Source organism: Pseudomonas sp. SG-MS2, from assembly GCF_009933855.1.
Taxonomy (GTDB): Bacteria; Pseudomonadota; Gammaproteobacteria; order Pseudomonadales; family Pseudomonadaceae; genus Aquipseudomonas; species Aquipseudomonas putida_E.
The window spans coordinates 1-57671 of the sequence record NZ_MOMO01000237.1; the positions used below are offsets into that span (position 1 = coordinate 1).

Sequence of the window (57671 nt, forward strand, 5' to 3'; positions counted from 1 at the left end):
CTTTTTTGGTTACTTTTTGGGGCGTTTGCCAAAAAGTGACCCGCCGTAAGGGCGGAAAGGTGAGTGAGCGCCGCCACCGCAAATGGATATGCCCGCATGAATCAAAGCCCTCGCATGAGCTTCTGGCTTCTGGCTTCTGGCTTCTGGCTTCTGGCTTTCAGCTAGCGTGAATATCTATTTGCCGTGGCGGCGCTCACTCACCTTTCCGCCCTTACGGCGGGTCCCTTTTTGTCTTGGCAAAAAGGAACCAATGGGCCTGTCCCATCATCCGGCCCCTACGCTTCGCTCCGGGGTTCCCTCGCTCCGGCCTCCTGAAGTCGCAATCTGCGGTGTCTGAACTATCGCGCTCTGAAAAGCAAAAGCAAAACAACCGCAACCAAACAATGATCCGCGATAACGCCTACGATTGACGCAAACCCTGCCCCGTGCTCTCCTTGCACCTTGCGTTCAGGTGCCCCCTCTGGGGGTGAAACGGGAAACCGGTGCGTCGCAGGCCCTCGATCAGGGCCGGACAATCCCGGTGCTGCCCCCGCAACGGTAAGCGAGCGAAGCGTCTAAACCACTGTGCCACGTCGTACGGCATGGGAAGGTGACGCTTTACCAGGAGCCCTGCTCCTCCTCGCAAGCCCGGAGACCGGCCTGGCGTTCATGAACACCCCGCGGTGGGCGGGCGCTGTCGCATTTCCCTGGGCCATTCAAGCCCGGGGTTGCCGCGCTTGCCTGTTGCTCAATCGGCACAATGCCCTACAAAGCAGAGGAACGCGTCATGCCCGTCACCAGCGCCAAACACGGTATCGCCACCCCCGTCACCCTCAGCCAGCGCGTGGTCATCGCCACTACTGCCAGCCTGTTGGGCCTGTGCCTGATCTACTTTGCCGGCTTCTCACACATCGAAGCCGTGCACAACGCTGCCCACGACACCCGCCACAGCGCCGCATTCCCTTGCCACTGAGACCGCCCCATGATCAAGCGCATTGCCCGCACCGCCGGGTTCAGCGGGCTGCTCGCAGCCTTGTTGTTGACCCTGCTGCAAAGCTTCTGGGTCGCACCGCTGATTCTTGAGGCGGAAACCTATGAATCGACAGCCCCCTCCACCGAGCACCACAGCCACGATATCCAGGCAACCGTTGGGCATGAACATGCTGCGGCGCACGAACACAGTGCCGATGCCTGGTCACCGGAGGACGGCTGGCAGCGCATCCTCGCCACCACCGGTGGCAACCTGGTCGTAGCCGTCGGCTTCGCCCTGATCCTTGCCGCGCTGTACAGCCTGCGTGAGCCCAACCGCGTCACCACCGGCGCATTATGGGGCTTGGCCGGGTTCGCCGTGTTCTGCCTGGCACCCACCTTGGGCCTGCCGCCAGAGCTGCCAGGCACCGCGGCCGCAGACCTCGGCCAGCGCCAGAACTGGTGGATTGGCACCGCCGCCGCCACCGCGCTGGGGCTTGCATTGCTGGTGTTCGCTCGTCATTGGCTGCTCAAAGCCCTTGGGGCAGTATTGCTGGTAGTGCCGCATGTGATCGGCGCTCCGCAACCCGAAGTCCATGAAAGCCTGGCCCCAGAAGCCCTGGAAACACAGTTCAAGATCGCTTCGTGGGCAACCAACGCTGCCTTCTGGCTGGCTCTGGGCCTGCTCAGCGCCTGGCTGTACCGCCGTTCCAGCCAGGCTTGATGGCAAGCCACCACCCGCTGCCGGCGCTTTACGCCGGCTTTGGTTGCCGCCGGGGCTGCCCGGTTGAGGTCCTGGACGAGCTGCTGCACCAGGCACTTCATGGCTACGGGCTGACGCTGGCGGCGTTGCGCGGCATCGCCAGCATCACGTCGAAAGCCGACGAACCTGGCCTGCAACAACTCGCCGAACGTCACAACCTGCCCCTGCTGGTGTTCGACGCCTCGCAACTACAGGCTTACGAGCCACAACTGAGCCACCGCTCTGCGGTGGCATTCGCCCACAGCGGTTGCTGGGGCGTCGCGGAGAGCGCAGCCCTGGCAATGGCCCATCATGAACGCGGCAACGCCGCGCTTGTGGTGACGCGGCAAACGCTCGGCGCCGCTACCCTGGCCCTTGCCTGCGGCGGATAATTGCCCCACCCATTCACCTGCAAGGATTTTCCATGACGGTCTACTTCATCGGCGCCGGCCCCGGCGACCCGGAATTGATCACGGTCAAAGGGCAACGCCTGATCCGTCAGTGCCCAGTGATCATCTACGCCGGCTCCCTGGTGCCCGCGGCAGTGCTCGACGGGCACCAGGCCGAGACCGTGATAAACAGCGCGGAACTGCACCTGCAGCAAATCGTGGAGGCCATGCACGCGGCCCATGAAAAAGGCCAGGATGTCGCCCGTGTTCACAGTGGCGATCCCAGCTTGTACGGCGCAATCGGCGAGCAGATCCGCCATCTGCGCGAGCTGGGTATCGATTACCAGATCATTCCGGGTGTAACCGCTACCGCTGCCAGTGCCGCGTTGCTGGGCTGCGAGCTGACGCTGCCTGAGGTGGCGCAGACGGTCATTCTGACCCGCTACGGGGACAGCTCGCCCATGCCAGCAGGCGAGCAACTGGGCGACCTGGCGCGTCATGGTTGCACCTTGGCGATCCACCTCGGCGTGAAACACCTGGCTCGAATCGTCGATGAGCTTGTCCCCCATTACGGCGCAGACTGCCCGGTGGCCGTTGTTCACCGCGCCACTTGGCCCGATCAGGACTGGGCACGGGGCACCCTCGAGGATATCGTCGAGAAGGCAGCCGCGAAGGGTTTTCGTCGCACCGCGCTGATTCTCGTCGGGCACGTACTGGGCGATGCTCCGTTCGCCGAGTCAGCCCTGTACCGCGCCGGGCATGCGCACCTTTATCGCCCGGGCAGTTGAACATTGCCAAGCTGATACAGACCGTAGCAGACTCCAGGCTCCATCCCGCGGACCGGAGTCGCGCCCATGCTGGAACTACGCCCCAATTGCGAATGCTGCAATAGCGATCTGCCGGGCGACAGCCCTGACGCGCTGATCTGCTCGTTCGAATGCACATTCTGCAAAAGCTGTGCAGAAACCCACTTCAATGGCCGCTGCCCCAACTGCTCAGGTCAATTGGTCGCACGCCCCACCCGGGTTGGCACGGCCTTGAGCAACAACCCACCTGCCACTGAGCGCGTGCTCAAGCCCCACGCCCGCTGTGCTTGAACAACTTGCAGCCATAAGCATCGGCGAAAAAATACCCTGGCGATGCTTGTACCCAGACGATTTTGTAGGACTTTTCAACAAAGTCGTCCCCCTAACTCAACAGATCTATACTCGCCATTACCAAGGAACCGGAATGGACGTATCGTGCTGCGCTGCAGAAAGACCTTGCAGACGTATTCCTGATTAGCCTTAGGAAACGGACCACATTCCGACAGGAGTTAGCCTCATGACAACCGTGCTGATCGTTGACGATCACTCTACCGTTCGATTCGCGCTGCGCATGCTGCTTGAGCGCGAGCGCTTCAAAGTTGTGGGGGAAGTCGAGAACGGTAGCGAAGTGGCGCAGGTAGCACGCAACCTGCGACCCGACGTCGTGATCCTGGATATCGGGCTTCCTGGCCTCGACGGCATGGAAGTCATCAAGCGCCTGCAGCAACTCGAACAGGTCCCCAGGATCATGGTATTGACCGGACAGGCCACCGAGTTGTACGTCCGCCGTTGCCTGGATGCCGGTATAGGCGCATTTGTAACCAAAGATGAAGATCTCGATGCCGTCGTCTTTGCCATGAAAGCCTTGGTCAAGGGGTACTCGACCTTCCCGCAGATGTCGGTGAACAGCAACACTCTGGACAGCGAGCACGGGCGCCTGGGCAGCCTGTCAAATCGGGAGATGGAAGTGCTTCGGCGTCTAGCCCGTGGTGAAAACAACAAGAACATAGGCCATTGCATGAACCTCAGCGCCAAGACCATCAGCACCTACCGTGGCCGCATCATGGACAAGCTCAAGACTGAATCATTGGTAGAAATGGTTGATCTGGCCAAACGCAATAACGTCAATTAGGCGCGTGATCGGCATGAAGTGCGTACTGGTTGCGCTGCTGCTGGCCATTGGCATGGCTGGCTCCGCGCTCGCCGCACCGGCAGATGTCGAAACGCGGCGCTTGTTGGCACGTGCTGTCAGCACCGCTTCGCCACTGCAACTCGATGCCCAGGACCGCCAATGGTTGCAGCAGCGTAAAGTTCTGTTGCTGGGCAGCTCGCGTCCCGATTATCCCCCGTTCGAGATCAACATCAGCCCGAGCGACTATGAGGGCCTGAGCGCAGACTATGCCGGGCTAATATCCGAACTTCTGGAGATACCGATAGAGGTCAGGCGCTTTCCCAGCCGCCATGCGGCGATTGCAGCCTTGCGCGACGGCAAAATCGATTTGCTGGGCAGCTCCAACAGTTTCGAAGCGGCCGATGCCCAGCTGAACCTGAGCCAGCCCTACGCAGACGATTTGCCAGTCATCGTCACCCGCGAAGGGCGCACCCTGAAAAACAACACAGACCTCACAGACGTGCGCCTGGGCATGGTCGATCACTACCTGCCGAGCGAAACGGTCCGCTCGCTCTACCCCAAAGCACAGTTGAGCCTTCATCGCTCAACGCTGGCAGGGCTGGCAGCGGTGGAAATGGGAGAGGTGGACGCCTATCTGGGCGACGCTATCAGCACCGATTTTCTTATTGGCAAAAGTTACCAAGGTACGGTGAAGATCGACCATTTCTGCCGTGGGCCAGCGGGCACCTTTTCCTTCGCCCTGGCCAATGACAACCCGCGCCTGCGCCGCCTGATCGACATGGCCTTGGCAAGGATCACAGAAAGCGAGCGTTTGAACATCCTGCGCCGTTGGACAAGTGGCAACACCAGCCTGTTGCTCGAACGCCATCTGTCAGCACTTACCGCAGAAGAACAGACGTGGATAGACCAGAATCCTACTGTCAGTGTACTGATCGACGCCGCACTTGCGCCGCTGACCTTCAACGATGCCCAGCAGCAGCCCAGCGGGATTACCATCGACCTGCTCAAGCAGATAACCCTGCGCACCGGGCTGACATTCAAGCTCATCGAGCGTAACGCCGTGCAGACCATGATCGAACAAGTGGCACGCGGCGAGGCGCAGATGATCGGGGCCCTGGGTTATGGTGCGAAGCGCCAGACGCAACTGCGCTACACCCGCCCCTACCTCGTCAGCCCGAGGGTTCTGGTCACACGCAGCCAGACGCCCTGGCCGCCACAGTCCAGGGGGCTGGAGGGCAAACGTATCGCCCTGCTGCGGGGCTCACCCCTGCGAGCAGAAGTGCAACGCCAGCACCCCAAGGCGGTAGTGGTAGAAGTGAACAATCCGCTAGGCTTGATGGAAGCAGTCGCCAACGGCAATGCTGACGTCGCCTACAGCAGTCATATCAACGCGAAGTACTACATTACTCATGTTTTCAAGGACCAGCTACGCATAGCCGCAGTGCTCGGTGATGACCCGGCGACCGCGGCATTCGCCGTCGCCCCTGACCAGCCGCAGTTGCAGGCCATTCTCGACAAAGCCCTGTTGAGCATTCCTCCTGAAGAACTCGACCAACTGATCAATCGCTGGCGTATCAGCACCGTGGTCAGCGACAGCCCATGGCGCAACTACCGCACACTGGCATTGCAAGTGCTGGTGCTTTCTGCGCTGTTGCTGGCCGGCGTGGTGTTCTGGAACAGCTACCTGCGCAAACTGATAAACCAGCGTACCGAGGCGCAGCGCGCCTTGCAGGAACAATTGTCGCTGAGCCGCGGCCTGCTCGAACAGCTGCGCCAGGCCAAGGACGATGCTGAACGGGCCAGCCATACCAAAAGCACCTTTTTGGCGACCATGAGCCACGAGATCCGCACGCCCATGAATGCGGTGATCGGCCTGCTCGAACTGGCGCTGGAAGATAGCCGTAAGGGCCGTTGCGATACTCAGGTCCTGCAGACCGCGCATGATTCGGCCATTGGCCTGTTGGGGCTGATTGGCGACATCCTCGATATTTCCCGCATCGAATCCGGCCACATGAGCCTGCAGCCAGAAGCCACCGACCTGGTCGAACTGGTCCGCACCACCCTGCGGGTCTTCGACGGCAATGCACGAGTCAAGGGCCTGCGCCTGCACTGCGAACTACCAGAAGGGCCCGTCTGGGTGTTGGCAGACGCCCTGAGGATCAAGCAAATCCTCTCCAACCTGCTGAGCAATGCAATCAAGTTCACCGATCGGGGCGAGGTTCACGCAACCTTGGCACTTGAGCTGACAACCGCCGGCAACAGCGTGCAAGTGCAGCTGAGCGTGCGCGACACCGGTATTGGCATTGGTTTGACAGACCAGGCTCGTCTCTTCAGCGCTTTTGCCCAGGCTGATGGCCCGCGGGCGCGACAGGGCGCAGGGCTGGGTCTGGTGATAAGCCGCACCCTTGCCAAACTGATGGGCGGCACTCTTAACCTGCAGAGCGTCGAAGGTGTAGGCACCAAGGTATCGGTCGAGCTGCAGCTGCCGACCTGCGAAGCCCCGCTGCCTGCCGAGCATGCTGTACCCAGCCAAGGTAGTGAAAGCGGGCCCCTGAACATCCTGGTGGTGGATGATTACCCGGCCAACCTGCTGTTGCTGGAGAAACAGCTCAATACTTTGGGCCATCGAGTGACGTTGGCCGAAAATGGCCAAACGGCGCTGGCCCTCTGGCAGGCTGAAGAGTTTGACCTGGTCATCACCGACTGCAGCATGCCAGTGATGGACGGCCACCAACTGGCCCGCAGCATTCGTCTGCAGGAGCATGAATTGGCCAGGTCAGCCTGTACGATCATCGGGATCACCGCCAACGCCCAGGCCCAAGAACATGAGCGTTGCCTGGCCAGTGGCATGGACGACTGCCTGTTCAAACCTGTCGGCCTCAGCGCCCTCAAAGCCCATTTGCCGCAGAGCCAAGCCACTCCTATTGCGCCGCAGCCAAAGGCCAGCGGCTTCAACCTCGACGAGTTGCGCCACCTGACCCAGGACGATGAACAGCTTGTCCGCCGCCTGCTTGAACAGCTTTCGCAAAGCGCCAGCGAAGACCTTGCGGCGCTACGCGGCCTGGGCAGTACACCGGACGGCGATGCGGTGCGCGCCGTCGCCCACCGTATAAAGGGCGGCGCCAAGATGCTCAAGGTGCGCGGCGTGGTCACGGATTGCGAAGCCATCGAACAGGCCCAGGCGCGGGGCGTGCCCACCGACGCCCTGCGCCTGCAACTGGAAACCAGCCTGCAGACCCTGCAGCGCGAACTCTCCGACGCCCTCAGTGCAATTGCAACGTAGAATTGATCTGGCTGATCGCGTCAACCACGTGGCGTGACCCCTGCTGGATCTCCATGATCACAGTCCCTGCCTCGTTAGCCAGGGCAACACCTCGCCCCGTGCGTGTCAGGCTCGATTGCATGCTGGCCACTGCCGTGAGCGAAAGATCATGGTTCTGCCGTACCACATCGACGATCTCCAGGGTCGCCTTGCTGGTGCGTGCGGCCAGGCTGCGCACCTCGTCGGCGACCACAGCGAAACCGCGCCCATGTTCACCAGCACGTGCCGCTTCGATCGCGGCATTCAAGGCCAGCAAGTTGGTCTGATCGGCGATGCCGCGAATGGTCAGGACAATCTGCCCGATCACGTCCGATTGTTTGCTGACGGCATCGATGCTGCGCGCCGCGTCATTGAGCTCTTGGGAAATCTGCTCGATGACTTGCACGGTTTGCTGTACCACTTCGGTGCCCTTCCGTGCGCATGCATCAGTCTGTACCGAACTGGCATGGGCCGCTTCAGCGGCGCTCTGCTGCGTACTGACCTGCGCGGTGATGTCGCTGGCGAACTTGACCACCTTGTATAGCCGGCCCTTGCTGTCGAAGATCGGATTGTATGAGGCCTCGAGGTATACCGTCTGGCCTTGCTTGTTGACCCGTTCGAAACGATGGGAGTGATACTCGCCACGGTTCAGCGAAGCCCAGAAATCGCGGTATGCAGACGACTCCCGCTCATGGGCCAGACAAAACAAGCCGTGGTGGCGGCCCACTACCTCTTCCAGGCGATAGCCCATGGTAGTCAGGAAATTCTCGTTAGCCTTTATCACACGCCCCTGCGGCGTGAACTCGACCACCGCCATGGAACGACCGATGGCCTTGAGCAGGCTTTCGCTCTCGTGTTCATCCTTGATCCGCTGACTGATATCGGAAGCCACCTTGATCACACTGATGACCTGCTGACGCTCATCGAGCACCGGCATGTAGCTGGCCTCCAGCCAGACTTCACGGCCGGCCTTGTCGATACGCTCGAACGTGCCGCTGATTGGCTTGCCCTCGCCCAACTCGCGCCACAACTGCTGATATTCGGCACTTTTGCTGTAGTCAGGGTCGCAGAACAATCGGTGGTGTTTGCCCCGCAGCTCATCGACGCTGTAGCCCATTGCCAGGCAGAACTGCGCATTGGCATCGAGAATGGTGCCGTCAGGGCCAAACTCGATCATCGCCATTGAGCGGCTGATCGCCGCGAGTTTTGCCTGGGTTTCTGCCAGAGCCTGGCGAGCGCGCTGAATCTCGAGCAAATCTGACTTGCGATGGAAATCGAACATGGCGCCGGGGTCCTTTATGCGCAGGGTTTTCTGAGCATAGATCGGCGCCGACAGCGTGCAAGCAAACTGCTATCACTTAGTGATTAGTGTATTCGTGCGGCCCATTCCCGCCCCATGCGTGCGGGCTCAGGAACTTTCTCGCACCATCAGCTCAAACCCCAGATCCTGCTGCTCGGTAGCCACTCGCTTGCCATCGAGCAACGCCAGCAGCGCCTGTGCCGCGCCCCGACCAACGGCGGCACGCGGTGTGCGAATGGAGGTCAGACGGGGGACCATATGCGCCGAAGCCGGCAGGTCATTGAACCCGACCATGGCTACTCTCCCTGGAACTTCGATACCTTGGCGCAAGGCCTGCAGCACAGCACCTTGGGCAAGGTCGTCGTTGCAGAAAAAAATGCCATCCACATCCGGTGCCTGCGCCAACAGTTGGCTGAACAGTTCACTGCCCAGTGCAATGGACGAGGGTTGCGGCGACAGGACCTCCAGTTCGGTAGCGTGCATGCCGGCTTCAGCCAGCGCCTGGCGGAACCCTTCGGCACGCTGCATCACCCGTGGGTCAAGTTGCGCGGCGATGAACGCCAGGCGCCGCCGGCCTCGCTCGAGCAGGTGCCTGGCAGCAGCCCGACCAGCCTGCTGCTGGGAAAACCCTACCGACAACATGCCAGGCGTGCCACCCAGCTCCATCATGTGGACGCAGGGCACGCCGCTGGCCACCAGCATCTGCCGAGAAGCCTCACTACGCTCGAAACCGGTGAGCAATATGCCGCACGGTTGGTACGCCAGGTAATTGCGGATCAGATTCTCTTCTTCGTCGATATCGTAGTGATAGTTACCGATCAGCACCTCGAGCCCGCGGGGGCGCATCACTTCGTGGATGGCCTCCAGAGTGTCGATGAACAGCTGGTTGGACAACGACGGAATCAGCACAACCACCGACTGGCTGCGTGCAGAAGCCAGCGCCCGGGCAGCGGGGTTGGCGATATAGCCAAGGCTCGCTGCCGCGGCCACCACCTTTTCCACCAGTGCCGGAGCCACGGTGCTGACACCGCGCAAGGCGCGGGAAGCGGTAATCGGGGAAACCCCGGAGAGCCTGGCCACTTCTGCCAGGGTGGGTCGACCGGTAGTGCGGGAGCCTGAGCGGGACATGAGTGTTGTAATTTTACTACTTGCCAAGGGAGGGGAACGGCCACTAAGGTAGCGCTGTCTCAGGACGCAAGCAATGTAATCTTTGGTGGTGGCCACTACGCGCCTTCTACCGAGCGTCCATACTGCGTAACGACAAGATCAACAACACCGGGGAGTTCGCGTTTCGTCAGCGACGAGACAGCGCTATCTCACCCCGCAGGAGGTACTGATGAATTCTCCCCTGTCCGCCATCGTGGTGATGGGCGTGGCCGGTTGCGGCAAAAGCTGCATCGGCGCTGCCATAGCCGCCAGAAGCGGCGGCCGCCTGATCGAAGGCGACGCGTTTCACCCTGCCGAAAATATCCGCAAGATGAGCGCGGGCACGCCGTTGAACGACGACGACCGAGCCGGTTGGCTGGTGCGCCTGGGCCAAGAGTTGCAAGCCACGGTGCAGGCGGGCGAACGCCCGATCCTCACCTGCTCCGCACTCAAGCGCCGTTACCGCGATACCTTGCGCCAGGCCATGCCGGAGCTGGCATTCGTGTTTCTCGAACTCACCCCTGCCGAAGCCGAGAAGCGCGTCCTCGCCCGCCCTGGGCATTTCATGCCGGCGAGCCTGATCGACAGTCAGTTCGCCGCCCTCGAGCCCCCGCATGGCGAGCCTCTGACCCTGCCCCTTGATGCCACGCAGCCGATAGACACGCTGGCCGAGACGGTAGACGCCTGGCTAAAGCCCTGCGGTGAGCGGAACCTGGCGCGGACCGCATGAACCTGGCGGTTTTTCCGGCTCACCAAAGACAGCGCTGTCCCGACGCCTGAAAGCGCCGATAGTTCAATTTCAAGCAACGCCAAAAAACAACGATAAGACCGAGGCCTTAAAACCATGTTCGGACTGGCTACAGATACCTTCCTGCTGCTCGACGCCCTGGTGACCATCATCGGGCTGATCCTGCTGATCACCCATTTCAAAGTCCACCCCTTCGTCGCCCTGACCATCGCCGCCGGTTTCCTCGGCCTGACTTCCGGTATGCCGGTGGCCAAGGTCATGAAGTCATTCCAGGATGGTTTCGGTGGGGTACTGGGCTTTGTCGGGATCGTCCTCGCCCTAGGGACCATGCTCGGCAAGCTGATGGCCGACTCCGGTGGCGCCGACCAGATCGCGCAAACCCTCATTCGCGCCTTCGGCAAGAAGAACGTGCATTGGGCCATGATGTTTGCCGCGTTCCTGGTCGGCATCCCGCTGTTCTTCGAAATCGGCTTCGTACTGCTGATTCCGCTGGTGTTCATCGTCGCCAGGCGCTCGGGTGTATCGCTGATCAAGATCGGTATCCCCCTGCTGGCGGGCCTTTCGGTGGTGCACGGCCTGGTGCCTCCGCATCCGGGCCCACTGCTGGCGATCGGCATTTTCAACGCCGACATCGGCAAGACCATCTTCTATGGCCTGCTGGTGGCACTGCCCACTGCAATAATCGCCGGCCCGCTGTACGGTAACTTCATTTCCCGCTATATCCCGGGTAATCCGTCACAGGAACTGATGGACCAGATCGCCAAGGAGTCCGATCAGGGTAACCTGCCGAGTTTTACCGTCACCCTGGTCACCGTGCTGCTGCCGGTTGTGCTGATGTTGCTCAAGACGTTCGCTGACGTCGTGCTACCGGCCGAGCACATCGTGCGCCAGTGGATGGACCTGATCGGCCACCCGATTACCGCCCTGCTCGCTGCCCTGCTGCTGGCCTTCTACACCTTCGGCTCGGCGCGCGGCTTCAACCGCCAGCAGATCATGAAGATGCTCGACCAGAGCCTGGCGCCGACGGCTGCCATCGTGCTGATCGTCGGTGCAGGCGGCGGTTTCAAGCAGATGCTGGTCGATACCGGGGTCGGCAATGTGATCGGCCAGATGGCGGTACAGGCAGAAATTTCACCGATCATGCTGGCCTGGCTTGTAGCTGCGGTCATCCGCATCGCCACGGGGTCGGCGACGGTCGCCACCATTACCGGCGCAGGCATCGTTGCCCCGGTGATCGACCTGGTGCCCGGCGTCAACCGTGAGCTGCTGGTGCTGGCCACCGGCGCCGGCTCGCTCATTCTGTCCCATGTCAACGACGCCGGCTTCTGGCTGGTCAAACAGTACTTCAACATGACCGTGGCCGAGACCTTCAAGACCTGGAGCATGATGGAGACCATCCTGTCGGTGGTCGGCATCATCTTCATCATGATGCTGTCAACGGTGGTGTGACCGCTTATCGGGGTAATGGCACCTTGGCGTTTTGAGTAGGGCCCAACGCAAGTACGTGCCCTACCTTCGCAAAGGAGCCTGCCCATGATACGCACAAGCCTGTTACTCGCTGCCCTGTTCGCCTCCCCCCTGGCCCTGGCGGTCGGCACCGGGCCGACCCATCCGGATGATCCGCACAACCCGGCGCCCCAGCCTGGCGCGGACAGCACCCTCAACCCGATCGAGGAGCCCATGCCACGGGATACCGACCCGCGAATACAGGGCAGCGACCCAGAAAGCCCGCCCGCCAGGCAGAATGACAATCGCGATTTGCCTGGGATGGAAGGCAGCGGGTCGGAGGGCACGGGTGGCCAAGGTGGTAACGGATCGGACGGCGGTCAGCGCTGAGCGGTACCGCCCTCTTCCCGGGCTTGCCCCGTGAAGAGGGCGCAATTGGCAACGCAGGAACGCCGCTTCGAACCCCTCACCACTGGCGCTTTTCAGGCCGTGTCAGCCCCAGCTTTTCTATCTTGTAACGTAGCATATCGCGCGATAGCCCCAGCATCCGCGCCGACTTGGTCACGTTCCAATCAGTACGGTCCAGCGTCCTGCACACCAAATCCCGTTCCATGTCCGGCAAACTGGTCCCAGGCTCAGGCTCATGCCGCGGCATTTCGTACACCGTGGCCATCGGCTGCGTGAGGGGTTCATCGACCAGGGTCAGGCACAGATTCAACTGGTGCGCCTGCACCACTTCATTAGGTGCCAGCAACACCGTCTGTTCCAGCATGTTGCGCAACTCGCGCACGTTGCCAGGCCAGCTGTAATTGAGCATCAAGTTCTGTGCCTCGGTACTGAAGCGCAGGTTCGGTTTACCGTACCGACGCCCGTGATGGGCCAGGAAGTGCCGCGCCAACAGCAGGATGTCCTGGCCGCGGGCGTGCAAGCGCGGTACCTTCAGCGCGATGATGCGCAGCCGGAAGAACAGGTCCCGGCGAAACTTGCCCTGCTGCACCATCTGTTCGAGATTGCAGTTGGTGGCGCTGATCACCCGCAGGTCAACCTTGCGCTCCTTGACCGCACCTATGCGGCGGATACTGCGATCCTCCAGCAGTTTCAGCAGCTTGGCCTGTAGCACCAGGTCCATTTCGCCGATCTCATCGAGGAACAGTGTGCCGCCGTCCGCGGCCTCCACCAGCCCCACGCGACGTTCCTTGGCGTCGGTGAATGCCCCCTTCTCATGGCCAAACAACTCAGCCTCCAGCAGGTTGGCCGGGATCGAGGCGCAGTTGAACTCGATGAACGGGCCTTTGCTGCGCGAACCATCGAAATGGAGGGCACGCGCAACCAGTTCCTTGCCGGTACCCGTCTCGCCTTCGACCAGCACCGGCGGCAGGTCGTCATTGGCCATGCGGCGTTCAGCATCGAGCACCTGGCGCAGCGTGTGCTTGAGGGTGAGCATCACCGGCGAGTCGCCAATCAGCGCCTGCAGCCCGGACTTCTGCGCCTCGCGCTCCTGGTAGAACGACAGCGTGCGCTCCATCCGCTCGGTGGCCAAAGCCTTTTCCAGTGTCAGTTTGAGCTCGGCCAGCACCACGGGCTTGGTCAGGTAATGGAAAGCCCCCTCTTTCATCGCTTGTACGGCATCCTCTACGTTACCGTAGCCGGTCATCATGATTACCTTGAGCTCCGGCATCTGCGCCACCAGCGTGCGCAGCAGGTCATGCCCATTCATGCCGGGCAGCGAGTTGTCGGTGAGTACCGCGTCGGGCTGGAACCGCTTGATCTGCTCAAGGGCAAGCTCCGCACTGTTACACACCGTCACCTCAAAGCCCTTCAGGTTCAAATAGGTGCGAATGTTGTTGGCAAGGATTTCATCATCCTCGACTACCAGGATGCTGTGCTCCATGTTCCCCTCCCGCTGCGATATTGAAAGTGAGGCTGACGCGGGTTCCTTCCTCTTCACGGCTGCTCAGGCTGACCGAGCCGCCAAAACGTTCCATGATGCGCTGAACCAGCGCCAGGCCTACACCGAGGCCGCCCTGCTTGGTGGTGAAAAACGGTTTGAAGACCATGCGTTGCTGCTGCCTGGTCATGCCCTTGCCTGTGTCACTTAGCAGCAATGCAGCGCGCTGACCTTCCTGTATGCAGACCATGGCACGCAACTCGCCACCCATTGGCATGGCTTCGATGGCATTGGAAAACAGGCTGTTGAGGATCTGCGTCAACTGCAGAGGCTGGCTGGCTACCCACTGCGTCTGGGGCCCGTCGAAGGAAAAGCGGATGCCGTTACGCTCGATCTGCTGGGCAAACGCCAGGCGGGTATCCTTGATGGCGGCTACCAGGTCCACAGCCTCGGGCATATCGCTGGTCGGGCGCAGTGACACCAGCAGTTCGCGCACCCAGCGTGACATGCGGTCCACCTGGCTGATGATGTCGACAATGTTCTGCTGGGCCTGCGGGTTGGCGATTTCCTGTGCCAGCTCTGCGCTGGAGCGGATATTGGCCAATGGGTTGCGCAGGCTGTGGGCCACCGCCGAGGACATCTCGCCAAGGGCAACATAGGTTTCACTCGCCACCAGCCGATCCTGTTGCTGATGCAGCATCGACGCTGCGCGACGCACGATCCAGAACAGGCCGAAGTAGATCAGCGCCCCGCCCACCAGGGTCGAGGCCCAGATCAGCACATAACCGCGCTGAATGCGTCGAATGAGGTCCTGTGGCTCTTTGTAAATCTCGACCATAGACAGCACCTGCTCACCTTGGCTGTCGAACAGGGGAATGTAGTTTTCGATGAACAGGTAATTGGGCTCACGCTCGAACTTCTGTTCCTCGCGGTGCTCTTCGACCTTGTGGTAGCTGGCGGACACCGCCTTGCGCGAGCGGAAGGCGTGATCCAGGTCGCCGTCGGCCTCGATGCGCTTGCCAACCAGATCGGGGTTGGTGGACCAGACGATGGTGCGGTCACGGGCATAGACATTGGCCAGCAGCGTGTCCGGAAGATGCTCGACATGATCGAGGAACTCGACCCGGGTCGCCATGGCCAGCTGCGGGCTCACCTGCAGATGCTGCTGGTCCAGGCGCGGATCGAGCAGCTCACCCATGGTGGTGCCAGGTGGCAATTGCGAATGGCGCACTTCGGCCTGGGCCATGGCCTGGATGAATTGGGCGGTGAGCATGGCGTCTCGCTCCACGCTGTCGCGGACCACGAAGCGGGTCGATACATAGCCCAGACCACCTGCCACCGACGTGATGATCAGCAAGCTGATCACGGAAAACCAGCGCAGCAAATTGAATTCGCGAAGGGGCGTAGCCAGACCACTGCCGGGCTGGGCGAGGAGCTTGTCGGGAACATCGGTTTCCAGCGTCTGCATCGCGAGGTTCCCGCGCAAGGATTCCGTTCAGAAGGCTGTCACGCATTGCCGTGCGTAGCTAACTGATAGCACTTAGCCACGCCGGCCGCAGCCGCCACTTATCGCCTATGTCTTCCTGCAAAAAGTCAGCCATGGATTTATTTCGAAACTAATTTTAAGTTAATCAATCGGTTAGAAACAGAATCTAATCCTTAATCTAGAATAGATCCCCCAGTTTTGGGGAATTTGTACCCAATAATAAAATGTTCTTTTAGAACAATATCTTAGCGTCTACTTCTAGATTTCTACGAAGGTCGCGCAAGCCGAAAGTTGAGCGAAACCTGAGTGCCAAGGCCTTCGCGGCTACTCAACCGAACCGACCCACCGAAACGCTCCATGATCCGTCTGACCAATACCAACCCCACCCCCAGCCCACCTTGTTTGGTTGTGAAGAAGGGCTTGAACGCCATGCGCTGCTGCTGTTCATTCATGCCTTTTCCGGTGTCGGTCAGGCGCAGGGTGACGCTGCGCCTGTCCTGCTTCACCACCTCGACACGCAGCCGCCCACCCTGCTCCATCGACTCCAGAGCGTTGGCGATCAGGCTGTTGAAAATCTGCCCGAGCAATTCCGGCTGTCCCATCACCTGCAGTGCCGGAAGCGGCTTCAGGTCCAGGGTCACGCCACTGCGTGCCAGCGCTATGGCAAAGGTCTGCAAGCTGTCCTGCAGGACTTGGGGAAGGTCGACCGGTATCGTCTTGTCATCCAGTGGCCGCAGCGACTGCAGCAACTGGCGGATCCACTGCGACATGCGGTCGACCTGGCTGATGATCTCGTTGATATTGCGCTGCGCCGGCCCTTCGTCGTACACCTGAGCCAGTTCGGCGCTGGAGCGGATACTGGCCAACGGATTGCGCAAGCTGTGCGCCACGGCCGAGGACACCTCGCCAAGGGCCACGTAGGTTTCATTACTGATCAGCCGCTTCTGTTGCACCGCCATCACCCGGGCGGCGCGGCGCATGATGCCGTACAGGCCGATGTAGACCACCCCGGCACCCACCGTGGTGGCCAGCCAGATGAGGACCAGGCCATGTTCGATGCGCACGATCAGGTCATGGGGTTCCTTGTATATCTCCACCATCGCTACGACGTGTTCGCCATCTGCGTCGAACAGCGGAATGTAGTTCTCGATGAACAACTGCTCAGGTGGCGTCACGAACTTCTGCTCGGAGCGGGCCTCTTCGAAGCCGTGGTAACTGGCCGAGACCCGCATTTTGTGCTCGAACGCCCGATCCAGGTCGTCATCGCCCTGAATCAGCTTGCCCGTCAGCGCCGGATTGCTCGACCAGATCACTGTGCGGTCCGGGGCATAGATGTTGGCCAGCAGCATGTCTGGCAAGTGCGCGATGTGGTCAAGGAATTCGCCGCGGGCCTTGCGCCGCGCCACAGGGTCAACGCCTGGCAAAGGATCAAGGTCCGTACGCGGGTCCAGCAGTTCGCCCATGGTGCGCACATTGGGGATCGCCACATGTCGTACTTCAGCGTCGGCGATCGAGGTGATGAACTGCGCGGTAAGCAGCGCGTCACGCTCGACGCTTTCGTCGATGATGAAACGGCTGGATATCAACCCCAGGCCGGCGGCCACCGACAGGATGATGGCCAGGCTGACCCAGGCGTACCAACGCAGGAGGTTGAACGGCTTGCGCGACGTGCCAGCGTCAGGGCTGGCGGGTGACTCGAGTGGGTCGGAACGGGAGGTGATGTCCATGGCGGCTACCACTGCTGAGCACCTTTGAAAGGTTATAGCCCAGAGTTGGGGAACCCATGGCATTGATTTTCGCAAGGCCGATGCAAGGCTGCCTGCCATCAGGTGCCCATCACAACGGCGAGTCCGCTGCCAGCCCCTGTAACTTGCGGTATTCGCGCAGCACATTGGGCACATACCGTCGGGTTTCGGCGAAGGGCGGCACCGCGCCACGTCGGCGCACAGCATCCGGGCCGGCATTGTAGGCGGCCACGGCCAGGGTGATGTCGTTGTCGAACAGGTTCAGCATGCGTTTGAGGTAGCGAGCCCCGCCCTGCACGTTGTCCTCCGGATCAAGCACATCCTCAACACCCATCTCCTTCGCCGTACCCGGCATCAGTTGCATCAGCCCAAGCGCCCCGGCGGCCGAGCGGGCCTTTGGGTTGTACCCCGATTCTGCCTTGATCAGCGCATGCAGCAATGCCTGCGGCACGTTGTGCATGCGCGCCGCTGCTGCCACCAGGTCGGCGTAGGGCCGCCCGGTGATCAATTGCGCATTGGCCGGGCCAGCCTGCGCAACCGGTTCGCGAATGACCCGTTCATAGTTGCGCCCGGGCCGGTGGACGTTGGTCAGCACGTAACCGCCCTTGTCATCGATGGCAATGTACACATCAGCCTGGGCGGTAGCCCCAGCCAGCCAGATCAGTCCCAGGATAATTCCACGCATGTCGGTCGCCTCCCCGCCGTGCCCCCCGATATGGGGGAAATACCCCGGAAAACCCGGGCTTTTCTGCTACGACGCAAGCACTGTGCCGCTTGCCATGGCGCATGGCGCAAGGCCCCGAGGCAGACGTGCACGGCTGTTGCATGGCAGATGAAAACCTGAAAGGCATGTCCCCATGCAGGAGGGCTTCACCATGCAGCGCAAACCCAATCGCCAATGTGGCTTCACCCTGCTCGAACTTCTGGTGGTCCTGGTGGTGCTCGGCTTGTTGGCCGGTATCGTCGCCCCCAAGTACTTCAGCCAGCTGGGCCGTTCCGAGGCCAAGGTGGCACGGGCGCAGATCGAAGGGCTGGGCAAGGCCTTGGACCTTTATCGCCTGGAAGTCGGCCACTACCCCAACAGTGAGCAGGGCTTGCAGGCACTGGTAGCCGCCCCCAGTGGCGAAGCCCGCTGGTCAGGCCCTTACCTGCAGAAAGCAATTCCACAAGACCCGTGGGGCCGTGCCTACATCTACCGCCAGCCAGGTGAAAACGGCGGCGAGTACGACTTGCTGTCCATGGGCAAGGACGGCCAGCCCGGTGGCGATGGTGAAAACGCCGAAATTACCAGTTGGCAATGAGGAGCAAGGCCATGCGCTACAGCCTCAAGGCCCTGGGTAGAGAGGGCGTGGTTCAATTGCACATCGATGCCGAGGATGCCGAACAGGCTCGGCGCAAAGTGGAAGACCAGGGCCTGCGTGTCGTCAGCGTACGCAGCCAAGGCGGCACTCTGGTCGGTGTGCCCTGGCGACGCCAGGTTGCCTTTGACCTGTTGCTCTTCAGTCAGGAACTGACCACGCTGCTGCATGCCGGCCTACCCTTGATCGATGCCCTGGAAAGCCTTGCGGAAAAAGCCCCGACCGCGGCAACCCGTAAAGTGCTGGCGGCGCTGGTTGGCCAGTTGTACGAAGGCCGCTCGCTGTCCCAGGCCCTGGCCCAGCAGCCGCGGATATTCCCGCCGCTATACGTGGCCCTGGTGCAGTCCAGCGAGCGTACCGGGGCGCTTGGCGACGCCCTGCACCGCTATATCGGATACCGGCAGCGCTTGGATCTGGTCCGGCAAAAACTGGTGGGGGCTTCGGTCTACCCGCTGCTACTGCTACTGGTGGGCGGTGGCGTCGTGCTGTTCCTGCTCGGCTACGTAGTGCCACGCTTCAGCCTGGTGTTCGAGGGCATGGGCAGCGAACTGCCCTGGCTTTCGCGCATGCTGATGCAGATCGGCCTGTTCCTGCATGCTCAGCAGTTGCCCCTGGCCCTGGCAACGGCAGGCGGCATCGGCGCCTTGGTGCTGCTGCGGCGCAACCCCGTTCTGCGGCGTTGGGTGTCGCGCCAGATACGGCGAATGCCAGCCTTGCATCAGCGCCTGATGATGTATGAGCTGGCGCGTTTCTATCGCTCGCTGGGCATTCTGCTGCAAGGCGGCATACCCATCCTGACGGCCATGGGCATGGCCCGCGGGCTGCTGGGAAGCGCTGCGGCACAAGGCCTGGAGCAGGCCAGTCGCGGGGTGGGTGAAGGCCTGCCGTTGTCGCAAGCGCTGGAAGCCGGGCAGTTGGTCACGCCAGTGTCGCTACGCCTGCTGCGAGCGGGTGAGCAATCGGGGAACCTGGGCGAGATGCTTGAACGCTGCGCAGACTTTCATGACCAGGAAATAGGGCGCTGGGTAGAGTGGTTCGTGAAGCTGTTTGAACCGCTGCTGATGACCTTCATCGGGTTGCTGATCGGGGTGATCGTCATTCTGATGTACATGCCGATCTTCGAGCTGGCGTCGAGTATCCACTAGCCGTCACCGACCGCGTTGACGGCCGGCTTGCCGACGATCAACGGCGCGGCTGGTGCCGTCTGACACGGTGCTGGCCTGATGGGTGAACCCGCTCGCTCAATAGTCGAACCGGTCCACCGCCCGCCGCCGCTCATTGTCATCGCGCCGGTCGTAGCTGGCAGTGGTCTGGATGTTGGCGTGATGCGCCAGCTTCTGCGCGATCGACAGGTCGTGCTCTTCGATCACCCGGGTGATGAACGCCCGGCGAAAATCATGCGGCATGATCTTCACCCCCACCTGCGCCCCGCGCTGACGGGCGATGTAGTAGATCGCATGCTTGGTGATGCGCGCACGGGTAATGTGGTTGCCACGGCGGATGCGGTTGAACAGGAAGGGGTCGTCCGAGGCGCCCTCTGGCAGTGATTGTCGACGCAGATCAAGCCAGGCCTGCAGTTTTTCGAAGGCCCAGGGCGGGGCATACTTGATCAGTTGCCGGTTGCCTTTGCCCAGCACCTGCAGGCTGCGCGCCTGGAAGTCGACTTGCTCCAGGTCGATGTCCACCGACTCCGATTTGCGCATGCCGGTGCCATACAGCAGCGCGATGATCGCCGCATCACGAACACCCTGCGGGCGCGGGTCGGCGGTGCAGACATCCATCAATTCGCGAATCAGGCTACGGCGCAGGTTGCGCCCAGGCGGCAGGCGGCTGCCGGTTGCCGGCTTGACCTCACGAATACGCAGCAACTGCTCATGATCGATCAGGCCCTGGCGCCAGGCTTCATTCATCACGCCGCGTATTGCGTTGACATAAAGCGACGAACTGTTGGGCGCATAGCCATCGGTGCGCAGTGCTGCAACCAGGCCGATCACATGTCCCGGCTCAAGCTTGTGCCATGGCACATCGGCGAGGTTGCAATCAATGAAACCCAGCCGGTCGGCAGCGTCCTGCAAGATGTAGCGCATGGTTTGCTGGCTGGAAGGCGCCAGCCTGGCGAGGTACTGCAGCAGCGGATTTTGCGAAAGGTCGGACAAAACGTGAATCCTGTAGCGAAGCCCGGAGCGCCATTGGGCCTTCCAGGCGTAAAGCGGCGTGCGTCATTTCCTTGAAGTTCAGGGACTTGGACACTGGCATGAGCTGAAATGGTATCCCATAGGCTATCGTGGTAGCCATGACTCCCTGTCGATGAGGCACCATGGCACTGCACCGCCTGACCCGCACCCACCCCCGCCTGAGCTTCGCCGCGCTGGTAGGTATCCTTGGTGCATGGCTGATTCCTGCCAGCGACATCGTGCAACGCATCCTCGCTGGCTGGAACCTGGGCGTCTGGCTTTACTTGCTGCTGGTGCTTTGGCTGACCTGGCGAGCAACGCCCGAGAAGGTCCGCGAGGTCGCTCAGGTCGAGGACGAAAACGCCGGTCTGGTGCTCTTCACCGTGTGCATTGCCGCTATTGCCAGCCTTGCGGCTGTCACCCTGCAACTGGTTTCAAGCCGCGGTCTGCAGGGCAGTGACCAGGCCCTGCACTACCTGTACACCGGCTTGACGGTGGCGGGCTCCTGGCTGCTGATCGGGTGCATCTTCACGCTGCATTATGCCCGGCTATTCTACAACAGCCCCCCTGAAGCACCCGCGTTGCGCTTTGCCGACGGTGAACGTAACCCGGACTACTGGGACTTCCACTACTTCTCGTTCACCATCAGCGTCGCGGTGCAAACATCCGACATCGGCGTAGGCAGCCGGGGTATGCGCAGGGTGGTACTGGCACATTCACTGGTAGGCTTCGTGTTCAACACGGCAATTCTCGGTTTCACCATCAATATTGCTGCCGGCCTGCTCGGCTAGTACCCGCCGGGCGCAGGCACCAATCCGGCAACATACCTTTTCCAACTGCTCGGCCGCCAGCACCAGCCCCATGCGCACATGCCCCGCCGCGCTGGGCCCGAAGGCATCACCCGGCAGCAGTGAAACGCCCTCCTCTGTCAACAGCCTCTGGGCGAAGGCCTGGGCGCTCAGCCCGGTTTCGCGGATATCAAGCATCACGAACATGCCGCCCGCCGGCCGATGGGCGCGCACCCCCGGACAATTGTCCAAGGCCCTGCACACCAGGTCGCGCCGCTCCCGGTAGGCCTCGCGCATCTGTTGTACCGCAGGCAAATCATGCTCCAGCGCCACACAAGCCCCCTGCATGACAAACTCTGGCAAGCCAAACAACATGGTCATGGCCAGGTTGGCCAAGTGCGCGATCAGCGCCGGGGGGCCGACCACCCACCCCACGCGCCAGCCGCTCATCGCATGCGACTTGGACACACTGTCGATGATCACGCAACGCTCGCGCATGCCGGGCAGTTGCGCCGGGGCAACCGCTTGGCCGTCGTACAGCAGGCCACTGTAGACCTGGTCGCACACCAGCCAAAGATCATGGTCGCGACAAAGCTGCGCGAGTTGCACCATGTCCTCAGGGGAGATGGCGCTGCCGGTCGGATTGTGCGGTGTGTTCAGCAGCAGCCCTCGGGTACGCGGGGTTATTGCTTGCGCCACGGCTTGCGGGTCGAGCCGAAAGCCCTGGTCCGGGCTTACCGCCACCTGTACCGGTTGCGCCCCGCAAGCGCCGAATACAGCGTGGTAAGTGACATACATGGGCTCGGCGACGATCACTTCGTCCCCCGCTCCAAACAGGCATTGGCAGACGGCATACAACGCACACTGTGCACCAGCGAGCACCATCACCTGATCGACACTTACCCCAGGGCCACTACGGCGTGCAATCGCCTGGCGCAGCGCAAGGTTGCCACGCACATCACTGTAATGGGTGTCGCCGCGGCGAAGGCTCAAGACCGCAGCTTCGACAATGGCCGTTGGCGTATCGAAGTCAGGATCGCCCACCGACAGCAGGAAAATTTCGCGCCCTTCGCGACGCAGGGCCTGTGCCTGGTAGTGGATATCCCAGGCAGCAGCGCCATCACCGGCAATGCGTTGGGTGAGCGTGGAATAGCGCATGACTGTCTCCCTGTCTGCCCAACTCGCACCGCTGGTCTGAAAACGCTGTGCGCCGAATGAGGTTAAAAATAGCAGAACCCTTCTGCAGCTCTGGCAACGCCCGCCAACGAAAACGTTTGCTTGGCCATTTGCCGCCAAACGGCGAAGGAGCCATGTTTGTGACCGGGGTCAAGCGTAGGTGCATTTATCGTTTTTTCGGCAGAACAGCAGCCTGACGGATGCTATCTTTAGTTTCCCGACGGCCGCGCTCGCGGCGCCCCGTTCACCGCGTCCGGGTACGGACAAGGAGGCTGGCATGAACAAGATGACGTTCCCCAACGCCTGCCAGGTGATGCGCTGGCACTTCCACCCGCTGGGCTTCGAGGCCACCATGGATGCGCCACGCAGCATGATCGCCCGCCTGTTCGACCGTGCCACGGGCGAAACCTTGCTGGCGATCGCTGGCATCCCCTGCACTGCGATAATGGCGGCAGCCGATGTCGAACGTATCATTGAGGCGGTAGAAGCTGAAATGGATGCTTTCGTACCGGTTCTCGCCCTGCGTGACGCCGGCTAGGCGACCGCCTCGGGGCTTTTGCGCAATACCTGCAATGTCCCCATGAACTGCTCGGCCGGTACCGGCTGGCCCAGTAGGTAACCCTGTAGCGAATCACAGCCCAGACGGGTCAGGAAATCCTGCTGCCCGCCGGTCTCCACGCCCTCGGCAACAATACGCAAGCCCAACGCCTGGCCCAATGCAACGATGGCCGAAACAATGGCTGCATCGTCGCTGTCCTGCTCCAGGTCACGGACGAAACCTCGGTCGATCTTAAGCTCATTGGCGGGTAAGCGCTTGAGGTACATCAGGCTCGAGTAGCCGGTGCCAAAGTCATCGATGGACAGGTCCACGCCCATATCGGACAGGCGCTGCAAGACTGCCAGGCTGGCATCGGCATCGTGCATTGCCGTCGTTTCGGTGATTTCCAGCGTCAGGCGGTTGGCCGGCAAACCGTTCTCGCGCAGGGCGCGGGCAACGCTGTCAACCAGGCCGGCATGGCAGAACTGGATCGCGGACAAGTTGACCGCCATGCGCCAGTTTTCATACCCCTGATCAAGCCACTGGCGCATCTGCCGGCAGGCCTCGTCCAGCACCCATTCGCCAATCGGGATGATCAGGCCGGTTTTTTCCGCCAGGCCAATGAAGCGGTCCGGCAGCAGCAGCCCGTGCTGCGGATGCTGCCAGCGCAACAAGGCCTCGGCGCCGATCGGCTGGCAAGCCTGCGCGGCAAACTTGGGCTGGTAATGCAGGCGGAACTGGCGTTGCTCCAGGGCCATGCGCAGGTCCTGCAGCAGCTGCAGCTGCTGGCGGGCGTTGCTGTTCATGGAAGCATCGAAGAAGCTGTAGCCATTCTTGCCGGCGCTCTTGGCGTGATACATGGCAGCATCCGCGTTGCGCAGCAACTCCAGCTGGTCTTGGCCATTACCCGGATACAGGACAATCCCCAGGCTCGCCGTCAATTGCAGGTCATGCTCGGCCACGCGGAACGCCCGCGACACCAGGTTGACCTGTTTGGCTGCCACATCCATGGCATCCGCGGGCTCCTGCAGTTCCACCAGCAACACAAACTCATCACCGCCAATGCGCGCCAATGTGTCCTGGCTGTGCAAGTGGCCGCGCAAGCGTGTTGCCACTGCCTTGAGCAGCAGGTCGCCCACATGGTGACCAAACGCATCATTGACCGGTTTGAAGCCGTCCAGGTCGATGAACATCAGCGCAAAACAGCCGCCCTGCTCCGCCACCTTGCCGATCGCCTGTTCGATACGGTCAGAAAGCAGCGTGCGGTTGGGCAGGCCGGTCAGCGTGTCATGCAGCGCCAGCTGGGTGAGTTCCTGGTTGGCGAGGGTCAGCGAACGCGCAAGCTCCGCAGTGCGTGCCTCCAGGCGAGCATCGAGCACCGAGGTCAGCAAGGCCACTGCGAGCACCGCCAGGGTAGTGATCAGAACCAGATAGACCAGCCCGTCACCTTGCAACCCGCCTGGCAGCGCGCCGCAGAAACTGCCTTGGGGGAAGTTGGCTGCGGCCATGCCGGTGTAGTGCATGCCGACGATGGCGACGCCCATCAGCACAGCCGCCAGTCCGCGGATCTGGCGAACGTAAGGGGTATGCTGACGCAGCCGGAAGGCTATCCACAACGCTGCCGCCGAAGCGCCCACCGCGATCGCCAACGAGGCACCGAACAGCGTTGGGTCGTAGTCAATGCCCGGCAGCATACGCAACGCCGCCATGCCGGTGTAATGCATGCAACTGATGCCAGCACCCATGAAGAGCGCGCCAAACACCAGTTGCAGCCACGGCAGGCTCGGTTGGCTAACCAGCCATAGGGCAAACCCCGAAGACAGCACGGCGATCAGTAATGAGAAGGCGGTCAGGCCAATGTCATAGCCCAGTTCGACCGGCAGGCTGAAGGCGAGCATGCCGATGAAGTGCATCGACCAGACGCCGGTACCCATCGCCAGCGCCCCACCGCCCATCCACAGGTGCACCGCCCTGCCCTGGGCGGTAGCGATGCGGCCGGTCAGGTCGAGGGCGGTATAGGAGGCTAGGATGGCCACGCACAGTGAAATCAGCACCAGCGAAGCAGAGTAACTACCGGTCAGCATTGAGAGTTCCAGCGACGGGACAGGGGCCCGAAAAAGCCGACGATTGTACTCAAGCTTTGGCGAAACGCACGGGATTTCTGAGCGCTCAAATGGATCTGTAATTATCTGCGAGAGTCCACCAGCCCCGCGATAGAGCCCCCCGGCGAACCACTGACATCAAATTGCCATTGGTCGGCTTTTGTCGCGCCTGAAGGGCAGGTGAAAAAAGGTGTTGGCTCATGCCTGAGCGGGCATTTTTTCGACACTAGACCGCGCCTTCACTCCTGACTGGCAAACGCTTGCCCGGCATCCCAGCCGCCGCCCAACGCAGCGATCAGCTGCACACTGGCCACCAGACGCCCCTGTAACAGGTTCAACACACTGCGCTCATTGCTCAGCGCCGTGGTCTGTACATTGACCACGTCCAGATAGCCGATCAGCCCGGCCCTGTACTGGTTGTCGGTCAGGCGCAACGACTCACGCGCGGCATCCAGAGCTTCCTGGCGCACGAGCGCCTCTTCGCCGTAAACCTTGAGTTGCACCAGGTAATTCTCGACCTCCTTGAAGCCGTCGAGCACGGTCTGGCGGTACTGCGCCACGGTCTGGTCGTATACCGCGACAGTGCGGTCAACCTCGGCGCTGCGCTTGCCGGCATCGAAGAGTGTCAGCGCCAGTTGCGGCCCTACCGACCAGTAACGATTGGGCAACTGAATCCAGTCATTGAAGGTACTGCTGGAATAACCACCGCTCATGCTCAGGCTCAAGTCAGGGAAATAGGCGGCCCGTGCCACGCCGATGTTGGCGTTGGCCGCCATCACGTTGCGCTCGGCCGAAGCGATGTCCGGGCGGCGCTCCAGCAATTGCGACGGCAGGCTTACCGGAATCTGCGGCAAGGCCGGGATGCTTTTGCTGTCGGCGAGGGCAAACTCGGCGGGTGCCTTGCCCAGTAGCACGGCAATGGCGTTTTCGAACTGTGCACGCTGCCAGACCAGATCTATCAGGTCGGCTTGGGTAGTCTTGAGCTGGGTACGTGCCTGGGCCACTGCGTCGGGGCCGGAGACGCCTGCACGGTACTGGTTCTCGGTCATGCGCAACGAACGTTCATACGTCGCGACGGTGGCTTCCAGCAGGCGCTTCTGCTCATCGATAACGCGCAACTGCAGGTAATTCTGCACCAGCTCAGACTGCTGGCTGAGGCGGATCGCGGCAAGGTCGGCGAAGCTCGCTTGAGCACTGGCCTCGTTGGCGTTCATGGTCTCGCGCAACCTGCCCCACAGGTCGATTTCCCAGCTCACCCCAAGCTGCGCGTTGTAAGTGTTGCGAATACCGCTGCTGTTGTTGGAAAGGCTGGAGCTCGAACTGCCTGTGCCCTGGGCCGAGCGGTTCTTGCTGGTGGTCAGGTCCAGGCTTGGGAACAACGACGCACGGCTACTGCGCACCAGCGCTTGGGCCTGGCGGTACTGGGCTTCGGCCTGCGCCACACTCTGATTGCTGCGGTTGAGCTCCTCGACCAGAGCGTTGAGCCCCGCGTCACCATAGATTTCCCACCAGGCGCCACGGGCGATGGCATCGGACGGGTTGGCCTGGGTCCAGCCCTCGGCCTGTTTGAACTGCGCCGGTGTGCTCAGCTCCGGGCGATGGTAGTCCGGGCTCAGGGTACAGGCGCTTAGCAGCGCCGCACACAGACCGGCACCGACCAGGCGTGAGCCACGCCCGCGGGTCAGCAGTTGCAGGGCGCGGTGGAGTGGGGACTGGGCAAAATTCATAGCGGGGTATCCAGAGCAGCATCGGTGCGCACGCCGCGCCAATGGTTGAATCGGTGGCGCAGGCGGTCGAGGTACAGGTACACCACCGGCGTCGTATACAGGGTCAGGACTTGGCTGAAGACCAGGCCGCCAATGATGGTCAGGCCCAGCGGTTGGCGCATTTCCGCACCCTCGGCGCGGCTGAGCAGCAGTGGCAAGGCGCCGAGCATGGCCGCCAGCGTGGTCATCAGGATCGGCCGCAGGCGCAGCAGGCAGGCACGGCGGATCGACTCTTCCGGTGTCAGCCCCTGATGGCGCTCCAGTTGCAGCGCCAGGTCGATCATCAGGATGGCGTTCTTCTTCACCACGCCAATCAGCAGGAACAGGCCCAGCAGGGATATCAGGCTGAATTCGCCCCCGGTGACATAGAGCGCAAGCAAGGCACCGACGCCAGCCGAAGGCAAGGTCGAAAGGATGGTCAGCGGGTGAATGTAGCTTTCATACAGTATGCCCAGCACCAGATACACCAGCACCAACGCGCCAAGAATCATGAACGGCTGGCCCTGCTGGGTCTTGGCGAAGGCGTCTGCCGTGCCGCCCAGCTTGGCAATCACCTCCTCGGGCAGGCCCAGCTTGGCCACCGCCCGCTCCACCGCCGCCATGGCCTGGTCGGGGCTGTAGCCTTCGGCAACGTCGAAGGCGATGTCTTCGGCAGCGAACTGGCCCTCATGGCTGACCCGGTCGTTTGCCAGGCTGTTCTCGTAATGGGCGATGGTCGACAAGGGCACACGCGCCCCGTCACTGGTGATCACCTGCACCTGCTCCAGGCTGCTTGGGTCCCAGGCGTATTTCGGGTTGATTTCCAGCACCACCTGGTACTGGTTGAGGCTGTCGTAGATGGTCGAGATCTGCCGTTGACTGTAAGCGTTGTTCAGAACGGTGGTGACCATGTCCATGTCGATACCCAGGCGCTTGGCCTGGTCGCGATCGACTACCAGTGTCACCTGCTGGGTACCGGAGCCGTCGCGGGCATCGATGGCGGTCAGTTCGGGCAGCGCGCGCATGGCTGCGACCACCTTGGGGAACCACTGGCGCAACGCTGCCAGATCGCCGCTCTGCAGGGTGTACAGGTACTGCGACGAGGTCTGGTCACGGCCACCGCCGCCCAGCTGCAGGTCCTGGTCAGCCATCAGGAACAGCCGTCCGCCAGGGACCTTGGGCATTTCCTTGCGCAAACGCTCGATGACCTGCTGCGCATCGATCTTGCGCTCGCTGATCGGCTTCAGGCGCACCAGCACCATGGCGTTGTTGGTACCACTGTTGCCACCAATGAAACCGGCAACACTCTGCACGGCCGGGTCGGCCAGCAAGGCACGGCGGTAGATTTCCATCTTCGGCTGCATCACGGTGAACGACAGCCCGTCGTCACCGCGGATGAAGCCCATCAGCTGGCCGGTGTCCTGCTGCGGGATCAGCGTTTTCGGCACGACCACATACAGCACGATGTTCAGGCCGATGGTCGCCAACAGGCTGATCAAGGTCAGGCGCTTGTGGCGAAGGGCCCAACTCAGGCTGAGATCGTAGCCTTGGACCATACGCTTGTGCACATTGTCGCTCCAGCGCTGCAGGCGCGTCTGTTCGGCGCGGTGGGGCTTGAGCCAGCGGGCACAGAGCATCGGGGTGAGGGTCAGCGAAACCACCAGCGAGACGATGATCGCCGCCGCCAGGGTAATCGAGAACTCCTGGAACAGGTTGCGCACGATGCCGCCCATGAACAGGATCGAAACGAACACCGCAACCAGCGAGACGTTCATCGACAGCAAGGTGAAGCCGACTTCCTTGGCGCCGAGGAACGCCGCACGCATCGGCGGCTGGCCGTCCTCGATATGCCGCGAAATGTTTTCCAGCACCACGATGGCATCGTCCACCACCAGGCCTGTGGCCAGGATCAACGCCATCAGCGACAGGTTGTTCAGCGAAAAACCGCACAGGTACATCACCGCGAAAGTCCCCACCAGCGATACCGGTACCGCCAGGCTGGGGATCAACGAGGCGCGCAGGCTGCCGAGGAACAGGTAGACCACGAGGATCACCAGCACCACGGCGATCAGCAGCGTGTGCTCGGCTTCCTTGAGGGTGGCCTTGATGACCGGCGAACGGTCCATGGCCACGTTCAGTTGCACGCTGGCCGGCAGCAGCGACTGCAGGGCCGGCAACTGCGCGTGGATCTGGTCGACGGTCTCGATGATGTTGGCGCCGATCTGACGGTTGACCACCAGCAGCACGGCACTCTGATCGTTGAAAAAGCCGCTGTTGTAGCGGTTCTCGACGCTGTCTGTGATGGTCGCCACGTCGGACAGGCGCAGTATCGTACCGTTCTGCTGCCGGATCACGATCGGTTCGTAATCCTTGGCTTTTTCCAGCTGGTCGTTGGCCCGTACCTGCCAGTTGCGCTCGCTGTCCTCGACGAAACCCATCGGCCGGCGCTGGTTGGCGTTGGCCACCGCAGTGCGCACTTCGTCCAGGGACAGGCTGTACTGGTTGAGCAGTTGCGGCTCGACGGAAATGCGCACAGCCGGCAGCGAACTGCCGCCGATCTGCACTTCCCCTACCCCACTTACCTGAGCCAGGCTCTGCGACAGGATGGTGTCAGCCAGATCGTACAACTGGCCTTTCTGCAGCACATCAGAGGTCAACGACAGCACCATGATCGGCGCCTGTGACGGGTTGAGTTTCTTGTAGGTCGGCATGCTGCGCATGCCGCTGGGCAGCAGGTTGCGGGTGGCGTTGATCGCCGCCTGCACCTCACGCGCGGCGCCGTCGATGTCCCGGCCTTGCTCGAAGCCGATGATCACCCGGGTCGAGCCCTGGTTGGAGCTACTGGTCAGGGTGGTGACACCGGCGATACTGCCAAGCTTGCGTTCCAGCGGCGTGGCTACCGTGGAGGCCATCACCTCGGGGCTGGCGCCAGCCAGGTTGGCTTGAACCACGATCACCGGGAAGTCCATCTGCGGCAACGGCGAAACCGGCAGCAGGCCGAAGCTGACGCCACCAAGCAGCATGATTGCAAGGCTCAGCAGCATGGTCGCTACAGGCCGGCGAATGAAAGGGCCGGACAGGTTCATGCCTCGGCCTGCGTGGTGTCAGCGGCCGGGCGCCAGCGCCGTGCCAGGCGGTCGAAGTACAGGTAGATGACCGGCGTTGTGAACAGGGTCAGCACCTGGCTTACCAACAAGCCGCCGACCATGACCAGCCCCAGCGGCTGGCGCAACTCGGCACCGGAACCTGTCGCCAGCATCAACGGTACTGCGCCGAACAGCGCAGCCAGGGTGGTCATCAGGATCGGCCGGAAGCGCAGCAGCGCCGCCTGGTAGATCGCGTCGTGCGGGCTCATGCCTTGGTTGCGCTCGGCCTCGAGGGCGAAGTCGATCATCATGATCGCGTTCTTCTTGACGATGCCGATGAGCAGAATGATGCCAATGATGGCGATCATGCCCAGGTCGTTGCCGCTGAGGATCAACGCCAGCAAGGCACCGACCGCCGCCGACGGCAAGGTGGAGAGGATGGTGATCGGGTGAATGTAGCTCTCGTACAGCACGCCGAGCACGATGTACATGGTCACCACGGCGGCAAGGATCAGCAGCAAGGTGCTCGACAGGGACGCCTGGAAGGCCTCGGCAGCGCCCTGGAAGCGGGTCTGCACGCCGATGGGCATGCCGATTTCCTGCTGGACCTGCTCGATCACCTTGACCGCTTCGCCCAGCGACGCACCATGCGCCAGGTTGAACGACATCATCACCGCGGGGAACTGGCCGATGTGTGAAATCGCCAGCTGCGCCTGACGCTGCTCGATGCGCGCCAGTGCCGACAGGCGTACCTGACCACCGTCACTGGCCTTGACGTGGATCGACTCCAGCGCCTGTGGGCCGATGCTTGCTGCATCGCGCGACTGCAGCACCACCCGGTACTGGCTGGCCTGGGTATAGATGGTCGAGATCTGCCGCTGGCCGAAGGCGTCATACAGGGCGTTGGTGATTTGCGACACATCGATGCCCAGGCGGCTGGCCATGTCACGGTCGATCACCAGGTACACCTGCAGCCCCTTGTCCTGCAGGTCGCTGGCCACATCCTGCAGTTCTGGCCGCTGTTGCAGCGCATTGACCAGCTTGCCGCTCCACTGCGCGAGCAGGTCGGCGTCGGGCGAGGACAGGCTGAACTGGTACTGCGTGCGGCTGACCCGATCCTCGATGCTCAGGTCTTGCACCGGCTGCATGAACAGGCGGATGCCGACCAGCTTGTCGAGCTGAGGCTGCAAGCGGCTGATCACCTCGCCGGCCGTCACGTCGCGCTCGCCGTGGGGTTTGAGGTTGATCAGCAGACGGCCACTGTTGAGCGTGGCATTGTCACCGTCCACGCCGATGTAGGACGACAGGCTCTGCACGGCCGGATCCTGCAGGATGATCGTGCTCAGCGACTGCTGGCGTTCGCTCATGGCGGCGAACGAGGTGGACTGCGGGGCTTCGGAGATACCCTGGATCACCCCGGTGTCCTGCACCGGGAAGAAGCCCTTGGGCACCACCATGTACAGGAAAACGGTCAGTGCCAGGCTGGCGACCGCCACCAGCAAGGTCAGCGGCTGGTGCCGGAGCACCCATTGCAGGCCACGGCCGTAGTAATCGATCAGCCAGTCGATCCAGGCACCACTGGCTCGGTAAAAACGGCCTTGCTCTTCTTCTTTGGGTTCACGCTTGAGCAGGCGTGCGCACATCATGGGTGTCAGGGTCAGCGAGACCACCAGGGAAATCAGGATAGCCACCGCCAGCGTGATGGCGAATTCGCGGAACAGCCGGCCCACCACATCGGCCATGAACAGCAGCGGGATGAGCACGGCAATCAGCGAGAAGGTCAGGGAGATCAGGGTGAAACCGATCTGCCGCGCGCCCTTGAGCGCAGCCTGCATGGGCGTTTCGCCCTCCTCGATGTGCCGCGAGATGTTCTCCAGCATGACGATGGCGTCATCGACCACAAAACCGGTGGCGATGGTCAGGGCCATCAAAGTCAGGTTGTTGATCGAGAAGCCGGCCAGGTACATCACGCCGAAGGTGCCGATCAGCGACAGCGGCACGGCAATCGACGGGATGATGGTGGCACTGATGCGGCGCAGGAAGACGAAGGTCACCATCACCACCAGGACGATGGCGATCAGCAGTTCGTGCTGCACATCCTTGACCGCGGCGCGGATGGTCTGGGTGCGGTCGGTCAGCACCGACACCTCGAGGCCGGCGGGCAGGTTGTCGGTGATCGACGGCAGCAGGTCCTTGATGCGGTCGACCACCTCGATGACATTGGCACCGGGCTGGCGCTGGATGTTCAGCAGTACCGCCTGGTTCTGGTTGGCCCAGGCAGCGAGGCGTTCGTTCTCGGCTCCGTCGACGATTTCGGCGACGTCCTTCAGGCGCAGCGGCGCACCGTTGTTGTACGCCAGGATCAGGTTGGCGTACTCCTCGGGGGAACGCAGCTGGTCATTGGCATCGAGCATCGACACCCGGGTCGGGCCATCGAAGTTGCCCTTGGGCTGGTTGACGTTGGAGGCGCCGACCAGGGTACGCACGTCATCGAGGTTCAGACCATTGGCGGCCAACGCATCGACGTTGACCTTGATGCGTACAGCCTGGCGCTGGCCACCGGCGATGCTGACCATGCCCACGCCGCCGATCTGCGCGAGCTTCTGCGCCACGCGGGTGTCGACCAGGTCGTTGAGCTTGGGCAGCGGCATGGTCTTGCTGGAAATGGCCAGGGTCAACACCGGGGTATCGGCAGGGTTGACCTTGTTGTACACAGGTGGTGCCGGCAGGTCGCTGGGCAGCAGGTTGCTGGCGGCGTTGATCGCGGCCTGTACCTGCTGCTCGGCAACGTCCATGTTCATGTCCAGGCTGAAGCGCAGGGTCAGCACCGAGGCACCGCCAGAACTGGTCGATGCCATCTGGGTCAGGCCCGGCATCTGGCCGAACTGGCGCTCGAGCGGCGCGGTCACGGCGCTGGTCATCACCTGCGGGCTGGCACCCGGATACAGGGTCATGACCCTGATGGTCGGGTAATCGACCTGCGGCAAGGCCGAAACCGGCAGCAGCTTGTACGCGATCAGGCCGGCCAGCACGATGGCCAGCATGCTCAGCGTGGTAGCGACCGGGCGAAGGATGAACAGGCGCGACAGGTTCATGCGCCCGCCTTGCCTGCCGTTTCACCGGTCTGGGCCGAGCCTTTGCCGTCCTGCCCCTGCAGGTGCTGGCCGGGGGTGGCCGGTACTTGCGAGCTGTCTTCGACCACTTCGACCTTGGAACCTTCGCGCAGGCGGTCGGTGCCTTCGAGCACCAGGCGGTCACCGGCCTTGAGGCCTTCGAGGATCACACTGTTCTCACCGTCACTGGGGCCCACCTTGAGCTTGCGCACATTGACCGTGTTGTCGGCAGTGACGACATAGGCGAAGGTGCCGTCGTTGCCGAACTGAATGGCCGCCGCCGGTGCCATGACGACCTGCTTGAGGGTGTCGGCCAACAGGCGCACGTTGACGAACTGGTTGGGGAACAGGGCCATGTCCTTGTTCTCGAAGCGGCCTTTGAACTTCAGGGTACCGGTGGTGATGTCTATCTGGTTGTCGATGCTGGCCAGCACGCCAGTGGACTGCAGCTTGCTGTCGCCGCGGTCCCAGGCCTCGACCGGCAGGCTGGCACCGCTGCGGTAACGTTCCAGCACGGTAGTCAGCTCGGTTTCCGGCAAGGTGAAGGCAACGCTGATCGGTTCGGTCTGGGTGATGACCACCAGGGCGGTAGTGTCATTGGCCGCCACCAGGTTGCCCAGGTCGAGCTGACGCAGGCCCACCCGGCCACTGATCGGCGCGCGGATCTGGGTGAAATCAAGGTTCAGGCGGGCATCATTGACCTGAGCCTGGTTGGTTTTCACCAGCCCCTGGAACTGCGCCACCTGGGCTTCGGAGGTATCGAGCGTCTGTTTGGCGATGCTGTCTTCGGCGTACAGGCCTTTATAGCGCGCCAGGTCGACTTGAGCGTTCTTGAGCTGCGCCCGGTTTTGCGCCAGCGTGCCTTCGGCCTGCTGCAGCGCGATGCGGTAGGCGCGCGGGTCGATCTCGGCGAGCAAGTCGCCAGCCTTGACCTGCTGGCCCTCCTTGAAGTGGATTTTCACCAGCTCACCGGCAACACGGCTACGCACGTTGACGGTATTGGTCGCGGTAACCGTGCCAAGCGCCTTGTAGTAGAGCGGAAAGTCGCCCACCCGTGCAGGTTCCACACGCACTGGCACCGCTTCGGTGGAGCCGCCGAAGCCGGGACGGCCCATACCGATGCCCATGCCCTTGCCCGGGCGCCCCCCGCCCGCTTCTTTTGGGGCAGGCGTTGCAGCGGGCCACAACCACCAGGCCAGCAGGGCCACCAGCAGCAGGATCAGCAGGCCAACGAGCCAGCGACGAGGGGATCGGGAGACGGAAACTCGCATGGGTTGAACGAACCTTGTTCGGAATGACGACTTGGGAAGGTGAACGATAAGCACTGGCACTCTTTTAGCAAAGGCCCTTTACCAGAGGTTTACCTTTGCCTGACGTTGCCAAGAGGCTGAACTTTAAATGAAAACGGCCCGGAAAGCGTTCCGGGCCGTTACAGGGTGTTGCTTGGAGAGGCAGCGTACTGAAGAGTTCCGAGGCCGAAACCTTCGATAAAGGCCTTCGTTACGCTCAATGCCAGCCAGCTAAGCGATTTAGGGCCGCTTTGCGGCCCTGACAAGCCCAACTGACTGGCATCAGCCCTGCACCATTCTTTACTTCAACACCGCCAGTGCCGCGTCATAGTTCGGCTCGTCAGCGATTTCGCCTACCAGCTCGCTGTGCAGCACCTTGTCGTTTTCGTCCAGCACTACCACGGCGCGGGCAGCCAGGCCGGCCAGCGGGCCGTCGGCAATGGCAACACCGTAGTTTTCGAGGAACTCGCGACCACGCAGGGTCGACAGGTTCTTCACGTTCTCCAGGCCTTCGGCGCCGCAGAAGCGCGCCTGGGCGAACGGCAGGTCGGCGGAGATGCACAGCACCACGGTGTTGGCCACATCGTTGGCCTGGGCGTTGAACTTGCGCACCGAGGTAGCGCAGGTCGGGGTGTCGACGCTTGGGAAGATGTTCAGCACCTTGCGCTTGCCGGCGAAGTCCTTCAGCGACTTGTCGGCCAGGCCTTCACCTACCAGGGAGAAGGCCGGAGCCTGGGCACCGGCTTTTGGCAGCTCGCCGTTGACCTGAACCGGGTTGCCTTTGAGAGTCACTTGAGCCATGGACGAAATCCTTATGCGGGGTTTGAAAAGGACACTGAGTTAAGCATGAAGGCGGCCGGGTGCCTATGGGGTTCAGTGAAATTGTTCTATTGCCTGACAGTTTTTGTGGACAAAAAAATGTCCGGGTTGCTACAAGCAGCCCGGACATTTCTCAAAGCGAACGACGGATCAGCCCAACAGGCCGTACACCACAGAAGTCAGCGCGACCAGGCCAACCACCACTACGAAGACGTTGGACAGCGCGCCACTGTACTTGCGCATCGACGGCACGCGGCGGATGGCGTACATCGGCATCAGGAACAGCAGCACGGCGATGATCGGGCCACCCAGCGATTCGATCATGCCCAGGATGCTCGGGTTCAGGGTGGCGACGACCCAGCACACCACCAGCATCAGCGCGGCAACCACACGGTCCAGCGCCTTGGCGCCCGGGCGTGCACCGGTTTTGGCGATGATGCCCTTCAGGCCTTCGCTGGCACCGATGTAATGGCCCAGGAACGACTTGGCGATGGCGATGAAGGCGATCAGCGGCGCGGCGAAAGCGATCGTCGGGTTGCTGAAGTGGTTGGCCAGGTACGACAGGATCGACAGGTTCTGCGCCTTGGCCTCAGCCAATTGAGCGCTGTCGAGGGTCAGTACGCAGCTGAAGACGAAGAACAGCACCATGGCCACCATCAGCAGGTGCGCGCGTGCCAGGATCTGGCCGCTGCGCTCGTCGGCGTGTTCGCCATACCGGCGCTTCTGGTCCACGGCGAAGGCCGAGATGATCGGCGAGTGGTTGAACGAGAACACCATCACCGGGATCGCCAGCCACACGGTGTGCAGGAAGGCCGAACCCGATGGCAGTTGGGAAGCGCCGTCGAGGATACCCCCGGTCCAGTGCGGGACCAGGTAAAGGCCCAGCAGCGCCAAGGCGACGATGAACGGGTAAACCAGAAGGCTCATGACCTTCACCGTGGCCTGCTCACCGCAGCGCACGATGGCCAGCAGGCCCAGGATCAGCACGAACGACAACAGCGCCCGCGGCGGCGGGGTCATGTGCAACTGGTGCTCCATGAAGCTGGTGACCGTGTTGGTCAGCGCCACGCTGTAAATGAGCAGGATCGGGAAGATGGCGAAGAAGTACAGCACGGTGATCAGTGCACCGGCCTTGATGCCGAAATGTTCTTGCACCACCTCGGTGATATCCCCGCCACTGCGCCCGGACAGGACGAACCGGGTCAGGCCGCGGTGGGCGAAGTAGGTCATCGGGAAGGCCAGTGCGGCGAGGATCAATAGCGGCCAAAAACCACCGAGGCCGGCGTTGATCGGCAGGAACAAGGTACCTGCACCGATGGCGGTGCCAAACAGGCCCAGCATCCAGGTAGTGTCATGACGGGACCAGCTGCCAAGGGCAGCCGGGGTCGATTCGAAGCGTTGTTCAACGCTTGGGGCCTGCTCGTTCATTCCGGGTGCAACTCCACTCGCAAGACTGCAACAGGGCTGGGAGTGGCGAAACAGAGGCTTCGAGCACCCCAACCAGAAAAGAGGGGCGCGATTGTGCACTGAAAGTGGGCGGTTGCGAAGCCCCGCCCGAGGGACGGTTGCACTTGTCTTTACAAGCGGGGTTGCACTATGGGGCCGCCTTGCGGCCCTTTCCGACCGGTCCGCGCCCCGGCAAGGCCGCTCAGACGTTCGCGAAGCCTTGCAGGAGCGGCACTGTGCGGTGTTACTTCTGAACGGCAGCGAACGCCTCGGCAACCCGTTGCAGGTTGGCCGGGCGCAGGCCGGACATGCACACCCGGCCGCTGTCGATCAGGTACACACCGAACTCGTCGCGCAGGCGGCGGACCTGCTCGACGCTGAAACCTGTGTAGCTGAACATGCCACGCTGGCGCAGGAAGAACTGGAAGTCCTGGCCTGGCAGCAACACGGCCAGCGCATCGACCAGGGCCTGGCGCATATCGAGGATGCGCTTGCGCATCACCTCGACTTCAGCGGCCCACTGCGCATTCAGCGCAGCATCGCCGAGCACGCCGGCTACCAGCTGGGCGCCGAAGTTGGGCGGGCTGGAGTAGTTGCGGCGCACAGTCGCCTTGAGCTGGCCAAGCACGCTTTGGGTGGTGTCTTCATCGTCGCAGACCACCGACAGGCCCCCTACCCGCTCGCCATACAGCGAGAAGATCTTCGAGAACGAGTTGCTGACCAGGCACGGTACGCCGGCACGGGCCATTTCGCGGATGGCGTACGCGTCTTCCACCAGGCCCTCGCCGAAGCCTTGGTAGGCGATGTCGAGGAACGGAATCAGTTGGCGCGCCTTGACCACTTCTACCACGTGCTGCCACTGCTCCTGGGTAAGGTCGGCACCGGTGGGGTTATGGCAGCACGGATGCAGCAGCACGACGCTGTTGGCAGGCAGGCCCTGCAAAGTCGCCAGCATGCCGTTGAAGTCCACGCCACGGCTGGCCTGGTCGAAGTACGGATAGCTGTGCACCTTGAACCCGGCACCTTCGAAGATGGCGCGGTGGTTGTCCCAGGTCGGGTTGCTGACCCAGACTTCGGACGCAGGGAAGTAACGCTTGAGGAAATCGGCGCCGACCTTGAGCGCGCCGGAGCCACCGACGGTCTGCACGGTCGCCACGCGCTTGCCGGTGACGGCTGGGTGATCGGCACCGAACAGCAGTGCCTGGATCGCCTGGCGGTAGCTGGCCAGGCCTTCCATCGGCAGGTACAGCGAAGCCTCGTGGGCCACGCCGGCGATGCGTTTTTCAACCGCATCCACCGCTTTGAGCTGCGGCACCACGCCGGCCTCATCGTAATAAAGGCCGATACTCAGGTTGACCTTGTCGGCGCGCGGGTCGGCCTTGAAAGTTTCCATCAACGAGAGGATCGGGTCGCCGGCATAGGCATCGACATGTTTGAACACAGCGTGCAGCTCCTTGGATCAGGACAGTTCGGAAAGGCTCAGGTGAGGATACCCGGACTCGGCGGGCAGGAACATCACCTATTGTGCAAGGTTGTCTATGCAAGATTGCACAGCCGGCATTTGCAGCGTGTCAGCCGGCCAGCGCCTTGAGCTCCTGCAGCTCAACCTCAGTCACCGCCACCCCTTCACGCTGTGCAATTTCCCGCTCCCGGTAGCGCCGCTCGCCCGGCATACGCGACAACCCCACCGCCTGCATCTGCTCGACCAACTCCCGGCTGCGCTGCGCAAAACGGTCGCCTTCGGCTTTGCTCGGGTCGATGACGATGATGAGTTGCCCGGTCCACGGCGTTTTCGCCCCAGGGTGGCTCGCCCAGTCGAATTCCCAAGAGAAATGCCCACCGGTCAGCGCCGCCGCCAGCAACTCGACCATCATCGACAGTGCCGAGCCCTTGTGCCCGCCGAAGGGCAGCAGCGCACCGCCTTCCAGGATGGCCTTGGGGTCGGTGGTCGGCTGGCCATCGGCGTCCACGCCCATGCCCTCCGGCAGCTGCTGGCCGGCCCGCGCAGCGATCTGCACGTCACCATGGGCCATGGCGCTGGTGGCCATGTCAAAAACGATAGGGTCGTGCCCCGCACACGGCGCGGCAAAGGCAATCGGGTTGGTGCCGAACAACGGCTTGCGCGCACCGTGTGGCACAACACAGGTCATGCTGTTGACCACGCTCAGGGCTACCAGGCCCTCATCGGCAAACGGCTCCACATCGGGCCACAGCGCTGCGAAATGGTGGGAGTTGTGAATCGCCAGTACCGCGATGCCGGCACTGCGGGCCTTCTCGACCAGCATTGCACGCGCCGCGGCCAGGGCCGGCTGGGCAAAGCCCCCGCCAGCGTCTACCCGAACAAAGCCCGCCGCCACGTCAGTCACCTGCGGTATGGCACAACCGTTCACCCAGCCGCTGGCCAGGGTCGAGACATAGCCAGGCATACGAAACACCCCGTGGCTATGGGCACCATCGCGCTGAGCGCTGGCGCAATTGTGGGCGAGCACGCCGGCCACCGCTGCACTGCAGCCGTGACGCTGGAAGATCGATTGCAACAACCCCTGCAGTTCGGCAAAAGGCATGCGCACGACGGGGTGGGTGGAAGGTGCAGACATCTGAAGCTCCTTTCTTGGAATTGGAATGGCAACAGCGTGAGCCGCGACAAAAACTTTCCCGCATGTGACAGCTATCTGTCAAATGTTGACTCTATGACAGAAAACATTCATTTTCTATTCACGCCTCGCCTGGAGCAACAGCATGAGCCAACCGATCAAACAACGCCTGGAACACAGCCTGCAAGCCGCGACTGCTTCAGGCCACAAGATCGCCAGCTACATGCTCGCCAATCTCCAGGAATTGCCATTCCAGACCTCAGCCAGCATTGCCGCCAAGCTCGGCGTCAGCGAATCCAGTGTCGGGCGTTTCTGCCGCTCACTCGGTTATGCCCATCTCAAGGCGCTCAAGCAAGACCTTCAGAGCGACCTGGGTGATGGCCCATGGTTGGTGGGAGACCGCCTGCAGGAATACCGCCAGCAGCACGACGACAACACCCGCGCAGGCAGCCTTGAACTGGAAATTGCCGCGTTGGTACGGGTGCACGAATACAGCCGCAGCGAGGCCTGGCACATAGCCGCCCAGCGCCTGGCAGACAGGCCGCGGGTATTCATTGCCGGTTTTCAGACCGAGCGTGGTGTGGCCCAGTGCATGGCCCACCTGCTGCACTACCTGCGCGACGGCGTCCAGGTGGTCGATGGCAGTGCCGGGCACTTCGGCGAGGTGCTGCTCGGGCGCCCGGAAAACAGCGCGCTGGTGGTGTTCGAGGCACGCCGCTATTCCCGCCATGCCTTGCTGCTGTGCCAGAAGGCACGCCAGGCCGGTATCCCGGTCACGCTGGTGACCGACACCTTCTGCGACTGGGCCGATGCCAATGCCGACGAGGTGTTCCGCATCCCCACCGAATTCAATCTGTTCTGGGAGTCCACCTCGGCAATGCTGTCGTGGGTGCACCTGATGGTCAACGAGGTCTGCAAGAAGCTCGGGCCTGATGTTGAAAAACGCTTGGAAGCGACTGCCGCTCTACATAACGAATTCGTCGGCTACACGACGGGAAAACAACAATAGCAAGAGTGCAAGAGGTGCGAGATGAACAAGACCATGGCTATGGTGGGTGCATGTGCCCTGCTGCTGGCGGCTAACGCCAGCGCCGAAACCCTGCGCTTCGCCACCGAAGGGGCCTACCCGCCCTTCAACTATGTGGATGCCGACAACCAGTTGCACGGTTTTGACATCGACATCACCCACGCTCTGTGCGAGCAGATGAAAGTCGAGTGCACCCTGGTGGCGCAAGACTGGGAAGGCATCATCCCGGCCTTGATGGCACGCAAGTACGATGCGGTGGTGGCTTCGATGATCGATACCGAGGAGCGCCGCAAGAAAATCGCCTTCACCGACCATTACTACCGCACCCCGCTGACCGTCGCCGTGGCCAAGGACAGCAAGATCAGTGATGCGCAGAACACCTTCGAAGGCTACACGGTGGGTGCCCAGTCGTCCTCGACCCAGGCGATCTATGCCGAAGATGTGTATGCCAAGGCGGGCGCTGACGTGAAGCTCTACCCGACCATGGACGAGGCCAATGCCGACCTCGCCGCCGGCCGCCTGGACGGGGTGATCGCCGACAAGTTCCCGCTGCACGAGTGGATGAACAAGAACGGCCAGGACTGCTGCAAGGTGCTGGGTGACGTGGCCGGCACCAAGGCCGATGCCGCCATCGCCGTGCGCAAGGACGATGAAGCACTGCGCCAGCGGCTGAATACCGCGTTGGCGCAAATCGTCGCCAACGGTACCTACCAGAAAATCGCCAGCAAGTACTTCGACTTCGATATCTACAACTGATTCCGCCTGCAACGACGCGCTCCTCCGTAGGAGCGGCCTTGTGTCGCGAAAGGGCCGCAAAGCGGCCCCAGGCTTGTGCAGCGCCACTGGAATCTGTGGAGCTGCTGCGCAGCCCTTTCGCGACGCAAGGCCGCTCCTACAGCGCTCGCGCGTGGAGCAGTCAATTCTAGGGATATGTCATGCTCGATCAATTGTCCTTGCTGTCCTTCGCCAGTGGTGGCTGGGGCCAGGCGCTGCTGGCAGGCGCGCTGGTGACCGTGTCACTGGCCCTCGCCTGCCTGCCCATCGGCTTGCCTCTGGGCCTTGTCGTGGCCCTGGCGGCGCGCTCGCGCAAGCGCCTGCCGCGTGCCTGGTCAACCACATTTTCCACCGTGTTCCGCGGCCTGCCCGAGCTGCTGACCCTGCTGATCATCTATTACGGTTGCCAGATCGGCGCACAGCAACTGCTGGCCGCCATGGGCTATCAAGGTGAGTTCCTGATCAATACGTTCCTCGCGGCGATGATCGCTTTCAGCCTGGTGTTCGCCGCCTTTTCCAGCGAGATCTGGCTGGCTGCTTTCAAGACCCTGCCCAAAGGCCAGCTGGAGGCCTGTGCGGCACTGGGCCTGGGCAAGCGCACCGCCTTCTTCAAGGTGGTACTGCCACAACTGACGCGCATCGCCCTGCCGGGGCTCTCCAACAACTGGCTGTCGTTGCTCAAGGATACCTCGCTGGTATCGACCATCTCGCTGGTCGACCTGATGCGCCAGACCAACCTTGCGGTCAGCGTGACCAAAGAGCCGATGTTCTTCTACGGGGTGGCCTGCCTGGGTTACCTGCTGTTCTCGGCGCTATCGGGGCGGGTGTTCGCCTACATCGAACGGCGCAGCAACCGCCACCTGCAAGGAGCACGCGCATGAGTGCCGAACAATGGCTGAGCCTGGTACTGGACCCCGACCTGCTGGAGCGCTACGGGCCACGGTTCATCGACGGGCTGCTGGTAACTGCCAAGCTGGTAGCGATTTCCTTCACCCTGGGCGCCGTGCTCGGCCTGCTGCTGGCGCTGGCCCGGATGTCGCGCAACCTGCCGCTGCAGCGCCTGGCGGCCGGCTACATCTATTTCTTCCGTGGCTCCCCCCTGCTGGCACAGCTGTTCCTGCTGTACTACGGGCTTGGGTCGCTGAAGGGGTTCTGGCAGGACGTCGGCCTCTGGTGGTTCTTCCGCGAAGCCTGGCTCTGCACCCTGCTGGCCTTCACCCTGAACACGGCCGCCTACCAGGCCGAAATCTTCCGCGGCAGCCTGATGGCCGTGGCGCCAGGGCAGTATGAAGCAGCCAGGGCTCTGAACCTCAAACGCTCCACCACCTTCTTCAAGGTCATCTTGCCGCAATCGTTGCTGGTGGCCATCGGCCCGCTGGGCAACGAACTGATCCTGATGATCAAGGCTAGCGCCATCGCCTCGCTGGTGACCATCTACGACCTGATGGGGGTGACCAAATTGGCGTTCTCGCGAAGCTTCGACTTCCAGATCTACCTGTGGGCCGCCGTCCTTTATCTGGTGATCGTCGAGCTGGTGCGGCGCCTGCTGAAACACCTGGAGGCCCGCCTGGGCCGCCACCTGAACTGACCGAAGGATACAATCATGCATTGCCAGACCCTTGTCCTGGGCGCCGGTATCGTCGGCGTCAGCACCGCGCTGCATCTGCAGGCACGCGGGCGCCAGGTGATCCTGATCGACCGCAATGAACCCGGTTGCGGCACCAGCCATGGCAACGCCGGGCTGATCGAACGCTCCAGTGTCATCCCCTATGCGTTCCCCCGCCAATTCGGCAAGCTGCTGCGCTATGGCCTCAACCGCCAGCCGGACGTGCGCTACAGCCTGCTGCACTTGCCCAAGGCCGCGCCCTGGTTGCTGCGCTACTGGCGGCAGTCGGCACCGGGGCGGCTGGCCGGGGCCGCGGCCGACATGCTGCCGCTGGTACAACGCTGCGTAGAAGAGCACGACGCCCTGATCGCCGCCGCCGGCCTCGAAGGGCTGGTGCAGGCCAAGGGCTGGATCGAGGTGTACCGCGACCCGGCGTTATTCGAGCAGGCCAAGGCCGAGGTCAAGGGCCTTGCGCGCTATGGCCTGCACTACGAACTGCTCGAACGCGGGCAACTGCAGGCACGCGAGCACCAGCTCGACAGCACCGTAGTCGGCGGCATCCATTGGCTCGACCCCAAGACCGTGAACGACCCCGGCGCCCTCACCCGTGGTTATGCTGCGCTGTTCGTCCAGCGCGGCGGGCAGTTCCTGCACGGTGATGCGCGCAGCCTGCGCCAGGTCGGCAGCCAATGGCGGGTCGAAAGCCAGCGCGGGCCAGTCACCGCCGGCGAAGTGGTGGCGTGCCTTGGGCCACAGTCGGCCGACCTTTATGAGCGCCTGGGCTACACGATCCCGCTGGGTATCAAGCGCGGCTACCACATGCACTACGCCACCCGTGACGGCGCTCAGTTGCAGCACTCGATCTGCGACACCCAGGGCGGCTACGTACTGGCGCCGATGGCCGCCGGCATACGCCTTACCACCGGCATCGAGTTCGCCGCCAGCAGCGCCCCAGGCAACGAAATTCAGCTCAAGCGCTGCGAAGCGCTGGCGCGCACATTGTTCCCGGCACTGGGTGAGCGCCTGGACGACACCCCCTGGCTGGGCCGTCGCCCCTGCCTGCCGGACATGCGCCCCGTGATCGGCCCGGCTCCACGGCACAAGGGCCTGTGGTTCAACTTCGGCCACGCGCACCACGGCCTGACGCTGGGCCCGGTCAGCGGTCGCCTGGTGGCTGAACTGCTCACCGGCGAGCGCCCTTTCACCGACCCTGCGCCTTACAGCGCGGCACGTTTCAACTGACACCACGCGGGAGAACAACAACATGACCGCCCCTTTGAGCGTTGCCAGCCTTGCCCCTGAAAACGACCCACGCCCGGTGCTGATCCGCATCGAGGGCCTGAACAAGCACTATGGCGCTTTCCATGTATTGCGCGACATCGACCTGCAGGTGCGCGAAGGTGAACGCATCGTGCTGTGCGGCCCCTCCGGCTCAGGCAAGTCCACCTTGATCCGTTGCATCAACTGCCTGGAAATTGCCGAACAAGGCAGCGTCCAGGTAGCCGGCACCGACCTCGCCGGCAGCACGCGCCAGGCCGCCCAGGTACGCAGCGACATCGGCATGGTGTTCCAGCACTTCAACTTGTTCCCGCACATGAGCGTGCTCGACAACTGCCTGCTGGCTCCCACCAGCGTGCGCGGCCTGTCCCGCAAGGACGCCGAGGAGCGTGCGCGGATGTACCTGTGCAAGGTCGGCATCGAAAGCCAGGCGCACAAATACCCCAGCCAGCTCTCTGGCGGCCAGCAGCAGCGGGTGGCGATCGCCCGCGCCTTGTGCATGAAGCCGCGGATCATGCTGTTCGACGAGCCGACCTCGGCGCTGGACCCGGAAATGGTCGCTGAAGTGCTGGATGTTTTGGTGCAACTGGCGGGCACCGGCATGACCATGCTCTGTGTTACCCATGAAATGGGCTTTGCCAGGCAGGTTGCCGAGCGGGTGCTGTTCCTTGAAGGCGGGCAGATCATCGAAGACAGCCCGCCGCAGGTGTTCTTCAACCAGCCGCGCACTGCACGTGCCAAAAGTTTCCTGGCGCAGATCCTTCATTGAAGCCACTGCCCCCTTCATTGCACGGCTGCAATGACCCAACTGCGTCGTTAAATATAATTGACCTCACCCCCTGTCAAACCCTTGCCGCCTGAGGCTCGCAAGGGTTTCAGCCCCCGAATTCAGGCGCTTCAGCCCATTTCAGTCGTTTGACATATCGAACGGCTCTGGCAAGCTATCTACAAGCCCCGACCGGCATCGTCGCCTCTGACGAGCCGGCAGTGCTCGGGGCTTCAGGTAGCACACCAGGCCCCGCGCCGTGCACCTGCACAACAACGGCAGGTCGAACCTGCCATAAGGTGACATATGTCCAACAGCAACATTGGCAACAAGCAACCTTCCCTGCGCAAACCCGTCGTCCTGATGACCATGGGCAGCCAAGAGCGCAAAGGCCATGACTACCAGGTCATGACCCACAAATACATCACCCCGCTGGTCGATTTCGCTGATTGCGTCCCGGTACTTGTGCCCACCTGCTGTGGCACCGAAGACCTCGAGACCTATCTGGACATGGCCGACGGCGTATACCTGACCGGTGCCGGCAGCAACATCGAGCCGAGCCTGTATGGCCAGGAAAACCAGACCCCAGGCAAAGGCCAGGACGTCAACCGCGACCTGTTCGATATTCCGCTGGTCAAGGCAGCGCTAAAGCGTGGCCTGCCCATCTTCGGCATCTGCCGCGGCATGCAGGAAATCAACGTCGCCCTGGGCGGCGATATCTACCAGAAGGTTTACGCCGAACCAGGCTACAACGACCACCGGGAAAACCCGGAAGATCCGGTCGACGTGCAATACGCTCAGGTGCATGGCGTGAAGATCAAGGCGGGCAGCTGGCTTCACGACGCCCTTGGCACCGACGAGATCCGCGTCAACTCGCTGCATGGCCAAGGCCTGCGTAACCTGGGTACCGGCATCGAACCGATCGCCCACGCCGAAGACGGCCTGGTCGAAGCGATTCACGCCCCGAGCATTTCGCCGTTCCTTTTCGCCGTACAGTGGCACCCGGAGTGGCAAGCGGCCAAGAACCCTGATTCGATCAAGATCTTCCAGGCCTTCGGCGATGCCTGCCGCGCCCAGGTGCGCAAATCCCAGATCAAGCGCCAACAGGCCGCCTGACACTCAGCTTCGTCAGTTTTGATCGCGGGGCGGCGCAAGGCCGCCCCCCGCTTCCCCGGTCACCCTCTGCTGGTCCCAGAACACTTCCCGTGGATGCGGGCGGCGGGCTTGCGCCTGTCTCCGCGATCTTTTTCACCCCCCAAGAGATACGATGACTGTTTAGTTGGTTGTCGTTAGCTTTTCTGCGCCTGGGATCCTGAGCGCCGCCGCGCTGCGCATCGCGAGCTGCGCACGATTCCGCCTCATCACAAATCCCCCGATAGGCCAAGTGCCGTAAAAATTTTCCGCAGAGGGACTAGTCATCCCACTAGTTGTACGATAACTTACCTCCAACGCAAAACAACACCCTTCACCCAAGCGCCACAGGATGCCAATAACAATGAATCCACAAGAACTGAAATCCATCCTCTCCCACGGCCTGCTGTCTTTCCCGGTCACAGACTTCAATGCCCAGGGCGACTTCAACCAGGCTGGCTACATCAAGCGCCTGGAATGGCTTGCCCCGTACGGTGCCAGCGCCCTGTTCGCCGCCGGTGGCACCGGTGAGTTCTTCTCCCTGGCCGCCAGCGAGTACAGCCAGGTAATCAAGACCGCCGTCGACACCTGCGCCACGTCTGTACCGATCCTCGCCGGCGTCGGTGGCTCCACCCGCCAGGCCATCGAATACGCACAGGAAGCCGAGCGCTTGGGTGCCAAGGGCCTGCTGTTGCTGCCGCACTACCTGACCGAAGCCAGCCAGGACGGTGTCGCCGCCCACGTCGAAGCGGTGTGCAAATCGGTCAACATCGGGGTGGTGGTATACAACCGCAACGTTTGCCGCCTGAACGCCGACCTGCTGGAAAAGCTTGCCGAACGCTGCCCTAACCTGATCGGCTACAAGGACGGCCTGGGTGACATCGAACTGATGGTGTCGATCCGTCGCCGCCTGGGTGACCGTTTCAGCTACCTGGGTGGCCTGCCGACCGCCGAGGTGTATGCTGCCGCTTACAAAGCCCTGGGTGTGCCGGTGTACTCCTCGGCGGTGTTCAACTTCATCCCCAAGACCGCGATGGACTTCTACCACGCCATCGCCCGCGACGATCACGCCACCGTTGGCAAGCTGATTGACGACTTCTTCCTGCCATACCTGGACATCCGCAACCGCAAGGCCGGTTATGCCGTGAGCATCGTCAAGGCAGGCGCGAAGATCGCCGGTTACGACGCAGGCCCGGTGCGTACGCCGCTGACCGACCTGACCGCTGAAGAATACGAAATGCTCGCAGCCCTGATGGACAAGATGGGCCCGCAATAAGCGGCCCCCGCGGCCTGCCATCGCCGCACCCGGAGTGGGCCACCCCACTCCGGCTACAACTCGTGAGCCCGCACAAAAATAACTAGTGGGAGTATTACCAGCATGCAAGCGACTAAAAAGACGCATGTGCGCTACCTGATCCTGTTCATGCTGTTTCTGGTGACCACGATCAACTATGCCGACCGCGCCACCATCGCCATCGCAGGCTCCAGCCTGCAGAAGGACCTCGGCATTGACGCCGTAACCCTCGGTTATATCTTCTCCGCCTTCGGATGGGCTTACGTTGCCGGCCAGATTCCTGGTGGCTGGTTGCTGGACCGCTTCGGCTCCAAGAATGTCTACGCCTTCAGCATTTTCACCTGGTCGCTGTTCACCCTGCTGCAGGGTTTTGTCGGCGGCCTGCCAGTGGCTTGGGCGGTCGTCACCTTGTTCACCCTGCGTTTCCTGGTTGGTTTTGCCGAAGCACCATCGTTCCCGGGTAACGCCCGCATCGTTGCGGCCTGGTTCCCCACGGCAGAACGTGGCACAGCATCGGCGATCTTCAACTCGGCGCAGTATTTCGCCACCGCACTGTTCGCCCCGATCATGGGCTGGATCGTTTTCAGCTTCGGCTGGGAGCACGTATTCGTGGTGATGGGTGCACTGGGCATCGTGTTCTCCATGGTGTGGCTGAAGACCATCTACAACCCCCGCCAACACCCACGCATCAGCCCCAGCGAACTTGAGCACATCGAGCAGAACGGCGGCCTGGTGGACATGGACCAGAAGCGCGGCAATGACGGCCCTAAATGGGGCTACATCAAGCAACTTTTGACCAGCCGCATGCTGCTGGGCGTATACCTGGGCCAGTACTGCATCAACGCCATCACCTACTTCTTCCTGACCTGGTTCCCGGTGTACCTGGTGCAGGAGCGCGGCATGACCATCCTCAAGGCGGGCATCATCGCCTCGCTGCCGGCAATCTGCGGCTTCATCGGCGGAGTGCTCGGTGGGGTACTGTCTGACTGGCTGCTGCGCCGTGGCAACTCGCTGACCTTCTCGCGCAAGCTGCCGATCGTCTGTGGCCTGCTGCTGTCGACCACCATGGTCTTCTGCAACTATGTCGAGGCGGAATGGATGGTGGTCGGCTTCATGACCCTGGCCTTCTTCGGCAAGGGCATCGGCGCACTGGGCTGGGCCGTGGTCGCCGATACCTCGCCCAAGCAGATCGCAGGGCTGTCCGGCGGCCTGTTCAACACCTTCGGCAACATTGCTTCGATCACCACCCCGATCGTCATTGGTTACATCATCAGCGCGACCGGTTCGTTCAAGTGGGCGCTGGTGTACGTGGGCGCCAACGCCCTGGTAGCGGTGTTCAGCTACCTGGTCATCGTCGGGCCGATCAAGCGTATTGAGTTGCGTGAGGATGCAAAGCCAGACGCTGAGCCTGCCGCCCCGGGCGAGCTGGCCAGCGCACGTCACTGAGTGAACACGCCCGCGCCGGCAATCCCGGTGCGGGCGGATGTACAAAGCCTGAGACCATCACAAACAGGGCCCGAACATGCAGTTGATCGAACATTCCGACTCGCCCCGCTACGTCCGCCTGCACGAGGACGATAACGTCGTGGTAGTGGTCAACGATGGCGGCCTGGGCGAAGGCGCGCGCTTCCCCGATGGGCTGACCCTTGTAGAAGGCGTGCCGCAGAGCCACAAAGTGGCCACCGTCCTCATCGCCAAAGGCGAGCCGGTGCGGCGCTATGGGCAGATCATCGGTTACGCCCTGGAAGACCTGCGCCAGGGCAGCTGGGTGCAGGAGAGCCAACTGGCCATGCCGTCTGCCCCGGAACTGGACAGCCTGCCGCGCTGCGATGCCGTACCTGCGCCCCTGCCTGCGCTGGATGGCTTCACCTTCGAGGGCTACCGCAATGCTGACGGCACCGTCGGTACCCGCAACATCCTGGGCATCACCACCACCGTTCAGTGTGTGACCGGTGTGCTGGAACATGCAGTCAAGCGCATCCGCAGCGAATTGCTGCCCAAATACCCCAATGTCGATGACGTGGTCGCCCTCACCCACAGCTATGGCTGCGGCGTGGCGATCAACGCCCGTGATGCCTACATCCCGATCCGCACCGTGCGCAACCTGGCACGCAACCCCAACCTGGGTGGCGAAGCGCTGGTCATCAGCCTGGGCTGCGAGAAACTGCAGGCCGGCCAGGTGATGCACGACAACGACCCGTCGGTAGACCTCAGCGAGCCCTGGCTGTATCGCCTGCAGGATGCCAGCCTTGGCTTCACTGAAATGATCGAGCAGATCATGGGCCTGGCCGAGACGCGCTTGCAGAAGCTCGACAAGCGCCGCCGCGAGACCGTACCGGCCAGTGAGCTGATCCTGGGCATGCAGTGCGGCGGCAGCGATGCATTCTCCGGCATCACCGCCAACCCGGCGCTGGGCTATGCCGCCGACCTGCTGGTGCGGGCCGGCGCCACTGTGCTGTTCTCGGAAGTGACCGAGGTGCGCGACGCCATCTACATGCTTACCTCCCGCGCCGAAAACCAGGCAGTCGCCGATGCGCTGGTGCGCGAAATGGACTGGTACGACCGCTACCTTCAGCAAGGTGCGGCCGACCGCAGCGCCAACACCACGCCAGGCAACAAGAAAGGCGGCCTGTCCAATATCGTCGAAAAATCCCTCGGCTCGATCGTCAAGTCCGGCAGTGGCGCCATCCAAGGCGTGCTCGGGCCGGGCGAGCGGGTAAACCGCAAGGGCCTGATCTTCTGCGCAACGCCCGCCAGCGACTTTGTCTGCGGCACCCTGCAGTTGGCGGCCGGGATGAACCTGCACGTATTCACCACTGGCCGCGGTACCCCGTACGGCCTGGCCATGGCGCCGGTCGTCAAGGTGTGCACCCGTTCCGAACTGGCCCAACGCTGGCCGGACCTGATCGACATCGACGCCGGGCGCATCGCCAGTGGGCGCTCAAGCATCGAGGAATTGGGCTGGGAGTTGTTCCACTACTACCTGGACGTGGCCAGCGGCCGCAAGCAGACCTGGGCAGAACAACACCGGCTGCACAACGACATCACCCTGTTCAATCCGGCGCCAATCACCTGATGGTTCGGCCTTGCCCGGTACTTCAATGGCGCACGCCCGCCTGTGGGAGCCAGCTTGCCGGCTTGCACAGGTCATGCGACACCCACTGATCAACCCTTCCACACACAGGAGCACACCATGCCTGAGATTCTTGGCCACAACTTCATCGCCGGCCAGCGCAGCGCCGCTGGCGAGCAACGCCTGCAGAGCCTGGACGCCACCACTGGCGAGGCCCTGCCCTACAGTTTCGCCCAAGCCACCGAGGCCGAGGTGGATCAAGCGGCCCAAGCGGCGGCAGCGGCCTTTGCCGAATTCCGCCAGCTGGCCCCGGCGCGTCGTGCCGAGTTCCTCGACGCCATTGCGGCGGAACTGGACGAGCTGGACGACGCCTTCGTCGCCGTGGTCTGCCGTGAAACCGCCCTGCCCGCCGGGCGCATCCAAGGTGAGCGTGGCCGCACCAGCGGCCAGATGCGCCTGTTCGCCCAGGTGCTGCGCCGTGGCGACTACCTCGGTGCCCGCATCGACCTGGCCTTGCCCGAACGCCAGCCGCTGCCCCGCGTGGACCTGCGCCAGATGCGCATCGGCGTGGGCCCGGTCGCCGTGTTCGGCGCCAGCAACTTCCCGCTGGCCTTCTCCACCGCAGGCGGTGATACCGCTGCAGCCTTCGCCGCCGGTTGCCCGGTGGTGTTCAAGGCGCACAGCGGGCACATGGCCACGGCCGACCTGGTCGGTGCGGCCATCGTCCGCGCTGCCGAACGCACCGGCATGCCCAAGGGCGTCTTCAACATGGTGTTTGGCGGTGGCGTCGGTGAGTGGCTGGTCAAGCACCCTGCCATCCAGGCGGTCGGCTTCACCGGCTCGCTCAAGGGCGGGGACGCTCTGTGCCGCATGGCCGCCGAACGCCCGCAACCCATCCCGGTATTCGCCGAGATGTCCAGCATCAACCCGGTGATCATTCTGCCGGGCGCGCTGGCCAAGCGTGGCGACGCCATTGCCCGCGAGCTCGCCGGTTCCGTGTGCCTGGGTGCTGGCCAGTTCTGCACCAACCCGGGCCTGGTGATCGGCCTGCAATCGCCACAGTTCAGCCAGTTGCTCGCCGACCTCGGCCAGCACCTGGACCAGCAAGCCGGCCAGACCCTGCTCAACGCCGGTGGCCTGCGCAGCTACGTGGGCGGCCTGGAGCACCTGCAGGCCCACGCTGGCATCGAACACTTGGCAGGCCAGCCTCAGGAAGGTAGCCAGGCGCGGGCACAACTGTTCAAGGCGGATGCCCGTTTGCTGGTGGACGCCGACCCGCTGCTGCAGGAAGAAGTGTTCGGCCCGACCACCGTTGCCGTTGAAGCTCAGGACAACGCGCAGCTGCGCGCCGCCCTGCTCGGCCTGCGCGGTCAGCTGACCGCCACGCTGATCGGTGAGCCCGAAGACTTCGAAGCATTTGCCTGGCTGGTACCGCTGCTGGAAGAAAAGGTTGGCCGCATCCTGATCAATGGCTACCCGACCGGTGTGGAAGTGTGCGACGCCATGGTCCACGGCGGGCCTTACCCGGCCACCTCCGATGCCCGTGGTACGTCCGTCGGCACCCTGGCCATCGACCGCTTCCTGCGCCCGGTGTGCTACCAGAACTACCCGCAGTCGCTACTGCCTGAGGCACTGCGTGACAACAACCCGCTGGGCCTGCGCCGGTTGGTGAATGGGCAGTGGAGTGACGGGGCGATCTGAACGCCCTGATGCGATGAAAGCCCCGTATTTGCGGGGCTTTCTTTTGAGTCTTGCATTGGATTTACCGGCCCTGTCGCCGGCAAGCCGACTCCCACTGGGTTAGCGCTGAGCTTGAGAGCAGCGGGGTATCTGTGGGAGCCGGCTCGCCGGCGATAGGGCCAGCACAGCCACCGGTGAATTCAAACCCCTTGCGCCTCAGCCTCCGCATGCGCCTGGCGCAACCGCTCACGGCTGTTGCTCAGGTGCATGCGCATGGCCATCTTGGCCCCTTCGCTGTCGCTTCGGGCGATGGCTTCGTAGATCGCCTCGTGCTCATGCATCAATCGGCCCATGTAGTGCGCCTGGTCATCATGCGCCAGGCGCGCCGAGTTGAGCCGGGTACGCGGGATGATGCTGGTACCGAGGTGGTTGATGATGTCGGCAAAGTAGTGGTTGCCGCTGGCCTGGGCGATACGCAGGTGGAACTGGAAGTCCGCCGACACCGCATCGGTGGCATGGGCGGCACCCTCGTTGAGTTCGTCCAGCGCCGCACGCATGCCTGCCAGCTCTTCATCGCTGCGCCGTTGCGCCGCAAGGCCTGCCGACTCGATCTCCAGGGCGATGCGCAGCTCCAGTACCGCCAGCACCTCACGCAGCGTGACCACGGTGGCCGGGTCGATGCGAAAGCCCCCCGTGGCAGGCGTGTCCAGCACAAAGGTGCCGATGCCGTGGCGGGTCTCGACCTGCCCGGCGGCCTGCAGCCGCGAGATCGCCTCACGCACCACGGTACGGCTCACGCCCTCCTCGGCCATGATCTGCGATTCGGTCGGCAGCTTGTCGCCGCGCTTGAGCTGGCCGCTGCGAATACGCTCGGTCAGCACCGTGACCAGTTCCTGGGCCAGACTGCGCGGCTTGCGCCGGGTCTTTGCCTGTACCTGTTGCTCTGTCATGCCCTGTGTTTCACCTTGAAAGACAGCCGACATCATAGCGCAAGCAGTTGTACGATCACATACACCCGACGGGGTATTTATCAACGCAACGCGGCCGGCATAGAGCGTTGCCTGAAATAAGGAGTGTGGCAGCGAGCCTGCCTGCGAAGAGGCCAGGACAGACTGCATCCATCTCGGTACTGTATACGCATCGTTTGGTCACTCCATGGAAGGAAAACCGCTGATGAATACCTTCGACCGCTGCCTGCTCTGCTGCGGGCTGATCATCCCGTTCTGGCTGCTGCTTGGCGTTTGGTTCACCGCCCAAGCCTACCCGGGCTACGATCATCTGCAGCAGGCCATGAGCCAGCTGGGCGCGGTGGGCGCCCCAACCCAACGCTGGTCACCCCTGCTCAACAACTTCCCGCTCGCTGTGCTGTTTACCCTGTTCGCCTGGGGGCTGACCCGGCGCTGGCGAGGCTCGAAGCTCGCCCTTGCCAGCGCGGCACTGGTATTGCTGCATGGGCTCGGCAGCCTGGGCACCGGCTTTTTTCCCTGCGATCAAGGCTGTGCGCCTGCGCAAGCCTCCCTGTCCCAGCAACTGCACAACGCGTCCGGCTTGCTGATGTTTCTCTCGTTGACCCTGGCCAGTGCGCTTTGGGTATGGGGCGGGAAAGGCGTGGCCGGCTCGCGTGCGTTAGGGGCATTTTCCCTGATTTGTGTGGTGGCTGCGGTAGCCACTGTCGTCCTGATGGCCCAGGCGGCGCAGAACGGTCGGTTGTTCGGCCTTTACCAACGCCTGAACTATGCCGTCTCGGTGGTTTGGGTAGCCGGGCTTGCCCTGCACTGCCTGCGGCCGACGCTGGCAAATCGCCTGCGCATCGCCACCACGTGACCTGCAACGTGCTGGCCCCCGGGCACTTGAAGCGAAGGCAAACTCCGTTCTTCTTCAGATGCTTAGGACAGCAACATGCGAGTATTTCTAGCAACGGTGGCCGGCTGTCTGCTGGCCACGACTGCCTTCGGCGCCCAGGCCAGAGCGCTGAGCCAGAATGACCGCCATGTTTGTGGTTGGGGTTCACAGATCGCCGCCGAGGCCCAGCAGGCCAAGCTTTCCGGCGTGACCCTGTATGCCACGCGCAAGAAACTACAGGTGCGCCGGTTCGCCAAACCATGGATGCGCATGACCGCCTTCGGCATCACTGAACAGACGTACAACAGCCGCTCACGGCTCAAGCCGGCAGCCATCAAGCAGACCTACTACGAGCAGTGCGTACAGCATGCAATTGCAAAGCGATAAAACTATATATATCAGTAGCTTATATAGCTTATTTAATGCTTTATCTGGAACAGGTCAGCCCTAGCGCCGCCATGGCGGGCCCTCCTTGAACTGCTCCGCGACCCATGCCTTGAACGCCCCCAACGAGGCCGTGTTCAAGCGTGCCGATGGTCGCACCAGATAGATCCCGGCCGCCGCATCCAACTCCCATTGCGCAAGTACCCGCACCAGGCGACCGGTGGCCAGGTCCTCGCCCATCAACCAGTCACCGCCAGCGAGTATGCCTACGCCACGACGCGCGGCCTCTAACAGGGCTTCGTTGTCGTTGCCGCGCAATGACCCACTGATCTTCACACTCACCTGAAGGTTTCCACGGGTGAGCCGCCATTCAGGAAATGATCGTAAGCCACTGAACCCCAAGCAATTGTGTTTTGACAAGTCTTCTGGTTTTGTCGGTTCGCCCTGGCGCGACAAGTAGGCCGGTGAGGCGCAGAGGATGCGGACGTGATCACAGAGCTTAGTGGCCACCAGGCGGTTGTCGGCCAGTTCACCGATGCGTATGGCAGCATCAAAACCTTCCCCAACCAAGTCGACGAAGCGGTCGGCATACTCGGCTTCCAGGGTCACCTGCGGATGGGCCAGGACAAAGTCCGCCAGCATGCCGCTCAACCAGCGCCGCCCCATCGCCGCAGGCAAGGCCAGGCGCAGGCGCCCGCGCACCGACGCCGCACCCTCGGTAGCCTCCTGCTCTGCCTCTGCTATCAGCCGGCTGGCCTCGCGCACACGCACCACCAGGCGTTCGCCCTCATCGGTGAAGCGCAGTTGCCGAGTGGTGCGTTCCACCAGGCGAATGCCAAGGCGCTGTTCCAGTGCGCTGAGGCGTTTGGACAGTACTGTCGGGTGGCGCGCCAACTGGCGGCCGGCGGCCGAGAAAGAGCCCTGCTCGTGCAGGGCCAGCAAGGTGGCAAGTTCATCGGCGCGGCGGCTGTCAAAGGCGTCCATGGGAAGGCTCTGTGGCTGGGTCAGTCAAGTGGTGAGAATCAGCGCCCCTTCCGACAGCCCCTGTTCCAGGTCTTCGTGGGCCCTGGCTGCTTCGGCCAACGGGTAGCGGCGCCATACCCGTGGCTGGATGATACCTTCGGCGACTGCCGACAGCACGTCGCCTGCGCGCTGCTGGTATTCCTCCACTGTGCGGGTATGGGCGGCCAGCGATGGCCGGGTCACGTACAACGAGCCTTTAGCGTTGAGGGTGCCAACCTCGATCGCTGCCGGGGTGCCCGTGGTCGCACCGAACGATACCAGCAGCCCACGCAGGCGCAGGCTGTCCAGGGACGCTTGCAGCGAGACCTTGCCGACACTGTCATACACCACATCCACGCCTTGGCCCCGGGTGAGTTCATGCACCTGACCAGCCAGCGTCGCAGCATCGAACACCAGCACATGGTGACAACCCGCTGCCTGCGCGCGCGCCATGCTTTGTGGTCGAGATACCACGCCAATCACCGTTGCGCCCAGGTGCCGCGCCCACGGTACCATTAGCTGGCCGAGCGCGCCGGCGGCGCCATAAAGCAGTATCTGGGTGCCGGGCCCGACCGGGTAAGTCGTCTTGAGCAGGTATTGTGCAGTGATCCCCTTGAACAGGATGGCAGCGGCAGCTTCATAGCTTACCTCGTCCGGCAGATGCACCAGACGCTCGGCAGGATACAACCGGGCGCTCGCATAGCCGCCCACGGGGCCTGTGGCATAACCGACACGGTCGCCGACCTTAACATTGTGTACACCCTCACCCATCGCGACGACGCGACCGGCACCCTCCAGGCCTAGCCCCGATGGCAGTAGCAGCGGTGCACCGCCTTGACGCTGCAGCACATCCAGCGGATTGACGCCTATGGCGGCTTGCTCCAGCCAGACCTCGCCAGGCCCTGGTCGTTGGATTTGCAGGGGTTGCAGGCGCATGACGTCGGTAGCGCCGGTAGCGCTCAACACAATTCGGGTCGCCATGTTCGATTCCTTGAGGGAGTGAAAGACCGACTCAGGCTAATTAGTCGGCAGGAATCGAACAATCAGGTTGGGTGCAGATGATTCCTGCACCCGATGAAGCAAAGTGTTATCAGCAGCCCGTCAGTGCCGCTGGCCGGCGCTCACCGGCAAAGAACAATGGGCGCAGACGCACGCCGATCATGTTCCCGGTGTAGGCCGCAATCAGCCACAGCCAGCCATGCACGCTACCCGAAGCGATGCCGCTGAAGTAGGCGCCAATGTTGCAACCATAAGCCAGGCGCGAACCGTAGCCCAGCAGCAGGCCACCGAGCACTGCGGCTATCAGCGAGCGCAACGGGATGTTCAGGCTCGGCGCAAAACGCCCGGCCAGGCCAGCCGCCAGCAGCGCACCCAGCACGATGCCAAGGTCCATGACGGTGGTCACGTCTTGCCACAACGGGGCTGCCAGCGCCTTGGCGTTGGCCGGCGACTGCCAGAACACCCAGCTGCCGACGTCCACACCCAGGCTGGAGAGGGTCTTGGCGCCCCACAGGGCAAAAGCGGAGGTAATGCCCCACGGGCGCCCGGCCAGGGCCAGGGTGGCGTAGTTCAGCAAGGCCAGGGCAATAGCGCCCCACAGCAACGGCCATGGGCCACGCAGGAAGCGTCGCAGGCCTTGGTGCTCACTGCTCACAGGGGCTTCGAGGCCGCCGTGGCGGCGCTTTTCCAGTACCACCGTGGCCCAGGCGATCATCGCGAACACCGCCACGCTGGCCAGCAGCGCCGGCGCTACCCCCCAGGCCTGGACGATCGAGGTGGCCGGCAACGATGGCAAGGCGAACCACCAGTCGGCATGGTGCGTGGCAGTGACCGAGCCGATGATGAAGAACAACAGCGTCACCAGCATTCTGGCGTTGCCTCCGCCGACGGTGAACAGCGTGCCCGAGGCACAACCGCCGCCCAGTTGCATGCCGATACCGAAGATGAACGCGCCAAACACCACAGAAACCCCAGCTGGCGCCACCAGCCCGGTCACCGGGTTGCCAAACAGGCTGCCAGCCGACAATGCCGGGAAGAACAGCAGCACGGCCAGGGTCAGCATGACCATCTGCGCACGCAGGCCGGCGCCTCGTCGTTCGTTGATGAATACGCGCCAGGCCGAGGTGAAACCGAACGCTGCGTGGTAGAGCGTCAGCCCCAGGGCGGCGCCGACGATCAGCAGCAGTACCTGCTTGAACCCGGCATTGAGGTTGAGGAACCAGGCACCAGCCAGCAGCAGGGCCAAGGCAATCAAGGGGGCGCCCAGGCGGCGCGGTTCGGGTGTTGCGGTTGCGGAAAGACCCATCGGAATGCTCGGATTACTGTAAAACGGGGGGGCGATTATAGCGCCGGGGTTCGATCAATGCTGCTTTGGGTGGCCTTCATCTGTGGCAGGGGGGCTGCGCGCTCGGCAGTGCGCACATCTGTTAGGCTGATACGAAGCCCCAAGAAGCCACCCTGGCCATTCGCACCATGGATGAACTGCGCAAGATCGACCTCAACCTGCTGC

Annotated in this window: 49 protein-coding genes, 1 pseudogene and 1 riboswitch (1 of these 51 running past the window's edge); of the genes and pseudogenes, 28 read left to right on the top strand and 22 right to left on the bottom strand. The window is 62.6% G+C overall.

The window, feature by feature from the left end; all coding sequences use genetic code 11:
- Nucleotides 1-432: 432 nt before the first annotated feature.
- A riboswitch (cobalamin riboswitch) is annotated at nt 433-658 on the top strand.
- A gap of 108 nt (nt 659-766) precedes the next feature.
- From BLX42_RS21335 to BLX42_RS21365, 7 genes are all read left to right on the top strand, one after another.
- Nucleotides 767-952, top strand: coding sequence for a CbtB-domain containing protein (locus BLX42_RS21335; protein WP_039603079.1), 186 nt, complete (start codon nt 767-769; stop codon nt 950-952).
- Between the two features lie 9 nt (nt 953-961).
- Nucleotides 962-1672 (top strand): CbtA family protein, encoded by a 711-nt coding sequence (locus tag BLX42_RS21340; RefSeq protein WP_161872553.1) that lies wholly within the window; start codon nt 962-964, stop codon nt 1670-1672.
- Between the two features lie 17 nt (nt 1673-1689).
- Nucleotides 1690-2082 carry a cobalamin biosynthesis protein gene (locus BLX42_RS21345; RefSeq protein WP_046786412.1) on the top strand — a complete coding sequence of 131 codons (393 nt, stop codon included), beginning with the start codon at nt 1690-1692 and terminating at the stop codon, nt 2080-2082.
- Between the two features lie 32 nt (nt 2083-2114).
- The gene (gene cobM / locus BLX42_RS21350) at nt 2115-2867 is read left to right on the top strand and encodes a precorrin-4 C(11)-methyltransferase (protein ID WP_161872554.1); all 753 of its coding nucleotides are present in this window, start codon (nt 2115-2117) and stop codon (nt 2865-2867) included.
- 66 nt (nt 2868-2933) lie between these two features.
- Nucleotides 2934-3176 (top strand): DUF1272 domain-containing protein, encoded by a 243-nt coding sequence (locus BLX42_RS21355; protein ID WP_046786105.1) that lies wholly within the window; start codon nt 2934-2936, stop codon nt 3174-3176.
- Nucleotides 3177-3402: 226 nt separating this feature from the next.
- Nucleotides 3403-4017 (top strand): response regulator transcription factor, encoded by a 615-nt coding sequence (locus BLX42_RS21360; protein WP_046786104.1) that lies wholly within the window; start codon nt 3403-3405, stop codon nt 4015-4017.
- A 13-nt stretch (nt 4018-4030) separates the two neighbouring features.
- Nucleotides 4031-7300, top strand: a complete 3270-nt coding sequence (locus tag BLX42_RS21365; protein WP_161872555.1) for a transporter substrate-binding domain-containing protein — start codon at nt 4031-4033, stop codon at nt 7298-7300.
- Here BLX42_RS21365 and BLX42_RS27295 read toward each other — a convergent pair.
- From BLX42_RS27295 to BLX42_RS21375, 3 genes and pseudogenes are all read right to left on the bottom strand, one after another.
- Nucleotides 7281-7739, bottom strand: coding sequence for a methyl-accepting chemotaxis protein (locus BLX42_RS27295; RefSeq protein ID WP_256658456.1), 459 nt, complete (start codon nt 7737-7739; stop codon nt 7281-7283). The genes BLX42_RS21365 and BLX42_RS27295 overlap by 20 nt on opposite strands.
- Before the next feature lie 78 nt (nt 7740-7817).
- Nucleotides 7818-8600 (bottom strand): annotated as a pseudogene (locus tag BLX42_RS27300) (PAS domain-containing protein); the annotation flags it as partial.
- A gap of 126 nt (nt 8601-8726) precedes the next feature.
- Entirely contained in the window at nt 8727-9746 is a 1020-nt protein-coding gene (locus BLX42_RS21375) for a LacI family DNA-binding transcriptional regulator (RefSeq protein ID WP_046786101.1), read from the bottom strand.
- A gap of 208 nt (nt 9747-9954) precedes the next feature.
- Between BLX42_RS21375 and BLX42_RS21380 the strand changes: the two genes are divergently transcribed.
- The 3 genes from BLX42_RS21380 (at nt 9955) to BLX42_RS21390 (ending at nt 12348) form a co-directional block, all read left to right on the top strand.
- Nucleotides 9955-10494, top strand: coding sequence for a gluconokinase (locus tag BLX42_RS21380; RefSeq protein WP_046786100.1), 540 nt, complete (start codon nt 9955-9957; stop codon nt 10492-10494).
- 114 nt (nt 10495-10608) lie between these two features.
- Entirely contained in the window at nt 10609-11961 is a 1353-nt protein-coding gene (locus BLX42_RS21385) for a GntP family permease (RefSeq protein ID WP_046786099.1), read from the top strand.
- Between the two features lie 84 nt (nt 11962-12045).
- Nucleotides 12046-12348 carry a hypothetical protein gene (locus BLX42_RS21390; RefSeq protein ID WP_161872557.1) on the top strand — a complete coding sequence of 101 codons (303 nt, stop codon included), beginning with the start codon at nt 12046-12048 and terminating at the stop codon, nt 12346-12348.
- 76 nt (nt 12349-12424) lie between these two features.
- Here BLX42_RS21390 and BLX42_RS21395 read toward each other — a convergent pair whose 3' ends face one another.
- The 4 genes from BLX42_RS21395 to BLX42_RS21410 form a co-directional block, all read right to left on the bottom strand.
- Nucleotides 12425-13849 (bottom strand): sigma-54 dependent transcriptional regulator, encoded by a 1425-nt coding sequence (locus BLX42_RS21395; RefSeq protein ID WP_115274691.1) that lies wholly within the window; start codon nt 13847-13849, stop codon nt 12425-12427.
- The gene (locus tag BLX42_RS21400) at nt 13818-15314 is read right to left on the bottom strand and encodes a sensor histidine kinase (protein ID WP_046786096.1); all 1497 of its coding nucleotides are present in this window, start codon (nt 15312-15314) and stop codon (nt 13818-13820) included. The genes BLX42_RS21395 and BLX42_RS21400 overlap by 32 nt, the downstream gene beginning before the upstream one ends.
- A gap of 284 nt (nt 15315-15598) precedes the next feature.
- Nucleotides 15599-17059, bottom strand: coding sequence for an ATP-binding protein (locus BLX42_RS21405; RefSeq protein ID WP_161872558.1), 1461 nt, complete (start codon nt 17057-17059; stop codon nt 15599-15601).
- Nucleotides 17060-17168: 109 nt separating this feature from the next.
- Nucleotides 17169-17762, bottom strand: coding sequence for a lytic transglycosylase domain-containing protein (locus BLX42_RS21410; protein ID WP_046786095.1), 594 nt, complete (start codon nt 17760-17762; stop codon nt 17169-17171).
- A 190-nt stretch (nt 17763-17952) separates the two neighbouring features.
- On the opposite strand from BLX42_RS21410, the gene gspG reads away from it, so the two are divergent.
- Together gspG and BLX42_RS21420 are read left to right on the top strand one after the other, a co-directional pair.
- Entirely contained in the window at nt 17953-18378 is a 426-nt protein-coding gene (gene gspG, locus BLX42_RS21415) for a type II secretion system major pseudopilin GspG (protein WP_039603405.1), read from the top strand.
- 11 nt (nt 18379-18389) lie between these two features.
- The gene (locus tag BLX42_RS21420) at nt 18390-19580 is read left to right on the top strand and encodes a type II secretion system F family protein (RefSeq protein WP_046786094.1); all 1191 of its coding nucleotides are present in this window, start codon (nt 18390-18392) and stop codon (nt 19578-19580) included.
- 96 nt (nt 19581-19676) lie between these two features.
- Here BLX42_RS21420 and xerC read toward each other — a convergent pair whose 3' ends face one another.
- Nucleotides 19677-20591 carry a tyrosine recombinase XerC gene (xerC, locus tag BLX42_RS21425; protein WP_046786093.1) on the bottom strand — a complete coding sequence of 305 codons (915 nt, stop codon included), beginning with the start codon at nt 20589-20591 and terminating at the stop codon, nt 19677-19679.
- A 161-nt stretch (nt 20592-20752) separates the two neighbouring features.
- Here xerC and BLX42_RS21430 point away from each other — a divergent pair, with 161 nt between their 5' ends.
- Nucleotides 20753-21400: a DUF1345 domain-containing protein gene (locus BLX42_RS21430; protein WP_161872559.1), complete on the top strand. Its 648-nt coding sequence runs from the start codon at nt 20753-20755 to the stop codon at nt 21398-21400.
- On the opposite strand, the gene BLX42_RS21435 is transcribed toward BLX42_RS21430, so the two are convergent.
- Nucleotides 21326-22555, bottom strand: a complete 1230-nt coding sequence (locus BLX42_RS21435) for a pyridoxal phosphate-dependent aminotransferase (RefSeq protein ID WP_161872560.1) — start codon at nt 22553-22555, stop codon at nt 21326-21328. The two genes, BLX42_RS21430 and BLX42_RS21435, sit on opposite strands and share 75 nt — an antisense overlap.
- Nucleotides 22556-22850: 295 nt before the next feature.
- On the opposite strand from BLX42_RS21435, the gene BLX42_RS21440 reads away from it, so the two are divergent.
- Entirely contained in the window at nt 22851-23111 is a 261-nt protein-coding gene (locus BLX42_RS21440) for a DUF1652 domain-containing protein (RefSeq protein ID WP_012314647.1), read from the top strand.
- Here BLX42_RS21440 and BLX42_RS21445 read toward each other — a convergent pair.
- The 9 genes from BLX42_RS21445 to BLX42_RS21485 form a co-directional block, all read right to left on the bottom strand.
- The gene (locus BLX42_RS21445; protein ID WP_046786091.1) at nt 23108-25195 is read right to left on the bottom strand and encodes a bifunctional diguanylate cyclase/phosphodiesterase; all 2088 of its coding nucleotides are present in this window, start codon (nt 25193-25195) and stop codon (nt 23108-23110) included. The genes BLX42_RS21440 and BLX42_RS21445 overlap by 4 nt on opposite strands.
- Nucleotides 25196-25452: 257 nt before the next feature.
- Complete coding sequence (locus BLX42_RS21450) at nt 25453-26940, bottom strand: efflux transporter outer membrane subunit (RefSeq protein WP_161872561.1); 1488 nt, start codon at nt 26938-26940, stop codon at nt 25453-25455.
- The gene (locus BLX42_RS21455) at nt 26937-30044 is read right to left on the bottom strand and encodes an efflux RND transporter permease subunit (RefSeq protein WP_161872562.1); all 3108 of its coding nucleotides are present in this window, start codon (nt 30042-30044) and stop codon (nt 26937-26939) included. The genes BLX42_RS21450 and BLX42_RS21455 overlap by 4 nt, the downstream gene beginning before the upstream one ends.
- Nucleotides 30041-33139, bottom strand: a complete 3099-nt coding sequence (locus tag BLX42_RS21460) for an MdtB/MuxB family multidrug efflux RND transporter permease subunit (protein WP_115274685.1) — start codon at nt 33137-33139, stop codon at nt 30041-30043. The genes BLX42_RS21455 and BLX42_RS21460 overlap by 4 nt, the downstream gene beginning before the upstream one ends.
- Nucleotides 33136-34428, bottom strand: coding sequence for an MdtA/MuxA family multidrug efflux RND transporter periplasmic adaptor subunit (locus tag BLX42_RS21465; protein ID WP_161872563.1), 1293 nt, complete (start codon nt 34426-34428; stop codon nt 33136-33138). Before BLX42_RS21465 ends, BLX42_RS21460 begins: the two co-directional genes overlap by 4 nt.
- A 318-nt stretch (nt 34429-34746) precedes the next feature.
- Nucleotides 34747-35247, bottom strand: coding sequence for a thiol peroxidase (gene tpx / locus BLX42_RS21470; RefSeq protein WP_012314653.1), 501 nt, complete (start codon nt 35245-35247; stop codon nt 34747-34749).
- A gap of 168 nt (nt 35248-35415) precedes the next feature.
- Nucleotides 35416-36693, bottom strand: a complete 1278-nt coding sequence (locus BLX42_RS21475; RefSeq protein ID WP_161872564.1) for a serine/threonine transporter — start codon at nt 36691-36693, stop codon at nt 35416-35418.
- 262 nt (nt 36694-36955) lie between these two features.
- Nucleotides 36956-38152, bottom strand: a complete 1197-nt coding sequence (locus tag BLX42_RS21480; protein WP_161872565.1) for an amino acid aminotransferase — start codon at nt 38150-38152, stop codon at nt 36956-36958.
- Nucleotides 38153-38282: 130 nt separating this feature from the next.
- Nucleotides 38283-39308 carry an Ldh family oxidoreductase gene (locus BLX42_RS21485; protein WP_115274682.1) on the bottom strand — a complete coding sequence of 342 codons (1026 nt, stop codon included), beginning with the start codon at nt 39306-39308 and terminating at the stop codon, nt 38283-38285.
- Nucleotides 39309-39450: 142 nt separating this feature from the next.
- Here BLX42_RS21485 and BLX42_RS21490 point away from each other — a divergent pair, with 142 nt between their 5' ends.
- From BLX42_RS21490 to BLX42_RS21540, 11 genes are all read left to right on the top strand, one after another.
- On the top strand, nt 39451-40314 hold the full coding sequence (locus BLX42_RS21490) for a MurR/RpiR family transcriptional regulator (RefSeq protein ID WP_046786084.1): 864 nt from the start codon (nt 39451-39453) through the stop codon (nt 40312-40314).
- 21 nt (nt 40315-40335) lie between these two features.
- Entirely contained in the window at nt 40336-41088 is a 753-nt protein-coding gene (locus tag BLX42_RS21495) for a transporter substrate-binding domain-containing protein (RefSeq protein WP_046786083.1), read from the top strand.
- A 179-nt stretch (nt 41089-41267) separates the two neighbouring features.
- The gene (locus BLX42_RS21500) at nt 41268-41987 is read left to right on the top strand and encodes an ABC transporter permease (RefSeq protein ID WP_161872566.1); all 720 of its coding nucleotides are present in this window, start codon (nt 41268-41270) and stop codon (nt 41985-41987) included.
- Nucleotides 41984-42694, top strand: a complete 711-nt coding sequence (locus tag BLX42_RS21505; protein WP_161872567.1) for an ABC transporter permease — start codon at nt 41984-41986, stop codon at nt 42692-42694. The genes BLX42_RS21500 and BLX42_RS21505 overlap by 4 nt, the downstream gene beginning before the upstream one ends.
- A gap of 15 nt (nt 42695-42709) precedes the next feature.
- Nucleotides 42710-43954, top strand: a complete 1245-nt coding sequence (locus BLX42_RS21510) for an FAD-binding oxidoreductase (protein ID WP_046786080.1) — start codon at nt 42710-42712, stop codon at nt 43952-43954.
- Nucleotides 43955-43976: 22 nt separating this feature from the next.
- Nucleotides 43977-44759 carry an amino acid ABC transporter ATP-binding protein gene (locus BLX42_RS21515; RefSeq protein WP_161872568.1) on the top strand — a complete coding sequence of 261 codons (783 nt, stop codon included), beginning with the start codon at nt 43977-43979 and terminating at the stop codon, nt 44757-44759.
- Between the two features lie 303 nt (nt 44760-45062).
- Nucleotides 45063-45872 (top strand): gamma-glutamyl-gamma-aminobutyrate hydrolase family protein, encoded by an 810-nt coding sequence (locus BLX42_RS21520; RefSeq protein ID WP_046786078.1) that lies wholly within the window; start codon nt 45063-45065, stop codon nt 45870-45872.
- Between the two features lie 379 nt (nt 45873-46251).
- Complete coding sequence (gene kdgD / locus BLX42_RS21525) at nt 46252-47163, top strand: 5-dehydro-4-deoxyglucarate dehydratase (RefSeq protein ID WP_161872569.1); 912 nt, start codon at nt 46252-46254, stop codon at nt 47161-47163.
- Nucleotides 47164-47265: 102 nt separating this feature from the next.
- The gene (locus BLX42_RS21530; protein ID WP_115274677.1) at nt 47266-48627 is read left to right on the top strand and encodes an MFS transporter; all 1362 of its coding nucleotides are present in this window, start codon (nt 47266-47268) and stop codon (nt 48625-48627) included.
- Between the two features lie 76 nt (nt 48628-48703).
- On the top strand, nt 48704-50257 hold the full coding sequence (garD, locus tag BLX42_RS21535) for a galactarate dehydratase (RefSeq protein WP_161872570.1): 1554 nt from the start codon (nt 48704-48706) through the stop codon (nt 50255-50257).
- A gap of 117 nt (nt 50258-50374) precedes the next feature.
- On the top strand, nt 50375-51955 hold the full coding sequence (locus BLX42_RS21540) for an aldehyde dehydrogenase (NADP(+)) (protein WP_046786074.1): 1581 nt from the start codon (nt 50375-50377) through the stop codon (nt 51953-51955).
- A gap of 179 nt (nt 51956-52134) precedes the next feature.
- Here BLX42_RS21540 and BLX42_RS21545 read toward each other — a convergent pair whose 3' ends face one another.
- Entirely contained in the window at nt 52135-52884 is a 750-nt protein-coding gene (locus BLX42_RS21545) for a FadR/GntR family transcriptional regulator (protein WP_046786073.1), read from the bottom strand.
- Nucleotides 52885-53107: 223 nt separating this feature from the next.
- On the opposite strand from BLX42_RS21545, the gene BLX42_RS21550 reads away from it, so the two are divergent.
- A complete protein-coding gene (locus BLX42_RS21550; RefSeq protein ID WP_161872571.1) occupies nt 53108-53758 on the top strand; it encodes a DUF998 domain-containing protein in 651 nt (216 codons plus the stop codon).
- Between the two features lie 75 nt (nt 53759-53833).
- Nucleotides 53834-54163 (top strand): hypothetical protein, encoded by a 330-nt coding sequence (locus BLX42_RS21555; RefSeq protein ID WP_125924880.1) that lies wholly within the window; start codon nt 53834-53836, stop codon nt 54161-54163.
- 60 nt (nt 54164-54223) lie between these two features.
- Here BLX42_RS21555 and BLX42_RS21560 read toward each other — a convergent pair whose 3' ends face one another.
- The 3 genes from BLX42_RS21560 to BLX42_RS21570 form a co-directional block, all read right to left on the bottom strand.
- Nucleotides 54224-55144 (bottom strand): LysR family transcriptional regulator, encoded by a 921-nt coding sequence (locus BLX42_RS21560; protein ID WP_161872572.1) that lies wholly within the window; start codon nt 55142-55144, stop codon nt 54224-54226.
- 24 nt (nt 55145-55168) lie between these two features.
- The gene (locus tag BLX42_RS21565) at nt 55169-56143 is read right to left on the bottom strand and encodes a quinone oxidoreductase (RefSeq protein ID WP_161872573.1); all 975 of its coding nucleotides are present in this window, start codon (nt 56141-56143) and stop codon (nt 55169-55171) included.
- Between the two features lie 109 nt (nt 56144-56252).
- Nucleotides 56253-57467 carry a YeeE/YedE family protein gene (locus BLX42_RS21570; RefSeq protein WP_125924883.1) on the bottom strand — a complete coding sequence of 405 codons (1215 nt, stop codon included), beginning with the start codon at nt 57465-57467 and terminating at the stop codon, nt 56253-56255.
- 167 nt (nt 57468-57634) lie between these two features.
- On the opposite strand from BLX42_RS21570, the gene BLX42_RS21575 reads away from it, so the two are divergent.
- Nucleotides 57635-57671 carry the beginning of a LysR family transcriptional regulator gene (locus BLX42_RS21575; protein WP_161872574.1) on the top strand. Its footprint extends 872 nt past the window's final position, so the window shows 37 of its 909 coding nt (coding positions 1-37); the start codon lies at nt 57635-57637; its stop codon lies beyond the right edge, outside the window.

Coding starts and splice junctions, on each gene's coding strand:
- BLX42_RS21335 (WP_039603079.1), top strand. CDS start 767: ATGCCCGTCACCAGCGCCAAACACGGTATCGCCACCCCCGTCACCCTC.
- BLX42_RS21340 (WP_161872553.1), top strand. CDS start 962: ATGATCAAGCGCATTGCCCGCACCGCCGGGTTCAGCGGGCTGCTCGCA.
- cobM (WP_161872554.1), top strand. CDS start 2,115: ATGACGGTCTACTTCATCGGCGCCGGCCCCGGCGACCCGGAATTGATC.
- BLX42_RS21355 (WP_046786105.1), top strand. CDS start 2,934: ATGCTGGAACTACGCCCCAATTGCGAATGCTGCAATAGCGATCTGCCG.
- BLX42_RS21360 (WP_046786104.1), top strand. CDS start 3,403: ATGACAACCGTGCTGATCGTTGACGATCACTCTACCGTTCGATTCGCG.
- BLX42_RS21365 (WP_161872555.1), top strand. CDS start 4,031: ATGAAGTGCGTACTGGTTGCGCTGCTGCTGGCCATTGGCATGGCTGGC.
- BLX42_RS21375 (WP_046786101.1), bottom strand. CDS start 9,746: ATGTCCCGCTCAGGCTCCCGCACTACCGGTCGACCCACCCTGGCAGAA.
- BLX42_RS21380 (WP_046786100.1), top strand. CDS start 9,955: ATGAATTCTCCCCTGTCCGCCATCGTGGTGATGGGCGTGGCCGGTTGC.
- BLX42_RS21385 (WP_046786099.1), top strand. CDS start 10,609: ATGTTCGGACTGGCTACAGATACCTTCCTGCTGCTCGACGCCCTGGTG.
- BLX42_RS21390 (WP_161872557.1), top strand. CDS start 12,046: ATGATACGCACAAGCCTGTTACTCGCTGCCCTGTTCGCCTCCCCCCTG.
- BLX42_RS21395 (WP_115274691.1), bottom strand. CDS start 13,849: ATGGAGCACAGCATCCTGGTAGTCGAGGATGATGAAATCCTTGCCAAC.
- BLX42_RS21400 (WP_046786096.1), bottom strand. CDS start 15,314: ATGCAGACGCTGGAAACCGATGTTCCCGACAAGCTCCTCGCCCAGCCC.
- BLX42_RS21405 (WP_161872558.1), bottom strand. CDS start 17,059: ATGGACATCACCTCCCGTTCCGACCCACTCGAGTCACCCGCCAGCCCT.
- BLX42_RS21410 (WP_046786095.1), bottom strand. CDS start 17,762: ATGCGTGGAATTATCCTGGGACTGATCTGGCTGGCTGGGGCTACCGCC.
- gspG (WP_039603405.1), top strand. CDS start 17,953: ATGCAGCGCAAACCCAATCGCCAATGTGGCTTCACCCTGCTCGAACTT.
- BLX42_RS21420 (WP_046786094.1), top strand. CDS start 18,390: ATGCGCTACAGCCTCAAGGCCCTGGGTAGAGAGGGCGTGGTTCAATTG.
- BLX42_RS21430 (WP_161872559.1), top strand. CDS start 20,753: ATGGCACTGCACCGCCTGACCCGCACCCACCCCCGCCTGAGCTTCGCC.
- BLX42_RS21435 (WP_161872560.1), bottom strand. CDS start 22,555: ATGCGCTATTCCACGCTCACCCAACGCATTGCCGGTGATGGCGCTGCT.
- BLX42_RS21440 (WP_012314647.1), top strand. CDS start 22,851: ATGAACAAGATGACGTTCCCCAACGCCTGCCAGGTGATGCGCTGGCAC.
- BLX42_RS21445 (WP_046786091.1), bottom strand. CDS start 25,195: ATGCTGACCGGTAGTTACTCTGCTTCGCTGGTGCTGATTTCACTGTGC.
- BLX42_RS21450 (WP_161872561.1), bottom strand. CDS start 26,940: ATGAATTTTGCCCAGTCCCCACTCCACCGCGCCCTGCAACTGCTGACC.
- BLX42_RS21455 (WP_161872562.1), bottom strand. CDS start 30,044: ATGAACCTGTCCGGCCCTTTCATTCGCCGGCCTGTAGCGACCATGCTG.
- BLX42_RS21460 (WP_115274685.1), bottom strand. CDS start 33,139: ATGAACCTGTCGCGCCTGTTCATCCTTCGCCCGGTCGCTACCACGCTG.
- BLX42_RS21465 (WP_161872563.1), bottom strand. CDS start 34,428: ATGCGAGTTTCCGTCTCCCGATCCCCTCGTCGCTGGCTCGTTGGCCTG.
- tpx (WP_012314653.1), bottom strand. CDS start 35,247: ATGGCTCAAGTGACTCTCAAAGGCAACCCGGTTCAGGTCAACGGCGAG.
- BLX42_RS21475 (WP_161872564.1), bottom strand. CDS start 36,693: ATGAACGAGCAGGCCCCAAGCGTTGAACAACGCTTCGAATCGACCCCG.
- BLX42_RS21485 (WP_115274682.1), bottom strand. CDS start 39,308: ATGTCTGCACCTTCCACCCACCCCGTCGTGCGCATGCCTTTTGCCGAA.
- BLX42_RS21490 (WP_046786084.1), top strand. CDS start 39,451: ATGAGCCAACCGATCAAACAACGCCTGGAACACAGCCTGCAAGCCGCG.
- BLX42_RS21495 (WP_046786083.1), top strand. CDS start 40,336: ATGAACAAGACCATGGCTATGGTGGGTGCATGTGCCCTGCTGCTGGCG.
- BLX42_RS21500 (WP_161872566.1), top strand. CDS start 41,268: ATGCTCGATCAATTGTCCTTGCTGTCCTTCGCCAGTGGTGGCTGGGGC.
- BLX42_RS21505 (WP_161872567.1), top strand. CDS start 41,984: ATGAGTGCCGAACAATGGCTGAGCCTGGTACTGGACCCCGACCTGCTG.
- BLX42_RS21510 (WP_046786080.1), top strand. CDS start 42,710: ATGCATTGCCAGACCCTTGTCCTGGGCGCCGGTATCGTCGGCGTCAGC.
- BLX42_RS21515 (WP_161872568.1), top strand. CDS start 43,977: ATGACCGCCCCTTTGAGCGTTGCCAGCCTTGCCCCTGAAAACGACCCA.
- BLX42_RS21520 (WP_046786078.1), top strand. CDS start 45,063: ATGTCCAACAGCAACATTGGCAACAAGCAACCTTCCCTGCGCAAACCC.
- kdgD (WP_161872569.1), top strand. CDS start 46,252: ATGAATCCACAAGAACTGAAATCCATCCTCTCCCACGGCCTGCTGTCT.
- BLX42_RS21530 (WP_115274677.1), top strand. CDS start 47,266: ATGCAAGCGACTAAAAAGACGCATGTGCGCTACCTGATCCTGTTCATG.
- garD (WP_161872570.1), top strand. CDS start 48,704: ATGCAGTTGATCGAACATTCCGACTCGCCCCGCTACGTCCGCCTGCAC.
- BLX42_RS21540 (WP_046786074.1), top strand. CDS start 50,375: ATGCCTGAGATTCTTGGCCACAACTTCATCGCCGGCCAGCGCAGCGCC.
- BLX42_RS21545 (WP_046786073.1), bottom strand. CDS start 52,884: ATGACAGAGCAACAGGTACAGGCAAAGACCCGGCGCAAGCCGCGCAGT.
- BLX42_RS21550 (WP_161872571.1), top strand. CDS start 53,108: ATGAATACCTTCGACCGCTGCCTGCTCTGCTGCGGGCTGATCATCCCG.
- BLX42_RS21555 (WP_125924880.1), top strand. CDS start 53,834: ATGCGAGTATTTCTAGCAACGGTGGCCGGCTGTCTGCTGGCCACGACT.
- BLX42_RS21560 (WP_161872572.1), bottom strand. CDS start 55,144: ATGGACGCCTTTGACAGCCGCCGCGCCGATGAACTTGCCACCTTGCTG.
- BLX42_RS21565 (WP_161872573.1), bottom strand. CDS start 56,143: ATGGCGACCCGAATTGTGTTGAGCGCTACCGGCGCTACCGACGTCATG.
- BLX42_RS21570 (WP_125924883.1), bottom strand. CDS start 57,467: ATGGGTCTTTCCGCAACCGCAACACCCGAACCGCGCCGCCTGGGCGCC.